This window comes from Dyella sp. PARNA 12/25 (assembly GCF_055702865.1).
Window position 1 is genome coordinate 287581 of record NZ_JBVQCI010000004.1, and the last position, 57671, is coordinate 345251.

Genomic DNA, 57671 nt, shown 5'->3' on the forward strand with positions numbered 1-57671 from the left:
CCGTCCGCGTGGTAGCGCCCCGGGACAAGCAGCGTCGGGTCGTGCGTATCCATCAGGCGACCCGTGGGCGCGGTGTCTTTGGCGATGATGCCCCGGCGCGAATGGCATACGGCGCAGGTTTCGACCTCTCGATGCGAGGCGAGCGGCGTGCTGCGTGCGGGACTACCGCTGACGGGATTGGGAATCCAGTGCGCGCCCTTGCGTTCGTTGAGCGCGATGGTGAGCCCCATGCTGGCGTCGCTTTGCCTTGTCGCGGCATCACCGCTCGCCCACGCGACGTGTCGCGAGCCCGGCCCGTGACAGGCCTCGCAAGCCACGTTGATTTCGTTCCAGCTCGTCTTGAAAGTATTGCTGGCGAGATCGTAGTTGCGCTGCACATGGGTGGAATGGCAATCCGCACACATGTAGTTCCAGTTCTGGTTCAGTCGCGTCCAGTGCAGTGTGTCGTGCACGTCGATGTGCTCGCCGGGATACTGGTTGAACCAGCGTTGCCCGCCTTCGGATGCCGGCCGTGCATCCCATGAAGCGCGCAGCGCCTGCAGGCGGCCATCGGGAAACTCGACGAGATACTGCTGCAGCGGATAGACGCCAAAGGTGTACTTCACCTCAAACTCGCCGGGCTTGCCGTCCGGGCCATCCGTCTTCACGAAATAAGCATGATCGCGCTTGAAGAAGCTGGCGATCGAGCCATCCTGCTTCAGCGTGCCCTCGAAGTGGCCCTCGACGCTCTTGTCGTCAGCCACCCGCATGGCGAGCGCATGATGAGATGACTGCCATGCCTGCGTTTCCTTGGCATGGCAGGACGCGCAAGCCTGCGCTCCCACATAGTGCGCGGCGGGCTGCGCTGGCGTCGGAGGTGTCGCAGGCGTTGTCGTAGTTGGTGTGGACGCCGCCGGCGTGGATGCCATGTCCGGCCCTGGCGTGCGCAGCCACCAGATGCCCAGCAGCACGAGCACCAACGCGGCCACACCGAGCGGCAACCACCATAGGCGGCGATGGCGTTCCTCCACGGGCGGCGCGGCAGCAGGTGTTACCGGTTGCGCAGACGCAGCCTTGCCAGAGCGCTTGCCATGGCTCTTTCTGGAACGACCCATCGTGTTCTCTCTCCGATGCTTGCGTTATGACTATGGCGCCCCATCCAGGGGGTGCTCTTTTTTTTAAACAGCCTGCCGGCATGGTAGCGGGCGCGTGCGATGAAGCCGTGAAGCCGCATCATCACCCGCTGCTCCTGCTCACAACGACGGATTCAAAGGCGGCAAGGCTGACTGACTCCACCACCCATGTCGCCGTTTCCACTGCCGCCTTACGTCCGAGAGCCGATCGACCAGGGCTGATGCCGACCATGTTGCAGCGCTCTTTCCGTACATGGTGTCCTGCAAAGCATTCCATTGATCCCGCAGCGCAGTATCGCCATACCGAATGGCCCACGCCGCCACGCTCACTGGCGCGCCGTCGTCGGCGGCACGGCGGACCCAGGCATCCACCACCGCCGCCAACGTCGCTGCGGTGGTGGTGTGGCGCTGGCGAACCACAGCACGGAATGCAACGGACTCGGCATGGCGGCGCCGATAGCGCCAGGCCTTCCATCGTTGCCATTGCCGCGTGCACGTGTCACGGAAATACCAGACAAGCCACGCCAGCACGACCAGCGCCAAAGTGAAAATGCCGAGGTCGCTCGTCAGCCACTCGATAAGGCGAGGCATGAAGCCGCGCTGGGGCAAGGCAAAGCGCGGTTTGTCCACCGCGCCCCACCACGCATGAAAGTGCACCGCCGGCACCGTGCTCTCACGCCACTCGCGCGTACGGCTGTCCATCCAGCGCAGGGTCAATGTCGGCAGGGTGTAACGGCCACGGCTGTCGATCACATAACTGACGGTATCCACCCGGTCGCCGCCCACGAAACCACCGTGATTGTCGATCGCGTCCTTGATGACGGGTGACGCCGGATACAAGGTCAAACCCTTGACCTTGGCGAACGATGGGGGCGGCAGCATCATCGCTGGCGCGCCTTCGGCGGAGATCTCGATACGACGGGTCACGCTGTCACCTACACGCAGACCGCTATCCTGCGGCGTGACGGTTTGCGTCACCTTCACCGAGCTGGCGATCAGTGCCTCGGTGACACCCGGTGGCAACACCAGCGCCTGCACCTTCAATGAAAGCGGTTGCGTCTCCACGGCAACGGGGGTGCGCTGTGCGCCAAGGTGCGTGGTGATCTCAAACGACGGAATCACCAGTGCACCCGACATCAGCGGCGTGATGAGATAGGTTCGCGATACACCCGTCCACGTCTGGCCGTTGACGGTCTCCACCAGGTGCCCGGGCGTTTCGTCGGAGAGCGCCAGATAGGCGCCATCTAAGTGCAGCTCGGGAAGCACCGGCGCATCGGTGAAGAAATCCGGTGTCAGCAGATCCACGACGATGCGCGTGGTCTCACCCTGCATCAGGTCACCGCTGGGCTCCTGATGGACACGCACCTGCACAGGTGACGCCGCGGGTGCGGGCGGCGGCGCCGATTGATCGGCATGGGCTACCACCGCTACGAGGCACAACGCCCACCACAGCCAGGCCCTCATGGTTGCGGTCCTGCGGCTGTCGATGCTGGAGCAGGCGCGGCAGGGGCAGGTGCTGTCCCGTTCTCGATGCTGAACTTGGTCCGAAGAAAATCCGCTGGCGATACGCTGAGGTTGCGCATCCAAACATCCGGGGGCAGCTGCACGGGACGCTTGGCCTCCATTTCCGTGGTGGCTTTGGCCTTCTTACCCTCCTTATCTTCCTTGACCTCGTCAGGCTTCAACTCATCGTCCTCATCTTCGGGCGGCACCTGTTCGCGCTGCTTCATCAGCTGCACCATCAAGCGGAGATTGGCCTCCGCCTCAGGAAACGGCTGTCGCATGCGCAGCGCCTGGTTATAGGCGTCCTTGGCTTCCTCATATTCGAACTGGTGCGCGTAGCTGTTGCCGACCATGAGCTTCGCATCCGCGCCCGGCAGCGTTTCGAAGATCTTGCGCGCGTCGTCCCAACGGCCATGCTGGTAGAACGCCCAGGCTTTCCAGGTCGGATTCTGGAAGTGCTCGGCTGCCCGTCCGAAGTCGCGATGGTCGTAGTACCAACGCCCTTGCTGATCGGGCGTAAAGAACCAGTCGGCCACGTGCCAGTCCGCAGCCGCAGCGGGCGAAGGCATCGCCCCGAGCCCAATGAAGCCAAGCACGAACACCCAGCGCACCATCCAGCCCCGCCGAAACCAGAACAGCGCCAGCAGCACCAGGGGATAGCTCAGGTAATAGCCGTACTCCTTCCAGTGCACTGACGTCTTGTCGCTGACGATCTGCAAGTGATGCACCGCCTCGCGTTGTACCCACTGCATGTCGGCATTGCTCGCAGTGATACTTGCCAGCGGAATATGCGCCTGCGAAGCGAGCCGCTGCAGCGCCGCATCGTCGAGCTTCGCCTCCACCGGGTCACCGTCTTGCCCTGTCTGCATGGAGCCGTTGGGTGCTCGCAACGGACCGCCCTTGGTCGTTCCCACGGCAAGCATCAACACCTGTTGCCGCGAATGCTGGCGATGCGCAACGAAAGCCGGTATCTGCGTGTCGTCAAAACCGCTGGTAAAGAAGACGATGGTGCCTGGGTCGGTTTCCGCATTGAGCAGCTTGTCGGCCAGCGTGAGCGCCGCGCTGGCGTTCAAGCCATTACCTGGCAACAGGTCGGTGCTGAGTGCTGACAGAAACATTTCCATCAGCGCCGCATCATCAGTGGGCGGCAGCACCATATGCGCCGTGCCCGTATACACGATAAGCCCGGTACGCCCACCCACACGCAACGCCATCAAGTCGCGGACCTTCTGCTTGGCCCGTTCCAGCCGTGTGGGCGACACGTCAATGGCGTTCATCGCGGGCGACAGATCCATGGCGACCACCATCTGCGCGCGATCTTCCGCGAACGGTGGTGACTCCAACTCCCAGGTAGGTCCGGCACAGGCCATGCTGCCGATGACGATCACCGCGCAGACCAGATGAATCGGGCGCGGATGCCAACGCTCGCTGTCGCCCACGACGAGGTGCGCCAGCAAGTGTGGCGCAATCATGCCCTTCCACCGCTGCAACGGATCGTTGCGCCGCTGCCACCACCACAACAGCAGCGGCCCAAGTGGCAGCAGCAGCAGCCACAGCGGACGGATGAAATGGAAGCCCTGATCCATCACTCAGCTCCCGGTGCGTCAGACGCCAGTGACGATACTGTGCGCTTGCGCGCCAAGGGGACCAGCACGCCGAGCATCAACAGGTGGTACGCCACGATAAGCAACAGCGCCACGCCCAACGGGATGTAATAGAGCTTGACCTTGGGCCGAAAGACGGAGTGCTTCACCTTGCTGGGCGTCATCTGGTCGAGCAATGCATAGATATCGGCCAACTGTTCGCGGTTCTCGCCACGAAAGCTCCGTCCACCCGTCACGGCTGCGATCCGCTTGAGCGCGTCCAGATCCACGCGGTTCTCGCCCTTGGCGTTCGGGTCGCCGATACCAATGGTGTGGATGATGATGTGGTTGGCGTTGGCGATTTCCGCCGCCTTGTCCGCCGGAATGCGGCCGGCCGTGTCATTGCCGTCGGTGAGCAGGATCAGTACACGCTCGCGCTGCTTGGAATGTTCGGTCATCTTCACGGCCACGCCAATCGCATCGCCGATAGCGGTCTGCTCACCCGCCATGCCCACACGCAACTCGTCGAGCAGTTCGCGTACCGCCACGTGGTCACGGGTCAGCGGGGCCTGCGGAAAAGCATTGGTGCCAAACACGATAAGGCCGATGCGATCGGTGGCACGGCGATTGATGAAATCGTCCACCACGCCTTTGACGGCGCTCAGTCGATCGATGCGCTGCCCCTGCGGATTGAGAAAATCTGGCGTCGCCATGGATCCGGACAAATCGATCGCGAGCAGCAGATCGCGCGCCGACTCGGTGCGCTCAATCGGCGGCTCCAGCCGCTGTGGACTGGCGAGCGCCAGCACCACCAACGCCCAGCACACCGGCGCCAGCACACGGCGCAGCCAGTTGCCACGCAACACCACGGCGCCACGAGCAGGCGTTTGCCCCGTTGCCTGGGTCAACTCGTCAAAGAACGGTACGCGAACCGCGCGGGTTCGCTCGCCATACGGTGGACACAGCCACCACACCAACAAGGGCAAGGGCAACAGGGTCAGCAGCCACGGATACTCAAGCTGCAACATGGCCGTCGATCCATTGGTGCAGCAACGCCATCAGCGCAACGAGATCGTCATTGCCAATCTCGTCGCCACCATAAGCCAACCCATCCAGCTTTCGGCCAGGCCCCTGCACGAAGCCACCCGCGGGATACGTTTGATCCAGATAGCGCAGCCAGGCCTCACCACTCATCGGTCCCACCTCCTGCCGCGGTGCCCAGGCAAGCACCGTGCGCTTGACCAACGCAGGGATAGCCGCCAACGCGCCAGCTCGCCGCGCAGGGTCAGCCATGGCCTGCTCGATCATAGCCAGCTCGGCAGCAGCCTCACGTCGATAGCGATTGCGCCACCAACGGTGCAAACGAATGAACGAGACCACGAGCACGGCAAGCAGGATGATTCCCAGCAGCACCCACCATCCCGCGGTCTGCGGCATATAGGACACGGGCGGCGGCGGCGAAATGTCTTTGAGGTCGGCGATGGAAGCCATCGGCGGTGTCTTGGCGGGAATCACGAGCACGGTGCTTACCCCCGCCTCTGCGCAAAATGGCCAAGCAACCGGGCCACCTGCAGCAGTGTGGGCTGCTCGGTGTCGATGGCCAGCATCGGCACGCCACAGCGTTGCACCAAGTCCACCGCCTCCTGCAGGCGCTCACCGAACATCATGCTGAGCGGCTCGCGGATGGTTCTACGTCCGAAATCCAGCTCCACCTGCAATTCACCCTCGGTCACCACGATCTTGCCGCGATCGGGTATGGCGCGCGCCGAAGGGTCGAACACCAAGGTGGCGATCACATCGTTGTGCGACGCCAGCTCGCGAATAAGCTGCATGGTCTGCTCATTCGCCCCGAGAAAATCACTGACGATGCACACCAGATAGTCATGCGTCGCCAGATGAAGCGCAGCGCGCAACGCGGCATCCAGCTGGCCGGCATTGATACGCGCGGGGCTGTTGGCGCGCAGCGCCTGGTTGCTGCGAGCCAGCGCGCCGAGCACCGCTTGCACGCGCGTGCGACTGCGATGTGCGCGAATGCTCTCTATGTGGTCGTCGTCGAAGATCACGGCGCCCGCGCGATCGCCGGCCTGGAAAGCCATCCAGGCACCCAGCGCCGCCACTTCGGCAGCCACCACCGATTTCATGGCGCGGCTCGTCCCGTAGAACATCGAAATTCGTTGGTCCACGATGAACAATGCCGGGCGATCGCGTTCCTCGGTATACGAGCGCACCATGGCATGACCGACGCGCGACGACACCTTCCAGTCCAGGTGCCGGATATCGTCACCAGGCACGTAAGCGCGGATCTCCTCGAAGTTCAGCCCACGCCCACGCAGGCGTGATGCATGCCTGCCCGCCAGGATGCTGTGGTGCGGACGGTGCGGGGTGATCCTGAGCCGGCGCGCGTCGTACTCCAACCGCGCGAGATGCGCGGCAGTGACATACACCGTACCCACATCACTGGCTGTTACGTCTGCCATGGCCGCAGGCTCAGGCCGGCACCGCTACGAGCTCCAGAATCTTGTCGATCACCTGATCGGCTTGAATGCCTTCGGCGCTGGCGTCGTAAGAAAGAATAAGACGATGACGAAGCACAGGATGAACCATGGCGCGCACGTCGTCCGGCGTCACATGGCCTCGCCCTTCCATCCACGCATGGACGCGTGAAGTGCGCTCCAGCGCAATACCGCCGCGCGGGCTGGCACCCACCTGAATCCAGGTCGCCAGCGTCTTGTCGAAATTGGCCGGGTGACGCGTGGCGTCGACCAGCGCCATGATGTACTGCTCGATGGCGGGCGCGACATGCACGGCATGAATTTCCCGACGCGCTTCAAAGATGCTATCCGGCTCGATCCGCATCGCCTGCACAGCAGACGCGTCGCCGTCGCCACCTACTTCCTCGCTGCGTACCAGTTCCAGCACGCTGATCTCACTATCCTTGTCCGGATAGTCCACCAGCACCTTCATCAGGAAGCGGTCGAGCTGCGCCTCCGGCAACGGGTAGGTACCTTCCTGTTCGATGGGATTCTGTGTCGCCATCACGATGAACAGATCGGGCATCTTGCGGGTTGTCCCCGCCACGGTGATCTGCCTTTCCTCCATCGCTTCCAGCAACGCCGCCTGCACCTTCGCGGGTGCGCGGTTGATCTCGTCCGCAAGAATGATGTTGCCGAAGATCGGTCCGGGTTGAAACTGAAAAACGTTCTGGCCGCCCTGCTGATGCAGCACCTCGGTACCCGTGATGTCCGAGGGCAGCAGATCGGGCGTGAACTGAATGCGGCGCATTTGGGTATCGAGGTTCTTCGCCAGGCTCTTGACCGCGCGTGTCTTGGCGAGACCCGGCAGGCTTTCCAGCAGCAGGTGTCCGTTCGCCAGCAGACCCACCACCATCTGACGGATCAGATCGCGCTGCCCGATGATCGACGTACCCATCTGCGTCTGCAGAGTTGAAATAGCCTCTTTCGCTTTCATGTGTCCTCGCTGCTCCATCGCGGGTAGATCAGGGACCGCCACCAGCAATCCATCGGTAGTACGGGTTCTGGCCATCCGCCTGCATCACCAGCCCCAACGCTTGGGACCATTGGTCACGATCACCCTGATACGCGGCCAAGCCTGAAGCATAGAAAGTGAAAAGAAGGTCGCGTTGCTGATGCATGGCCTCGGTCAACTCCGGGCTTGCGCCAAGCACTGGCGGCTCGGTATGTAGCGCGATCAGCTCCGGCAGCACGCGAACAATCTCGTTGCGACGCACCCAAGTGGCGTACTCGATGCTGGGGTGGTCGTCCGTTACGGCAGGCGTGTTGCCCGCGTACTGCTCCAACCCCGCGCGATCACTCACCCATGTAGCGAGTAAAGCGGCGGGCGTAGCCACGCCAACCTCGCCAAGCGCCTTCGCAACCGCCGGTTGCTGGAAGCGCTGCTCGATCTGCGCCGCGTTCAGCTCAATCGGATCGTTCGAACCGACCAGCAGCATTTCGTGCAGCTCGGTGGTCCACAACGTGGCATGCGGGAAAGCATCGAGGAAAGCGCGCACCATGGCGCGAGAGTCTTCGTCGTTCTGCGTCGGTATTGGCCACCACTGCGCCAGCACGCCACCGGGCGCCAGTCGCTTCGCCGCCAATTGATAGAAGTCGCGCGAATAGAGGTTCACCACGCCAGCAGCCGAGGGCGGCGGCGGCTCGAGCGTGATCATGTCGTAGGTTTCGTTGCTGGCCAGCAGTTCACGTCGACCGTCGCGCAGGCGGACATCCAGGCCCGGATCGCTGCCTGCGTGATAGTTGCCCTGAAACTGGGACGCCGCACGCACCACAGCCGGCAGCAACTCCGCACAAACTCGCGTGGTGAGCCCGGGATACTGCGAAAGTGCACCCGCAGTGATGCCAGTACCAAAGCCGATCACCAGCGCCGAGCGTGGCTCGCCACGATGGATGATCAACGGCAGCAATGCCTGCAGGCGCATATAGCGTTGGGATGGCAAGGTGTCGCCCGAGTTAGACACGCCCTGGATATACAAACGGTGGAAGCGATTGTCGCCCTGCCCCTGCTCGAGTACAGCCACGGTGCCGCCGCGACTCTCTTCGTAATAAGTCAAATCGCCGCCGCGCGTTTCGGCGAGCAAGTTGGCAAGCTTCTGCGGGGGCGTGAGCACCGCTGCCACCAGTGTGCAGACAGCTAACACAGCGACAGCCCAGTGCGATCGCGGCCTTGACGTAGCGCCCATGAACACCGCGACCATGCCCACGATAGATGCTGCCAACGCGAGCAATGCCAGTGAGCGCACCAGCCCAATCGCCGGCACCAGCACAAACCCGGTCAATGCCGTGCCAGCGATGCCCCCGAGCGTGTTGAGCGCGACAGCAAACCCAACGCCTTGCCCGCTGCGCCCCGGCTGCGACGACAGGCGAAGCACTGCCGGGAAAGCTGCACCAAGCAGCAAGGTGGGAAGCAGCACCAGGGCACCGGCCGCCACGGCAAAACGTGCGGACATCGCAACCAAGCGGCTACCCGTGAGTGAAGTCGCCAGACCCGCTGCCTGACTTTGCAGCATGATCAGCCAGTCACCGAGCATGCCAACCTGCAGCAGCGCCACCAACCCGGCCAGGCCGATCAGCACACCAAACGCGAGCCAGCCATCGCGAACGCGATCGGCAAAGCGCGCGTAGATGGCGCTACCCATCATCAAGCCCAGCAGGTAGATCGCCAGCATGACCGCGAACGCAAACGCTCGCGTACTCATGAATTGCACGACTGTCTGCGACCAGATGACCTCGTAGCCGAGCGCAATACCGCCAGCGACCGCGTAGAGAACCAGCGCCAATCGAGCACCGCGAGACATGGGCTCAGTTTTCGCCGTCGGGGTGGGTAACGGTGACAATGCGCGACGATCCAGCGCCAGCGCCACTAGCGCCACCGCCACGTTGACCGTTGCGGCGACCATCGCTGTACCCAGCACACCAAATGTGGGTATCAGCGCGAAGGGAGCAGCTAGCACTCCGACGATAGCGCCAGCGGTGTTGGCGGCATAAAGGCGCCCACCTGTACCCGACACGCTGTCACGAACACTTGCGCGCACCAGTACCGGCAACGTCCCACCCATCGCCACCGCCGGGATGCCGACCAGCGCAAACGGCAACAGCCACGCCAGCCAGCCGATGTGTCGCTCAAGAATGGCGAACGATGCAGCACTGTGTGCCAGCAACACGGTAGCCGCGAGGGCCAGCAGGGCCACAGCACCTTCCAGCCACGCGTACAGACGAAGGGGGCGTTGCAGGCGATCCGCCTTGCTGCCCAGCCATGCACCGCCGACGGCAAGTCCAGCAAAGAATGCGCTTACTGCAATGGTGACCGCATAGACCTCTACGCCAACAACCAGCGATAGCTGTTTGATCCACAGCAGCTGATAAACCAGCGAGGCCGCGCCGGAGCCGAACAGGAGCAGCGCAGGTGCGATGGCCTTTGATGAAGCGGCAGGTGTCGCCGCGAAACTTTGTTTTCCAACACGGGGAGGATGCATGGCAGGCATGGAACTCGCGCGGGACTGGATTCCTCTCGAGTATAGGCAGGAATCAGCGCGCAGTGAGCTACTTAAGTAAGAATGAATGACAACGCTTAAAGGAGGGCGGATAGCCTCGTTGCCATCCGCCCCGTACCACGCAAACGTTACTTAGACTGCTTCTGCTGCAGCTCACGCTTCAGCGCATCGGTTGCCTGATCAATGGTGAATGATGCCGGGATCTGGCTCGGCGGATAGTCCTTGAACGTGGACAGCATTTTGAAGGCTCGCAGATTGCCTTCCACCATGAGATAGTCGTTTTCGAGCGCCCAGGCGTAATAGCTGTTGGTTGGGCCAAGGTCCGCGCGCTCATAAGGATCCATGCGCAGGTTGAACAGCTTGGGTACACGTCCGCAGCTGAACTGATTGATCCAGATCTGCATGCCACCTGGCGCCTTCTGCTCGCAGAACTGAACCTTCCACGCCGTCGGCCGCACGCCACCCGGCGTGATCGTATCGAAGCGAACCGCCATCAGCTGCGCATCGTCATTGAAATAGAAGAACTCGCTACGCGGCCCAACGTTTGTCTTACCGGTGAGATACGGCAGGAAGTTGTAGCCATCCAGATGCACCTTGAAGTTCTTGCCACCGACGCTGGTGCCCTTGAGCAACTTGTTGGTGATATCCGCGTCGCCTGCGGCCGCCACCAGGGTCGGGAACCAGTCCAAGCCGGATATCAGCGTGTTGCTGACCGTATTCGGTTTGATATGGCCCGGCCAGCGCACGAGAGCCGGGGCGCGGAAGGCACCTTCCCAGGTGGAGTCCTTCTCACTGCGGAACGGCGTATTGGAGGCGTCTGGCCAGGTGAAGAAATTCGGGCCGTTATCCGTGGTGAACACCACGATGGTGTTCTTGGAAACGCCAGCCTCTTCCAGAGTCTGCAGCAGCTTGCCAACATTCTGGTCCATTTCCCACATGCCATCGGCGTACATCTGGCCCTTGCCGACGCCCGCCTTACCCTCGAACTCAGGCCTCACGTGGGTGAATACGTGCATGCGCGTGAAGTTCATCCACACAAAGAATGGCTTCTTAGCGTCTGCCTGCTTCTTGATATAGGACATCGCCGCACCGGTCGTTTCGTCGTCGATGGTCTCCATGCGCTTCTTGGTAAGCGGGCCGGTATCCTCAATCTTGCCGTCCGCATAGGAGTGGATCACGCCTCGCGGGTTGTAGTGGGCAAGGAACTCGGGGTTGTTGCTCGGCCAGTAGGCGCGTTCCGGCTCCTCTTCCGCATTGAGGTGGTAGAGGTTGCCGAAGAACTCGTCAAAGCCGTGATTGGTCGGCAAAAACTCGTTTCGGTCACCCAGATGGTTCTTGCCGAACTGTGCCGTGCCGTAGCCCATCGACTTCAATACCTGGGCAACGGTGACGTCGCGGGCCTGCAAGCCGACTGGGGCCCCGGGCAGACCCACCTTTGACAGACCCGTGCGCAACACGTTCTGACCGGTGATGAAGGTCGCTCGGCCCGCCGTACAACTGTTCTCGGCGTAGTAGTCGGTGAAGATCATGCCCTCGCGGGCAATGCGATCAATATTGGGCGTGCGATAACCGGCCATGCCCATGGTGTACGCGCTGAGGTTGGAAATGCCCACGTCGTCACCAAAGATGACGAGGACATTGGGCTTCTCGTTGCTGCTGGCGGTGTCGTTAGTAGTGGCCTGCGCCTGAACGACTGGAGGCTGCATAGTGAACGCGGCGGCGGCGATCAGTGCCGTCGTCATCACCGAGGCCAGCGATTTCATCAAGGTACTTCGCTTCCATGATCGAAACATGGTGGTGCTCCTGGTTTAGCTTGACTGCGGCATGCAGCCAACATCGATGTCCCTCCCCACATGGCATCGGAGCCCCGAGACCAACCGATCCGATGCCATGAACGGCTCGCTGTACGGCCAAATACAGTGGCCTTAGAGCGATACCGGGGAGAGGCACGTAGGCTGCCCAAGCCGCCTTGTAGGCGACAGCGCGCTAGAACCCGTTGCGATGTAGGCCTTGAACGCGACGCTAGGCTGGCGCAGGACCACTGGCGCCTCTGAACCATGGGGACGGGTGCCCAGTAAGTGGTAGTCACTGACCCTCATGTAGGGCAATGCTTTCACACGAGTCAGCGCAGGGGCTTCACGTGGAGATTCGCGTAGCCATTCACCGCAACGCGTCGTGTCGCGACTGGCCACAAACCCGGCCACCAGCAACGTGCAGGGCCCGAACTCGAAGGGCGACTTGATGGTGTGAGGTAACGGCAAGAAGATGTCCTCCGTGCGGCAGGCGGAGGATGATGTCGTCACGACGCAAATCCACGGAAGCAGCGATGTCTGGGGCCGTTCAGCGTCTGCTGTGATCAGGTGCTGTGCAACAACGCAGTGTCAAAACGCAAGCTGCCCGCACAAGGCGGGCAGTTGCGAATCGGATGACATCGACGGCGTCCTTGCCGTCAACTTATATCACCTCACTTACCCTGCTGCTCCTTCTGCAGCATCGCCTTCAGCCGCTCGACCTGCTGGTCGATGTTGAAAGACGCAGGTAGCTGGCTCGGTGGGTAGTCCTTGAAGGTCTGCAGGAATACGGTTGCAGCCATCACACCCTCGACCGTGACATAGGCATTTTCCGTCATCCAGCGATAGTAGCCTGTCGTCGGTCCGATATCGGCGCGCTCGTACGGATCCATGCGCAAGTTGTAGAGCTTGCCGAGGCGCAAGCAGGTGAACGGCTCCATCCAGATCTGAAGGCCGCCCTGCGCACGCTGTTCACAGAACACCTCCTTCCATGCATCCGGATGGGTAGCACCCGGCGGAATGGGATCCCAACGCACCGCGACTAGCTGGGCGTCATCGTCAAAGTAGTAGAACTCCTTGCGTGGACCGAGATTGGTTTTGCCAGTCAGATAGGGCAGGAAGTTGTATCCGTCCAGATGCACCTTGAAATTCTTGCCCCCGACGCTGGAGCCCTTGAGCAGCTTGTTGGTGATGTCCGCATCACCTGCTGCGGCGACCAGGGTCGGGAACCAGTCCAGACCCGATATCAGCGTATTGCTGACCGTGTTGGGCTTGATGTGACCCGGCCACTTGACCATCGCCGGCACACGGAAGGCACCTTCCCAGTTGGAGTCCTTCTCGCTGCGGAACGGCGTATTCGCGGCATCCGGCCAGGTGAAGAAGTTCGGTCCGTTGTCGGTGGTGAATACGACGATGGTGTTTTTAGAGACACCGGCGTCCTCGAGCGTCTTCAGCAGCTTGCCGACGTTCTGATCCATTTCCCACATGCCATCGGCATAGTCATGACCCTTGCCGAGCCCGGCCTTACCGCTGAACTCCGGACGCACATGGGTGAAGATATGCATGCGTGTGAAGTTCATCCACACGAAGAACGGCTGTTTGGCGTCTGTCTGCTTCTTGATATAGGAGATCGCCGCACCGGTCGTTTCGTCGTCGATGGTCTCCATACGCTTGCGGGTGAGCGGACCGGTGTCCTCGATCTTGCCGTCCGAAAAGGAGTGGATCACGCCACGCGGGTTGTAGTGGGCAAGAAACTCGGGGCTGTTGCTCGGCCAGTAGGGACGCTCGGGCTCTTCTTCGGCATTGAGGTGATACAGATTGCCGAAGAACTCGTCGAAGCCGTGCTTGGTTGGCAGGAAGCGATCCTGGTCGCCGAGATGGTTCTTGCCGAATTGTGCCGTGCCATAGCCCATGCTCTTCAAGACCTGGGCAATGGTCACGTCACGATCCTGCAATCCTACCGGTGCACCTGGCATGCCCACTTTCGACAGGCCGGTACGCAGTACCGTCTGCCCCGTAATGAAAGTTGAGCGGCCCGCAGTACAGCTGTTCTCGGCGTAATAGTCCGTAAAGATCATGCCTTCATGGGCAATGCTGTCGATGTTCGGCGTGCGGTAGCCGATCATGCCCATGGTGTAAGCACTGATGTTCGACTGACCGACGTCGTCGCCAAAGATCACCAGGATATTCGGCTTGCCGTTATCCGATGATTGGCCCTGTTGTTGATCCTGTGCCGCCGGCTGCGCTTTCACAGTCGTTGGCTGGATGGTGACCGCGGCCATGACGAGCAATGCCGTCGTGACCACGGTGGTGAGTGACTTCAAAAACGTACTACGCTGCCTCGGCCATAACATGGGAAACCCTCCTGATGTACATGACTGCGCCAGGCAGCCAACGGTGATCACGCGAGTCGTTCCACACGGCGCCTTGGCGGGAGCCGCGTGTTATTTCTTGGTTGCTTGCTCGGGTGGAAAGATCACTTTCCAGTCGTTCTTCATATCCACCACGGTCCACCCTTTGGCCGTGGCTTCGTCCAACGCCTTGTCCAGCTTGCCGACCGATGATTGGCGGTCGTAGGCAAACTCGCGCACACCGTCGGTGTGGTGCACCAGACCGGCAAAGCGCGGGCCATCGCCCGACATGGTCCACTCCAGCATTTGCTGGTCACCGTCGGAGTTGCCGAAGGCGATAATGGGTTTGCGCCCAATGAAGCGCTCGATACCGACAGGCTTGCCCGCGTGGTCGTCGACCAGCGTCACCTTGGCTTCCTTGATCAGCACGGGGTGACCCTCGCGAAACTGGAACGTGAGTTCACCCTGGCTACCGATCACCTGTTCGGGCGGCACGCCATACACCGCTTCGGCCCACGCGCGCATGAAGTCCTGACCACCACCGGAGACGATGTAGGTCTTGAAGCCGTTGTCTCGCAGGTAGTGGAGCAGCTCCAGCATGGGCTGGTAGACCATCTCGGTGAATACGCGGTGCGTTCTGGGGTGACGTGCTGTGGCCACCCACTCGTTGACGCGCCGGGCGAACTCATCCGTGGTCATGCCGGCGTGAGTGGCAGCAATCAGTTCCGCCGCACCTTTCTCGCCGGATGCGGCGAGCCCCTTCATATCGCCTGCCAACGCCGACTTGAATGGCTCTGTGGTCTGCCATTCGGGGTGTTGTGGCGCCTGCGACTTCACCTGGTCGATCACGAAAAAGAACTCGGAATAGATCGGCTGTTCCGCCCACAGGGTGCCGTCGTTATCGAAGGTAGCAATACGCTGTTCCGGTGGAACGAAATCCGGTGAGCTTTTGGTCGTGACTCTCTTTACGAAGCTTTCAATGCTTTGCTTGGTCTGGCCGTCGCTCCAGGACGGCAACGGATCCGTGGCTGCCATACAGGCATTGGCCCAAAGCAGAAGAGCGGCCAGCCATACGAATGGCACCGACTTCCAGAAGGATCGCTGGTGGTGATTCATGGTTCTTTCCTTGATTGAGGAACGATCACCATACGAACCTAGTAAACCCCTTTCGATCAGTGATGGCTGCGCGACGAGTAGGCCAGCCACTCGACAGTGCCGGCCCATGCGCAAGGCATGCGGCAAAGTTCCTTCATCCCCACGTTTGAGACAACGGGAGGTCTACTTAGCGGTACTAAGCAAAATTACGGTATCGGCAAAAGTGAAGGCCAGAACGGCGAAAACACCACGCCAGTTTGACAATCCGTTGACGTAGCCAGAGAGGACCTGCCACCGGTCCTGGGCGACGCGCCACGCTTTCCGCTGTCGGCACGTTGCCGGCATGCGAGATGCCCTGCCTTGCTGTAGCGGGGATTGAACAACAACGACGACAGCGAAACCCTGTCGTCAATCATCAGCACGCTCTTTGCGCTGCACTCGCAGCAAAACGCTCAATGACTGCCGCAGCAATTTCCTTGCTGTTGAATCGGTGGGCACGGCACCGTGCCATAGGAGCAAAACACGCAGCAGTCGCCCTGCTTTGGGCGCAGCAGTACGCCGCACCCAGCGCATTCATAGAAGAACACGCAGGCATGGGTAGGCATGGTTTCGGTGACCTGATGGCCACACTCCGGGCAGGTAAGTGTGGACTCCAGGATCAAGCTGTTGGCCGGGCTGGTCGCCATGATCTTTGGCAAGCGAGTGGGCAATGGCACATCGTACATCCGTCGGGCGATGGCGGGTGTTCGCCACAGAAAGCAGCACATCACCAAATGCTGGCCACCGGCACGATCAGCTTGAAACCCGTCCCAAGGTCGTACTCGTGCGCATCAGCCGTCGTCGGAACGGATTGTTCGCTCACACAAAGGCGCTCATCCCGGGTTGCCACCCGGAGGTCCGCGTTGATCCGGTACACAAACGCTGCCCTGCTTTGCGCAGCGCGATAGGCGCCGATGCGTTTCTCGATCTCCAGCACCCGCGCCACCCTGTCCACGCCATCGTCTTCGTACTTGCCCTGTAGCAGCGCTTCAATGTGGCTTACCACGAGGTCCGGCGCCGAGAGATCCTCGGCGCCGAAAGCAAGATGTGACATGCCAAGCGCCATCGCTACAAAGACGAAGCGCATGCGCAGGCTCACGTCAGGGTGTTCCCTTGGCGTTGGCTTCGCGCAGCTTCTGGGCGCACTCCTCGCAACATACTTCGACCACGCGACCGCCGATGGTCACATGGATCGCATTGCCATCCAGCGGGTAGTCGCATACGGCACAGGTCTTTTCGCTCATGTCCATTCTCCTTGGTTACCCCTATTGGGTGAACCAAGAAGACCATGTGCGGGCACAGGTGCGCTGTCGAATTCTTTAGCTGTCCGCAACCTGGGAAGAGCGGCGAAACTCGGTGGGCGACCTGCCGAAGGCGCGACGGAAGGCGCTGGCGAAGTGGCTATGGCTGGAGAATCCCAGTTCAGCCGCGAGGGCCGAGAGATCCTCGTACTCGTCCATCATGTTTACCGCGCGGGCGAGGCGTAGCTGTAACTGATACTGATACAGCGGTATGCCTTCAACCTGACGGAATACTTGCGTCAGGTAAACCGGCGAACTGCCGATGGCCTTGCCGATGTCGGCCAGCGTCCAACGTCGCGAAAGGTCGCTGGCCAGCAACAACTTCACCCGGTCGGCGAGGCGTCGTCGCGCGTGAGTGGAGGTCGACTCATGCGTCGTGCGCGGTCCCAGGCTACGACTTACCAGTGTCAGCACCAGCGCCTCAGCTTCTAACTGTTCGATGGCTCCGTTATCCAAGGTGTGCCGAAGCAGTGCTACCAGCGCCTGCGCTCGCGCGTCGATACGCAATGACTGACGACGGAACGCAGTTCGGCCACCTGGCTGCACCAAGGACTGGGGTGTCAGCTCGGCCAGCAGTGACTCATCAAGGCTCAGGGACAGGCAGGCATCACCACCGTCCACGGGATGGCTGACCTGGTACCCCTCCTGTGCATTGAAGAACAGCACGTGGTTGGCATCGGCAACCGCCTGATCCGACCCAAGATGTCGCAGATACACACCGCGATAGGGAAAGACTAGCTGGGTGGCCGCGGCGCACTCCTCCGCGCTGCGGTGACGGCATTCACCACCGCACTGAACGCGGCGCAGCTTCAACGACTCAGTGGCCAGCAGTACGTCGGAGCGAAAGTTCGACATGCTTTCTGTACCCGAAAGAGCGCTTTGCGACAGAAGCACAAGCTTAGTCCACCGGATTTCCCGCCGCCTGTGCCGTCGGTCAAGCGACTAAAGATTCTGACAGCGGCGGCAGCGGCCTGCATGGTCTTCTACACACGCCCCGCAGGGTGGGCGCTGCATAAGACGAAAGCCATGAACCGCGAACAGATCGCCCGTGCGGAACGTTTCCACCAGCGGCACGCTGAGTCCAGCCCGCTGGTGCTCCCCAACGTATGGGATGCCGCCAGTGCCCGCATTGTGGAGCAGGCCGGCGCGGAGGCCATTGCCACCTCCAGCGCCGCCATGGCCTGGGCGCTGGGTTATCAAGATGGCGAACAGGTGCCTGTCGAAGTCTTGTTGGAAGCTTGCCATCGCATCAGCGACGTGATCTCCGTGCCATTCACCGTGGATATCGAACGCGGCTATGGCGAGACGGCGAGCAACACCGGCGGCCTGGTTGGCGCCCTGATCGAACTCGGTGCGGTGGGCATCAATATCGAGGATGGCGTGGTCTCAGGCACCAACACCCTTGCCGATCCTCGCATCCTGAGCGAGCGCATTGCCTGCGCCCGCTCCGTAGCGGAGCATCGAGGCCTGCCGCTCTTCATCAATGTGCGTATCGATGCCTACTTTGTCGCCGGTACGGACGCGAAGACGCGGCTGGAGGAAACGCGGACGCGCGCCCTTACCTATGCCGCAGCCGGTGCCGACGGCATCTTTGTGCCGGGGCTTGCTGACCTGAACGACATGGCCGATCTTGCAAGTTCGATTCCGGTACCCCTCAACATCTATACGGGCTACCCCGGTGCACCGAGCGTTGCCGAACTCCAGCGTGCCGGCGTGCGTCGCATCAGTCTGGGATGCGGCCCGATGCAGGCGGCCATGGCGCATCTGGCGACCATTGCCAGGGAAGCACTGAACGAGGGACGCTTCGACACCATGGGTGCCAACATGCTGACCGTCGGCGAAGCCAACGCACTGTTCACCCCGGTGCATCGGGCTGCACCTGACGCGCCGCGGCGGCAACCGGTAACAAGCATGGGTGACGGGCCGGTAGCCCTGTTGCTGGGCCGTCCCAGGCAGGTTGCTGCGCGGCACGATGATCAGCGCCGCACGATCGAACTCACTACGAGAAACGGCACACCGCAGCTGACATCAAATCATGCGAGCCTTTGCATTGAAGCAGACCATGGCTTGCGTCAGCTGCTGAACCAGCTTGCTGCATGGCTGTTCGGACCCAACCATTGAGACAATCGGATCGATGATGCTCAGATTTCTGTCCATGGCGCCGTGGCTGCTACTAGCCATCAGTTCTCCGGCATTCGCGGCGCTGGACGATGCCTCCTCGGCCGGCGGTGATCGTCAGTCGCTGAGCGATGCATGGTGGACCGGCCCCTTGATCGCCAACTCCGCTGGGGCGCTACCACAGGGTCACTATCTGATCGAGCCTTACCTGTACGACGTACGCTCACCACACCTCGACAGCTTCGGTTCGCTCACCTATCTCCAGTACGGCGTCACCGACCGGTGGATGGCCGGCCTGATTCCCACGTTCGCCTATAACCGTGTCAACAACGGGCCAAGCAGCGACAACATTGAGCCGGGTGACCTGAGTGTGCAGGCGCAATACAGCCTCCACTCGTTTCACGAAGGCAGCTGGATACCGGCTATGGCGCTGATGGTGCAGGAGACCTTGCCCACTGGCCGATATGACCAACTGAACCATCCACTGGCCGACGCGCAGGGCAACGGCACCTACACCACCACCATCCAGCTCAACACGCAAACCTATTTCTGGCTTCCCAATGGGCGCATTCTGCGTATGCGCTTCAACATCGGCGGAACCTTTTCCAGTGATGCGTCGATTCGCGATGTCAGCGTCTACGGCACGCCACCGGGCTTTCGCGGCCATGCAAGTCCCGGCAACGGCTTTCTGGTCAATGCCGCGTGGGAATACAGCATGACGCAACGCTGGGTCCTCGCGTTCGATCTGGCCTATCACTACACCAACGGTGGCAAGGTCCATGGCACGGTCACATCACAGAGTGGTGTCACGCCGCTGAGCTATCACATCGGATCAAGCGCAAGCTTCGCGTTTGCGCCTGCCATCGAATACAACTGGCGCAGCAACCTCGGCGTCATCGTTGGCGTGCGCGTGTTCACCGGAGGCCACAACAGCACCGACACGGTGACGCCTGCCATTGCCCTCAACTACGTCCACTGATGCGCACAGGCGCTTTGTCAATTTCGCGTGAAAGTTCACACGTGAAAGGCCAGAGCACAAACAGCGCGGATACACGTGATACCCTCGCCCCGCCATAGGGGTGCAGGCCACTGATCCTGGCCAGCGTTGCCATACCACCGCCCGATGTACGAGGACTCCCTGGCAAGGGAATGCGCTGCCTTGTGCTGGAGAGCGGCTGGCTATGGCGACCGACGCTGCCCTACCGGAATTCCGGTATCGCGCATTTATCAGTTACAGCCACCAGGACAAAGACTGGGCTGGCTGGCTGCACAGAGCACTGGAGACCTATCGGGTTCCACGACGGCTGGTCGGGCAGACCACACCTGCAGGCGTCATACCCAGGCGACTCGCACCCGTTTTCCGAGACCGGGACGAACTCGCCAGCGCGACCGACCTCGGCAGCAAGATCAACGAAGCGCTACGCGAATCCGCCAACCTTATTGTCGTCTGCTCGCCGCGCTCAGCGGCTTCCCGATGGGTGAACGAGGAAGTGCTCGCCTTCAAGCGACTCGGGCGTAGTGATCACATCTTCTGCTTGATTGTAGACGGAGAGCCCGATGCGAGCGCGTTGCCTGGCCGCGAAAGCGAGGAGTGCTTTGCCCCCGCATTGCGCTTTCGGCTGGGCGACGACGACATACTGGGAAGCGAGCACACCGAACCGATCGCCGCCGACGCTCGCGATGGCAAGGACGGCAAAGCCAACGCCAAGCTCAAGCTCATTGCAGGCATCCTTGGTATCGGCTTTGACGCACTGAAGCGCCGCGAGCTGCAGCGACGCACGCGGCGCATGACGGCAGTAGCCGCCATGGCGTTGATCGTGATGGCCATGACAACGACACTGGCCATCACAGCCGTCATAGCTCGCCACGCCGCAGAGCGCAGACAAAAGCAGGCGGAGGCGCTGGTCAGCTTCATGCTCGGCGACCTCACCGACAAACTGGAACAACAGTCGCGCCTGGATGTCTTGCAGTCGGTGGACGACCAGGCCATGGCCTACTTTCTGTCGCTGCCTTCGACTGACGTCACTGACGAGGCACTTGAACAACGCGCCAAGGCGCTCGAAAAGATCGGCAGCGTGCGCCAGAACCAGGGGCACCTGCAGCAAGCGCTCGAGTCGTATGAGGCCGCAGCAAAACTTGCGTCCGCACTGGTCGAATCATCGCCGTCCGATGCGGCACGCAAGCTTGCCTACGCAAACATCCTGGCGTTCATCGGCATGACCCAGTGGAAGCAGGGCGACCTGGATGCGGCACAAGAGAGCTTTCTCACAGCTCAATCGGTGCTTCAGGCCGCTGGGCGGGATGCACCAGGCAACAGTGATGTCACGTTCAAGCTGACCATCATCGACAACAACCTCGGTCATGTCATGGAGGCAGGCGACCGCGTGGATGACGCTTCCATCCATTACCGCAGCATGCTGGATCTCTGCAAAGGCCTTCATGCAATGCAGCCCGACAACAGCAAATGGACGCTCCAGCTCGGTCGCGCACATAACAATCTTGGAAAGATTGCACTCATGCGTGGCGATATTGCGTCGGCGATTGCAGAGTACAAGGCAGACGACGCGCTCGAATCCGCGCTTGCCGCACGCAACCCCAAAGACAATATGCAGCGCCAACACGTGCTGGTGGTCCGTGCCATCCTTGGCCGAACACTGGAGCTCGCAGGCGATATCGACGCGGGATCCACCGATCTACAGCAAGCCGTTGATATGGCGTCGCAGCTGGTGACATTTGACCCTCAGGACACTGACTACCAGGAATGCCTAGCGCTATACCAGACACAGCTTGGAAGTTTCCGTCGACTGACGGGAGATACAGCTTCTGCCAAAGCATTAGCCATGCATTCGGTGGACACCTTTCTTGGCCTTACCCGACAAGATCCGCTCAACACCGAATGGCAACGCGACCTTGCAGAGGCCAGGGTCGAGCAAGCGCAGCAATCACGTGATGCCGGGCAGATCGACGCGGCCCGAACACAACTTCAAGCCGCACAGCAGGCTCTCGGTACGGCGCTATCCAAACACCCTGGTGACAGAAGTACCTTACTTGCCACCGTGAACGCCATGCTGCTGGCCGCCGCGCTCTCAGGCGATGAAGCACTTGCATTACAACTGCGCAATGACGCCATGAAAGTAGTGCTTAGCGCCAAAAACGGCCGCAACGACCCCCGCTTGCTTTCGCTTCAAGCACAGGCGCTCCTGTCACTTCAACGCCATGCCGAAGCACAGCCCATCATTCGAAAGCTTTGGGAAAGCGGCTATCGTGACATGGCTTTCCTGCAGCTGATGCACAACGAAAACATCAGCTATCCCGTCAATGAAAGCTTTCAACAGAAATTGCTGGTGGCTACCGGAGACAACACGCATCGATAGTAGCCCGCACAACGAACGGGGGGATGTCGAGAACGGAAAGAGCGTCGGTATAAAAACCCAACCAAGTTAGGAGTCCGCCATGGCCAAAGATCTCTCTGTCGACCTCAACACGACCACCGGATTTCTGTTCGTCGATCACAAAAATACCGTGATAGACAAGCAGGACGATATCAACTGGCAACTCATCAACAACGCCGCATCAGGCCAGTTCAATACATTCGATGCGCCTCAACCGGGGTTCCAGTGGGCACCTGATCAGAACATCCCTGACGGTACGTTTAACTTGCCCTCGGAAAGCAACAACAACAAGAAAATAACGATGAAGGACAACTATCCGGGAGTCGGTGGACCTTGGGCGTACGAACTGGCCGTCACCATCAACGGCACGGTCCACGTAACGCAAGCCGTATCCATTGGAGGCGGCGTTAACGATCCAACCATCGAGAACAGGTAGCCAGCCTGGAAAGGAATCACTCCGATAATGGACCAACCCCTTTTTGGCCCAAATGTACGCTTGACGGTGCCCGCATCGGATCAAGGCGCACATATGAGTGTGCCTCTCGTTGTCGGTGTAACGAGCCACCGTAATATTCCCGCGCACGAGATCGAACCGGTACGACAACGTGTGCGGGACTTCTTTGCATTGATTCATCGGGAGTTTCCTGGGTTGCCCCTGCTGGTGCTATCTGCCCTGGCAGAAGGCGGCGACCAGTTGGTTGCGCAGGAGGCACTCACCGCTGGCGCTTCGCTCATTGCGCCCTTGCCCTTGCCACATGACCTGTATCTGGATGATTTCGTCCATCCCGACACACGCGCTTCCTTTGAAGCCCTGTACGACCGGGCCAGCATCGTGCAGCTTCCCAAACTGAAAGGCGTATCGCGTTCCGACATTGCCACGCCGGGTGCAGAGCGCGACAGGCAGTACGCCAAGGCGGGCGTCTACATCGCCAGTCATTGCCATATCCTTCTCGCGATCTGGGACGGGAAGGATTCCGGCCGTCTCGGAGGCACCGCGCAGATCGTGAACTATCACTTGAATGGCGAGTTACCCGGCCTGACCGTGCGTCATCGTGAGGCCCGTCATGTACTCGGTGGCGGTGACGAACGTTTGGTGTACCACATCGTTTGTTCGCGTGAGGGGGCGCATGACGACGTCGCGCCGGGCCTATCGCCTTTGCAGGTGGTATGGCGAACCGGCGACCATGTGTTCCCGGGCGACCAGCTGCCTGACGAGTTTCGCGCGATGTTTGCGCATGTGGCTGAGTTCAACGCGGATACTGCCAAGTACGGCGAGCAGATCGACGCTGCATTGGAAAGTGAGTCCGATAGCGGACCTGTCGATGACACGCTCATCGGGCGTCTGTTCCATGACGCGGACTGGCTGGCCATGCATTTCCAGAGGCGTGTACTGCTGGCCTTGCGTACAACCTATGTCCTGGCCGCACTGATGGGTATTGCCTTTACCTTCTATGCCCACCTGTCCGAGCAGGACTTTCTCATCTACACCTTTCTGCTGCTGTTCGCGCTAGGCGGTATCGTTGCCCTTCTCGCCCGCCACCAGGGATGGCACCGCAAATACCTCGACTACCGGGCCCTCGCTGAGGGTCTCCGCGTGCAGGCTTACTGGCGGCGCGCCGGCATCTCCGCAAGCGGCGACCATGAGTTTTCGCACGACCGCTTTCTGCAAAAGCAAAACATTGAACTGGGCTGGATTCGTCACGTCATGCGTGCCGCCGGCATCTACACGACCAGCGGTCTGGACAGCCACACGCCCGAAGCGTTGGCCAGCGTAATCAACGAGTGGGTCGGGAAGTCAGGCCAGAGCGGCCAACTTCACTACTTCGAGCGCAAGACCTTGGAGCGCACCGGCTTGCATCACGTCACCGAAACCATCGGCCTGGTCAGCCTTTGGGGTGGCATTTCGATCAGTGTCTTTCTTGCGGCGTTCGCGCTCAGATTGCCGGAGGGCATCAAGACAACGCTGGTGATGGTCATGGCGTTCCTGTCGATTGTTGCGGCCGTGCGCGAGGCTTATGCCTATCGGAAGGCCGACAAAGAGCTGATTCGCCAGTATCGATTCATGCAACGGATTTTCAGTAGTGCTCGCACCGCTCTCGACCGCACTGCAGATCCTGTCAAACAGCGCGAAATCCTTCTGGCGCTTGGCGATGCTGCCCTGACGGAACATGCGGAGTGGACGCTGATGCATCGCGAGCGAGATGTGGAGCACAGTAAGTTTTGAGCGACTCGGCGCCGCGGCTCATCCCTGGATGCCCGACAAACTCTACTTTCTCCCTCACGGTCATCCCCGCGAAAGCGGGGATGACCGTGATGGTGGGACGGGCGTAGCTATGGACCAGCGTTCAATACGCCATGAAGCAACGTGGCTTTATCGGGCGGCCTCCCGCAACAACAAGAGATAGCTCGCCGCCGACCAGCTGAAGTTAGGCGACTGGTAGCCATGTCCAGTAAGCGGATCATAGTTCTCGTACATCGGCACCTGCTGCGTCAGCCCCTGCGCATTGAGCACAAGCTTTCGTGCCATCGCATCAGCTTCATCTCGGAAACCATAGCGCCGCAGTGCCTCGACACCGAAATAGGACTGATCGAGCCACACTGGCCCTCGCCAGTAACCTTTGATGGGCGAGAAATGGGGATCGTCTTTGGCCAACGTAGGCAGCGGCATCACCGTGTCGAATTTGTTTGGATCGCGCATCGCCTTGCTCACGGCGCGCGCCTGCTCTTCGCTGGCAACGCCTGCCCAGAGCGGCGTCCACCCTTCCGAACCGTAGACGCGTACCCGCTTGTCGCTGCCGAGCGGAGCATCAAAGAAGTATCCCGCCGCCGAATCAAAGAAGCGCTGCTGGATCGCCATCTTCATCACGGCCGCTTCCTGCTGCCACTTGTGCTGATCCGCAGCCTTGCCGAGTACATGCGCCAGTTCTGCCAGCTCAAGCTTCTCTCGATAGAGGTAAGCATTGAGGTCGACGGATTCCTGATTGAGCGACCAGGCGCCATCGCCGTTCTTCACCATCACTGCATGATCGAAGCGCACGGCATTGTCCATGCCGCTTTCCCAGGCTGCCGCGATACGCGTGCCATCGGTGGAGCCGAACTCGGCCAGGCCATTGCGATCGTGATCGCGTGCGGCAAACCACCAGCGGTGATAACGCACCAGCTTGTCGTACATCTCGGCGACAAAGGTGCGGTCGCCGGTCTGGCGATAGATCGACAGCACCGCCCATGTGGCCAGCGGGGGCTTCGTGTCGCGCCAGTTGTTCTCCGCCTTGTCCAGGTAGACGCAGTCGGGAACCATGCCATCGGCACCCTGGTAGTCGAACATGGCGCGCATCTGGTCGCGCGCAAGATCCGGCGCGAAGTAGGCAAGCGCGGCAGCGTGCTTCCACGAATCCCATGACCAGAAGCCGTTGAAGTCGGGATTGGAATATGACGGAATCACGCCGTCGTGACGGAGGTCGCCGCGCGCCGCGCGCCAGTTGCCCAGCAGCGTCAGCATGGATTTGACCGCGACGCGCTGCGCCACGTCGTCGGGCAGGCCCTGCAGGTGACTCAACGATGCGTGTTGCAGATACTCCGCCCAGCGTTCGCGATTTGCGCGCCATGCGGCGCTGGCGTCGACGGATGGCGGCGTTTCTTTGTCCTTGTCATAGACCAGGGTCTGGTCCACGAAGACGCTTATGGTCTCGCCGGGCTTCAGTGCCAGCGGGGCACCGAGGGCGATCTGGTACACATTGCCCTTGATGGTGACCCGGCCGTGGTCATCCCCATGTAATTGCGTGGTCAGCGTGCTGCGACCGTGGTCGAAGCTCTGCACCACCTGCCCGGCATCTTCTGCGAGGTGGGAACCTGGCAAGGCCATCGCACGCTCCACGACGGAAAGATCCATCGTTCGCTCCATCGTGGAGGTGATGTCAATCTTCACAACGGCGTGCCACGAATCGGCAAAGAACAAAGTCTGGCGGACTGACAGATCGGGCGCGGAGTAGCTGCGCACCAGATAACCCGGAGCCGCGTGGCTTTCGACGGGCGTCAGTACCACCTTCTTATGACTCGCCGCATCGCTTAGCACCAACTCGGCAAAACGCGTTCCTGCCCATTGACCGCCCGCGAGACTGTGCACGAACGGCCCGGAAAAGCCGGTGGAACCGTCATCACCGGACGGCAGGCTGTAGCCGTGCCAAGCACCCGCGTCAAAGAAGATGTTGAAGCTGCGGTCGTCCGCGGTCTTTGGCGTGCCATGCATATCCAGCACATCAAGGAAAGCGTCGGCTTTCCCGGCCGTGTTCGCTGCGGTCGCTGCGTGCGCACTTGCACCCATCAGCGCCAAAACGAAGGCAAGCATCGCGATGCGCCGGTGCCTAGTCGAGGGATAGATCACACGCTGCTCCTGAGGGGAATTCACACCCTAGCACGGGCCTACGCGCAGAAGGCCACCACAAAAAATGCGAGGCGCCGGCTGTGCACCGGCGCCTCGCTGCCTAGTCCAGGGGAGGGACTAAGACCAGAACCATCATCAGAACTGATACTTGACCTGCAGGTTCACCTCACGGCCTTCGATGGAGCGGGCGAGAATGACGCCGCCGCCACTGGCGAAGCCAAACAGGCGCGCATTGCCTTCGGTGATGCCAATCTGGTTGGTGAGATTGGTGCCACGCAGCGTCACTACCCAGTTCGGACCGATGTTGGCCATCGCGCCGGCGCTGAAATCGTAGTAGTGGCCAAGCGGCTGTTGGTTCAACTGGTCGCCATAGCGGGTACCCACGTATTCATAGTTCAGCCACAGCTTCAGGCTGCCCCAACTCGTGGGAATCACGTAGGCCGGGGTCAAGCGGTATTGCACCTTCGGCTGGCGGTCGATCTGATTGCCACTGATGGTGTCGCAACGATTGCTGCCATCCTGCGCCACGTACGGCACGCAGCCGGTGTAGTCGGAGTAATGACCGTTCATGTAGTTGCCGCTGAGCGCAATCGAAAAATTCTCGAACGGCTTCACCGTCACCGCGGCGTTGAGGCCCTTGGTCACCGAGCCGTAGACAAGGTTGATCTGGCCGGTGGGCAGATTGATCGAATACGGAATGCCGTGGAACAGCCTGCGATAGGCCGTTATGTCGGCGAAGATCCACGGCGCCTGGTACTTGAACCCGACTTCCATGTTGTGAATCTTCTCGATCGGCGGGTGATCGAGGTTCACCACATCGTCAAAGCCCGGCAGGAACACACCGTCGTTGACGCGCGCGTAGGCGCTCATGTTGTCATTGAAGGTGTAGTTGGCGCCCACCGTCCACGACGGCGCGCTGCGCGAGCTGCTCGGGTGGATCTTGCTGTTGACCAGGAACTCGGCGTTGTTGTTGTACACCGTGTTCGGGTTGTTATCGAGGTCGCCCGACGAGGTGTTCTGGAACCATCCGCCGATGTCATCGTGATGAATGCGGACACCGCCGTCAAAACGCCACTTTCCCACGTTCCAGACATCCGCCAGGTAGAACGCCCAGGTGGTGGCGTGCCAGCGTTCGTTGAACGCCATCCACGACTGCGGCTGGTTGTTCCAGAACAGGCCCTGGTTGTCCGTGAGTGCGTAGTTGTTCACGCCATCGGTCATGTTGACGACGATCGGACTCGGATTGTTCTGGGCCTGCATCAGCATGTTCAGGCCGTCTTCTTCGATATGGCGCTCGGAGTACACCGCGGCGTAGTTGCCGAAGGTCAACGTGTTGCCTTCGAAGATTTCCTTACTGAGGCGGAATTCGTTGGTGACCGAATTGATCTGCTTGTGGATGTATTCCGGATTCTGGATCGTGACGTTCTCGTTCATGTTCGCCGGCTTGCCATTGGTATAGGTGGCATTGGCCGTGAGGTTGGACGGCAGGCCGAACGAGGAGGCCATGCCGGCAATGGTATTGGACAGCGTGTCCGGGTTGGCGCCCGTGCTGTAGAACGCGGTGGTGTCCATGTTGCCATTGGCAAAGAACAGCTTGTCCGACAGCGACCAGCCGTTATCCCAATCCAAATCCAGATTGGCGCCGAAGATGTGGACGTTGCCACCCTGGCCGTTGGCCATGTCGATGTTCTGCCCGGCCGGCGCACAACCCGCGGTGTAGCACGGGTCCAGCTGCAGGAACATGCGGCGGGAGGCGTTGCTGCCGAACGTACCCGTGAGGGGGCTGAAGTTGGGGTAGGCCGAGAACTGGCCGGCCGAGGGGTTGAGGATCGGCGTGTCGGTCACCCACTGGTTCTTGTCCTTCAGCACACGCGCGAAGAACATGATCGAACCGTGGTCGAGGTCGTGGCTGAGCGTAGCCGTCAGCTGGCCACCGTCGTCGGCGGGAAACTGCGGATTGCGCACGCCATCGGATTTGCGCCAGAAGCCGCCGATGCTGCCGTACCAGCCGCTGTCCTTGCTGATCGGGAAACCATAGAAACCGTCGAGGCGATACATGCCTTCGGAACCGACGGTAAAGCCGATATCACCCGTGGGCTTGCTGCTGCCTTCGCGCAGGATGAAGTTGGCGATCACGCCCGGCTGGCCATTGCCGTACAGCACCGAGGTGCCGCCCTGGACCGCCTCAAGGCGATCGATGGTGTCATCCAGACGCACCATGGCATCGGTGAAGTAGTCCCACTTCGGGAACAACGGCGAGCCGTTCAACTGCATGGTGACGAATGGCGCACCACTGTCGGATGGGAAGCCGGCGACTTCGATGTTTGCACCGGTCTGGCCACCCGATGATTCCGGATAGACACCCGGCGAGATCTTCAGCAAGTCGGCCACGCTGACCGGATTGAGTTCCTTGATCTGCTGCAGGGAAACCGAGGTGATCGAATAGCTGGCGTCGATCTTGCGGATACCGCCCGCCGTGGAGTTACCCGTTACCACCACCTGATCCAGGCTCTGTACGGTACGGTTGGCCGATGCCGCCTGCTGGCGTTGTTCGACCGAGGCGTTATTGGCCGCCCTGGCAGGCTGCGCCTGATTCTGATCCTGGGTCTGCGTTTGCGCTGCCGGCGCTGACGCATCCTGGGCGTGCAACGCGCTGGTCATCAACACGGCGCCGATGGCGGCAGCCAACACCTGCTTATCGATCTTCTTCCAACCCTTCATTTCGAAAGTTCCTCCCCGGAACATTGGAACGTTGCGTTCGTCGTGGCATCGATTCAGTCGCGTAAGCGCGCTGACCTGTGTTGTGTTTTGCGATACGGCGCCGCGTTGGCTGGCAACCCACATGCCGTAGCCCCCTGCGCTGTGGGCCGCATCCTATCGCATATTTTTCTATTTGTCCTACCATAGTACGATACGTCAAAAGTGACGGATGACGACCGGGCAACGAAGCTCATGCGGTCGAACTAAGCGCCTCAAGGCAACGCGAGGGGAAGGGTTTGCTTTGGCCGCAATGAGCAGCCGGCGTCATGACTGTCGTCACGAGATCGGTAGGCGAACCGCGGGAAGCGCGAGGCGTCTGCGCATCGAGATGCGCGGTTCAAACGTTGCTCGACGACCTTGTATGATAAATTCCAGCGAACGTTGCACCGCAGCACAGGGTGACGTTTGAATCATGTGGCAGAACGCGAGACACGCAACGCGCGCGTGACCTACGCTGCGGAGAAAAGCACACCATGAAAGCGACGGATGCACGCAGTTTGCACGGCCAGGTTGTCCGTGAACTGGGCACAAGGATCGTTGCCGGCGACCTCAAGCCCGGCGATGTGTTGCCGCGCGAGGATGCCCTTGCCGAGAGCATGCAGGTCAGCCGCAACGCGTTGCGCGAAGCGCTGAAGGTGTTGTCCGCCAAAGGCCTGATCGAGGCCCGCCCGAAAACCGGCACCCGCATCCGCCCCACGGAATCGTGGAACCAGCTCGACCCGGACGTGCTTTCCTGGCGTTGCGCGTCCATGCCTACCGACGATTTCATCGAGAAGTTGGTCGAGATGCGTGAGATCATCGAACCGGCCGCCGCCGCTGCAGCAGCACGCAAGCGCACCGCCGCGCAGCTTGCCAAGATCGACACCGCCTACCATCAGATGGACGCTGCCAAGGACACTAGCGAGTGGGCTGTGGCTGACCTCAGCTTCCACAACGCCGTGCTTCAGGCCACCGGCAACGAGATGATGATCTCGCTGTTTTCGGTGATCGAGAGCGTGCTGGGTATGTTCTTTGTGTTGTCGGCCCAAACGGTGGCGGATTTCAAATACTCGCTGCCGCATCACCATAAGGTGCTTGAGGCCATTCGCCGTAATCAGCCGGAGGTGGCTCGCAAGGCTATGCAGGCGATGATTACCGACTCGCGTGGCAATCTTGAGAAGCGGCGTAAGAAGGGTGCGAAGAAGGCGCATTGATGGGGGATTGGGTTTGCGAAATCCACTCCCACTTCACATTTGCATCTGACCAGACTGCATAGCCGAGGAGCCTTGCTCTTGTAACCCTCTCCCAGCGGGAGAGGACTGGTGTGATTGACGGTGCTCGCGATAACGCGCGTGTCCCTCACCGTCATTCCCGTGAACGCTTGTTTCCCTCACCGTCATCCCCGCGAAAGCGGGAAGCGCTTTACAACAGCGAAGCTGGTCATCCAGTGACTTTGCTCTTGGCTCTGAATGTGGCGTTTCCGCCAGCGTGCCGCCTACGACGCAAAGCTAGTCCCCGTGGGACGCGGCGGGCGTTTCGATCACCTGCCGGCGCTCGAGTCACTTTTCTTTTGCTGGCCCAAAAGTCCCACGGGGATTAGCTTCGCGTCAAAAGTAACCCAAAGAAAACGGCCTCAAGAGCGAGGTAGTCGTAGCGTCATGTTGAATAAGAACCTTGGCTGCCGCGAAGCTCGAATCGTCACGATCGCCCGACACGCGGTACGGCTACACCGCAACGCACCATAGCGAAGAGGGCTAAAAGCAACGAGGTACGGCTCTTGGCTCCTGGCTCCCTCTCCCATTGCGGGAGAGGGCTGGGGAGAGGGGGGGTAATTCTTGCCTCACCACTTCGTCTTAGCCGTCACCCCGGCGCCGGCCGGGGTCCAGAGCCTCGGTATCTGGCTGTCGCGATTGAGCGAAACACCGCCTACGACGCAAAGCCAGCCGCACGCTACATCTCGCGCATCACGTCGTGGAGCTTCCCAAGAAACTCCTCGGCATTAGCCTGACTGAACACGATGGGCGGCTTGATCTTCAGCACGTTGTCGTCCGGTCCGTCGGTGGAGAGCAGCACATGACGCGCCTTCATTGCCTCCACCACGGCCTTGGCACGCGGCGAGTCCGGTGTCTTGGCACCACGGTCGCACACGAACTCCGCACCGATAAATAGCCCCTGCCCGCGCACATCGCCTATCACTTCATAACGCTGCTGCAGTTCACGCAGGCCGGCCATGAGGAGGTTGCCTACATGTCGCGCGTTTTCCTGCAGCTGCTCCTCCGCGATCACGTCCAGCACCGCCAGCGCGATGGCGCACGACACGGGGTTGCCAGCGAAAGTGTTGAAGTACTCCATGCCCGTGACAAAGCTCGCGGCAATCTCCGGCGTGGTCACCACCGCACCCATGGGGTGGCCGTTACCGATGGGCTTGCCCAGCGTCACGATGTCAGGCACCACGCCCTGGCACTCGAACGCCCAGAAGTGATCGCCCACCCGGCCAAAACCGACCTGCACTTCGTCAGCCAGGCATACGCCGCCCGCTGCTCGCACGGCAGCGTACGCTTCCGCCAGATAACCTTGTGGCGGCACGATCTGACCACCACATCCGAGCAACGATTCCGCATAGAACGCCGCCGGGGCTACGCCGTATTCGCGCAGCTCGCCAATCGCCGATGAGGCCAGCCGCCCGTACTTGGGACCCGCATCGGGCGTATCACCGAAGAGGCCGCGATACGTATCTGGCATCGGCAACACGCTCACGTGCGTGCCCTGCCCCACACCACCCTTGCCGTTGAACTTGTACGGGCTCAGTTCGATCATCGAAGGCGAGTGACCGTGATAGGCATGGTCCAGCACGATGACGCCCTCGGCGCGTGTATGCGCACGCGCCAACCGGAGTGCCAGGTCGTTGGCCTCGGTGCCCGAGTTGGTCAGGAAAACCACTGACAGTGACTTGGGCAGCGTAGCCGTGAGTCGAAGCGCGTACTCGACGATGTTGTCGTGCAGATAACGCGTATTGGTATTGAGCAGCGCCATCTGCGCCTGCCCCGCCGCCACAACGCGCGGATGGCAGTGGCCGACATGGCACACGTTGTTGACCATATCCAGGTAGGCCTTGCCATGCTGGTCGTATAGCCAAACTCCCTCACCACGCACGATTTTCAGCGGCTCCAGGTAAGCGACGCTGAGTGTGGGGTTCAGATGCGCCTTGCGCAGCTGAAGAATCTCGTCATTGCCTCGCTCGGGCACCACGCGGGCCGACGGATGGGAAGCAGTGTCAATCATGGCTGGATTCCAGATAGGGCCGCACGATGGCTTCGTGGTCGACGTCGGCAAGTTCTCCAAGCAACTGCCGCACGCCGCGCTGGGAGACCAGAACGAAGGGATTGTCCGGCTGCTCCCGATGCGAACGTGTCGCCATCAGGATGCTATGGCACAAGCGCGCCAGAATGAATGCATGCAGACGTTGCAGCTCGATACGCGTGAGCGGGTACTCGGCCAGATAACCGTCGACGATGCGTTGCGCACAGGCAACCGGATCCACCTCGTGTTGCATGGCGTAGGTGCAGGCGATGGCAAGATCGGCCAGTCGGAAGCTGGTGCACATATCGCCGAAATCGATCACGGCGCTGACCCGGCTTTCGGCACCGTCGTCGGCGACGATCACATTCATATCATTGGCGTCGTTGTGCAGCACGGTCACCGGCATCTCGGCACACCATTGCGGCAGCGCAGCGCAGAACGCTCCCGCCCGAGCTTCAACGATACCGCGCAGCGCTGCATCATCAATGTGGTTCACCTCGCCCATCAAACCGGGCAGATGCATCAGGTTCCAATCGTGCTGGCGATTGGCCGCCGGGTGTTGGAAGTCCTTCAGCCCGCGTGTGAGTCGCCCCACCGCGCGCCCCAAACTTGCATGCAGGGCGCCTCTCTGATCAGGCCACACCTTGCCGATAGCCTCCGCATAGGTCTTGCCCGGCACATAACTGAGCACGCGCACCAGGCAGGACTGTCCTGCCACCGGCAGCGCCAGCAGGTGCTCACCACCCTGTGACAGCTGCACCCTTGGGACGCCCAGCGACGGCTCGCGTGCCGCCAGCGCCATCATGGCGTGGTTTTCCAATTCGATATCCGGGCGCGACCACGAGGGATGCGCCACCTTGAGCACGTAATCGCCGCCATCGGCACGAATGCGAAAGTTTTGGTCCGCGTAGGATGGCAACGGACTGATCTCGCCATGGATATGCCAATGGCGTTCTGCCAGATTCAATGCCGCGTCCGGGGTCAATAGATCCATGGGCGAACTCACCTACCAGAGATTGCAGCTGTCCTAATAGTAGTATAATTTGACAATTAGAACTGGCTAACGGAAGCCCCTATGTTTCGGCCTTTGCTCGCAACGGCTCTGACCACCGCCATGATGATCGCCAGCGCGACGGCCACTCCGGCCGATGTGGCTGGCCCGCATCAGCCACAGGGCGCAGCCCTGCTGCACCAGCGCGAGCCAATGAGCATCGGCGTGTTCTATTACCCGGAACAGTGGCCGCGCGACCAATGGCAACGTGACTTCAACGGCATGGCCAAGCTGGGGTTTACCTTCACCCACATGGCCGAGTTCAGCTGGACCTATCTGGAGCCGGAAGAAGGCCGCTTCGATTTCACCTGGCTGGACGACGCCATCGCCATGGCGGACAAGGCCGGCCTGCGCGTGATTATCGGTACGCCGACCGGAGCCCCACCCAGCTGGATGGGCGAGCGCTATCCCGAGGTCTATCGCGTCGATGAGCGAGGCCAGCGTCATGAGCATGGCATTCGCGCGGAGGTGTCGCTGTCCAACGCGAAGTACCAGGCCTTCGTGAACCGCCTGGTCACAGCGATGGCGCAGCACTACGGCCATGATCGCCGCGTATGGGGCTGGCAGGTGGACAACGAGCCGGGCAGCTTCGCCGATTTCAGCGACAGTGCACGCGACGCCTTCCGCCAGTGGTTGCAACGCAAGTACGGCACCATCGATGCGATGAATGCCGCCTGGGGTGGCTCGTTCTGGAGCACGCGCTATACAAGCTTTGGCCAGGTGCTGCTACCGAACGCCACGCTGGCCGCCGAAGACAAGTTGAGCCCGCATGCGCTGCTGGATCTCGCCCGCTTTCAGGCCGACACCACCGGGCAGTTTCTGGATGGGCAGGCAGCGATCATCAAGAAATTTGCGACACCCGAACAATGGGTGACGACCAACTACACCAACGTTTCCACCGCGACAGATCCGCGCCGTAGCCACGGCCTGGACTTCACCACCTTCACGCTTTATCCGGTTGCGGGCGCCAACGTATTGGGCGGCGACAGCTTCGCCATAGGCAAGCCGGCGAACCTGATGGAAGCGGCGGCCTTTTTCCGCCCCATCACCGGAACCTTTGGTGTGATGGAGCTGCAACCGGGCCAGGTCAACTGGGGCGAAATCAATCCACAACCCATGCCGGGCGCAGTCAGCATGTGGATGTGGCATGCGTTCGCTTCGGGTGCCTCGTTGCTCAGCACGTATCGCTACCGCCATCCGCTGCGTGGCAGCGAGATGTATCACGAAGGCATTGTCGGTACGGACGGCGTGACGCTTTCGCGCACCGGCCGCGAGTTTGTCGACACTGTGCACGACATTCAGGCGCTCGAGAAAAAGCTCGACGCGCAAGCGCGATTGCCAGCACGCATGGCCGCGCGATCCACGGGCTATCTGTGGAGCCAGGACGTTTTCTGGGATCTTGAGATCCAGCCGCAAACCACGCAGTGGAACAGTTGGGCTTATCGGAACACCTACACGCTGGCGGTCAAGAGCACCGGCGCGCCGATGGACTTCATCGCCGAGGGCGATGACTTCTCCCGCTATCCGTTCGTGGTTGCACCGGCTTACCAGATGGTAAGCAAAGCCTTGGCGGAGAAGTGGCGCAAGTATGTGGAACAAGGCGGCCACCTGATCCTGACCAGCCGCACCGGACAGAAGAACGAACTCGGACACTTCCATGAGGGCCCGTGGTCCGCGCCGATTCTCGACTTGATCGGTGCAGACGTGGAGGGCTTTGACATGATTCCGCCGAGCGCCAACGGGCATGTCACGGCGGCCGGCAAAACACATGACTGGCATCGCTGGGCCGACATCCTCTCGCCACGCGCCGGCACCGAAGTGCTTGCTACGTATGCCGACCACTACTACGCAGGCAAGGCCGCCGCGACCACTCGCCGCCTGGGCAAGGGCAGCGTCACCATGATCGGTGTTTCCACCGACGACGGTGTGCTGGAACGCGAGCTTGTGCGCAGCGTGTATCAGCGAGCAGGCGTTGCCATCGAGGATCTGCCCAAGGGCGTGTTCGTCGAATGGCGGGGCGGCTACAACGTGATGGTGAACTACAACCCGGAGCCCTTCCAACCAACGCTGCCCGCGGGGGCGCAGATCATCCACGGCAAGGCACCGCTTGCACCGGCGCAGACGCTGGTGTGGAAGGAAGCGCCGTGAGTTTTGCCGCCACCCTTCACACGAGTGCGCGCGCATGAGCGGCCTGATTGCCCTCGATTGGGGAACCTCGCAGCTGCGTGCGTACTGGCTGGATGGTAACGGCCAGATCCATGAGTCACGGACACGTCCCTGGGGGGTGCGCCACCTGCCCGACGGCGGCTTCGATGCCGCGCTTGCTGACATCACCGCAGGTTGGCCCACACTGCCCCGCCTTGCCTGCGGCATGATCGGCAGTCGCCAGGGTTGGCTGGAAGTGCCATACGTCGAACTTCCTGCCAACCTCGACAAGCTGGGCACTTCAGTGCGCCAGGTGCGCGCGGCAGATGGCATGGACGTCCAAATGGTTCCCGGCCTGCATAACTCGCACGGTCCGGATGTGATGCGCGGCGAGGAAACCCAGATCATCGGTGCCATGGTGCTTGAGCCTTCGCTGGCCACCGCGTCGAACTGGGTGCTTCCGGGCACGCATAGCAAATGGGTGAGCGTGAGGAATGGCGCGGTCACCGACTTCTGCACACTGATGACCGGTGAGTTGTTTTCGCTGCTGTGGAATCACTCCATCCTTGGCACCGGCCAACGCGATGCACTGGCAACACCCGATGCGTTCGAGCGCGGCGTGATGACGGCACGCGACAGCAGCTCAGAAGGTGCCCTCAGCCGGCTGTTCTCCGCGCGATCGCTGATGCTCGATGGCAGCCTCGCACCCGGCGCCGTTTCCGAGTACCTGTCGGGCTTGTTGATCGGCGAAGAGTTTCGCGTTGCCCTGACTGCACGCCGCTTCCCGCCCGATGAGCCGTTTCAGCTGATCGGCGACGATGCCCTGTGCGATCGCTACCGCATCGCAGCGTCGCACTTCGGCATCACGCTACGCGCTCCTGTCGTTGATGCTGCGGCTTACGGGCTTTGGCATATCGCCCGTCATATCGGTCTTGTCCCACACAGTGGGTCGTCGTTGCCCAAGGATTCCATGCCGTGCTGAGCGCCTGGCTCAACCCTTTGTCTCTCATTGCCATCCTTCGCGGCATTCGCCCTGACGAAGCGGCCGCCGTGGGTCGCGCACTCGCCGACGCCGGCTTTCGCGTGATGGAAGTGCCGCTCAACTCGCCGCGCCCTTACGACAGCATCCGCGCCATGGTGCAAACCCTGGGCGACGACTGCCTGGTTGGCGCGGGCACGGTGATGAGTGCCGAGCAAGTTGATGAGGTAGCCGCTGCCGGCGGAAAGCTGGTGGTGATGCCGCACGCGGACACCAGGGTCATTCGCGCTGCCAAGCAAGCCGGGTTGCTGTGCGTGCCCGGCGTTGCCACACCCACCGAAGCCTTCAGTGCGCTGGCTGCTGGCGCCGATGGACTGAAGTTGTTTCCCGCCCATCAGGTGACTGAGGAAGGGCTCAAAGCCTGGCGTGCAGTCTTGCCAAACGATGTACCGGTATTGCCGGTCGGCGGCATTGCTCCCGACAACATGGCGTCGTGGATAGCTGCCGGCGCGCAAGGGTTTGGCATTGGCTCGGCGCTGTATGCGCCGGGCATCGATCTCCATGAGATCACTCGTCGGGCCCGTGCCTTCGCGCAGGCATGGGTCGCCATTTCAAGAACTTCCAAGGATGTCCGCGCATGAAGATCACTCGACTCACCACCTTTCTCGTGCCGCCGCGTTGGCTGTTTCTGCGCATCGACACGGATGCCGGCATCTGCGGCTGGGGCGAGCCGATTGTTGAAGGGCGCGCGCATACGGTGGCAGCGGCCGTCGAGGAGCTTTCCGATTACCTGATCGGCAAGGACCCGCGCCACATCGAAGATCTGTGGAATGTGATGTACCGCGGTGGCTTCTACCGTGGCGGCCCCATCCTGATGAGTGCCATCGCCGGCATCGACCAGGCGCTGTGGGACATCAAGGGCAAGCATCTCGGCGTGCCGGTGCATGAGCTGCTCGGCGGCCCGGTGCGCCAGCGCATTCGCGTCTATTCGTGGATCGGCGGCGATCGACCGGCCGACACGGCAAAGGCCGCCAAGGCGGCGGTCGAGCGCGGCTTTACTGCCGTGAAGATGAATGGCACCGAGGAAATGCACTACGTCGACAGCCACGCCAAGGTCGAGCGCGTACTGGAGAACGTGCATGCGGTGCGCGAGGCCGTCGGCCCACATGTCGGCCTGGGCGTGGATTTCCATGGCCGCGTGCACAAGCCCATGGCCAAGGTGCTTATGCGCGAGTTGGCACCTTACAACCTGATGTTTATCGAGGAACCGGTGTTGTCCGAACATCTGGACGCGATACCGGAGCTTGCCAGCATTTCACCGGCACCTATCGCGCTGGGCGAACGCCTGTATACGCGCTACGACTTCAAGCGCGTGTTGACCATCGGCGGCGTCGACATCATTCAGCCTGATCCGTCACACGCCGGCGGCATTACGGAAACCCGCAAGATCGCCGCCATGGCGGAAGCTTTCGACGTGGCACTGGCGTTGCATTGTCCGTTGGGACCGATTGCGCTTGCCGCCAACCTCCAGCTCGATGCGGTGTGCCACAACGCGTTCATCCAGGAACAAGGCCTCGGCATCCACTACAACACGTCGAACGATCTGCTCGACTACGTTGCCAAGCGCGATGTATTCGCCTACGAAGATGGCTACGTGACGATTCCAGACGGTCCCGGCCTGGGTATCGAGATCAACGAAGACTACGTGGCCGAGCGCGCCAAGGTGGGGCATCGCTGGCGCAACCCGGTGTGGCGCCACGACGACGGCAGCGTTGCCGAGTGGTAAACATGATCCCCCTGCCTTGCCGCCATACCGGAGTCCGTCGATGACAGCGTTCGCCACCTACCCCAGCCTGATGGACCGCAGTGTGCTGATTACCGGCGGCGCGACTGGCATTGGTGCGGCTTTCGTCGAGCACTTTGCACGACAGGGTGCACGGGTGGCGTTTCTCGATATCGATGACGCCAGCGCAGCGTCACTGCGTGCTTCGCTCGCTGATGCGCGGCATGCACCGCACTATCTGCATTGCGACATCACCGAGCTGGATGCGCTGAAGGGCGCCATCGATGCGGCGCGCAAGGTCATCGGCCCTGTCGCTGTCTTGGTCAACAACGCAGCCAACGACCATCGCCACGAGCTAGGTGAGGTCGATGCCGCCAGCTTCGAACGCAACGTCGCGGTCAACCTGCGGCACCAGGTCTTCGCCACGCAAGCCGTCATTCCCGATATGCGCCAGCTCGGTGGCGGCTCGATCATCTGCCTTGGCTCCACCGGCTGGATGAAGAAGAACAGTGGCTATCCGCTCTACGCAATGGCCAAGGCGGCGGTACACGGTTTCGTCAACGGCATGGCACGCGAGCTTGGCCAGAATCAGATACGCATCAACTGTCTGGTGCCGGGCTGGGTCATTACGGACAAGCAGGCGCGCTTGTGGCTCGACGATGCCGGCCGCGAGGAAATCGCTCGCGTGCAATGCATGCCGGGTTTCCTCCGTGCTGAGGATCTGGCGCGCGCCGCACTGTTCCTGGCGGCGGATGACAGCCGCATGTGCACTGGTCAGGACTTCATCGTGGATGGCGGCTGGGTATGACCTTGCCCGTCATGGATGTCGCACTCGATGCTGGCAACGTGCTGGGCGAAGGCATTGTCTGGTGTGAACGGGCACAGGCGCTGTACTGGACCGACATCCAGCGCGCCACGCTCTTTCGTCTCCATCCTGAGAGTGGCGAGCAGAAACAATGGGCGATGCCCGAGCGGCTCGCTTCGTTCGCGTTGTGCCAAGACGATGGCTGGCTCTTGCTGGCGCTGGCGTCGCAACTTGCGTTCTTTCGCCTCGATGATGGCGACCTTCGAAAACTTCACGCCGTTGAGCCGGACCTGCCGACGCGCTGCAACGACGGCGCCTGCGATCGCCAGGGACGCTTTGTCTTCGGCACCATGCATGAGCCCGCTGCAGGTGGGAAACAATGCCTGGGCAGTTTCTGGCGCGTGAACCACGACCTCAGTATGGAACGACTCGCGCTGCCTCAGGTCGCGATCAGCAACAGCATCGCCTTCAGCCCGGAAGGCGACACCATGTACTTCTGCGATTCGCTGTCTTGCCGCATCCATCGCTGCGCCTACGGCAACGAGCTGGGCACACCTCGCCTTTTTGTTGACCTCGGTGATGTGCACGGTGAGCCGGACGGCTCCTGCGTCGATGCCGAGGGCCACCTGTGGAATGCACAATGGGGGCTGGGGCGTGTGGTGCGCTACGCGCCGGACGGCTCCCAGCAGCAGATCGTCACCACTCCTGCCAACCAGCCGACTCGGCCGGCGCTCGGCGGGCCGCAGTTGCAAACGCTTTATGTCACCAGCGCACGCGACGGACTGCGTGCAGAACAGCTCGATGCAGACCCTCATGCCGGCGCCTTGTTCCAGTGGCGCGCCGACGTGCCCGGGCTGCCCGAGCCACGTTTCGCCGGCTCGCCTCCCTGAGCGCAGCCACACCCGCCGTCGCCATCCACTAGCCCTAGGATCGTCCCTGATGAATGCCGTAGCGACACCCTCGATCAGTCTCGCCCGTACCGCGGCGGTATTCACCTGCATTCTTGCCGCGCTCGCCGGACTTATGTTCGGCCTGGATATCGGCGTGATCTCGGGCGCTACGCCCTTCATCCAGAAAGAGTTCCAGGTCTCCGATCACATGATCGAGTGGATCGTCAGCGCGATGATGCTCGGTGCGGCGGTGGGCGCACTCGGCGCATCGTGGATGTCGGCCATGCTGGGGCGAAAACGCTCGCTGATCCTCGGCGCGCTGTTGTTTGTGGCCGGCTCGCTGCTCTGCGGTGGTGCGGGCTCTGCACAGATGCTGGTGGCCGCACGCTTCGTTCTTGGCCTTGCCATTGGTATCGCCACCTTCACGGCACCGCTGTATCTGGCCGAGGTGGCACCTGAGAAAATTCGTGGCGCAATGATCTCGCTGTATCAGCTGATGATCACCATCGGCATTCTGGTCGCATTCCTCTCCGACACTGCCTTCAGCTACACCGGCAACTGGCGCTGGATGCTCGGCATCATCGCCATTCCGGGTGCGCTGTTCCTGCTTGGCCTCTTTTTTCTTCCCGACAGCCCGCGCTGGCTGATGATGCGCGGCCGCACCCAGCACGCCAAAGAGGTGCTGTGCCGCCTGCGCGGCGATGAAGGCCAGGCGAATCGCGAACTGGCGGATATCGCCGAGCAGCTCAGCACACCGCAGCGTGGCTGGCATCTGTTTCAGGAGAATGCCAACTTCCGCCGCTCGGTGGGCCTTGGCGTGCTGCTGCAGCTGATGCAACAGTTCACCGGCATGAACGTGGTGATGTACTACGCGCCGCGCATCTTCCAGAACATGGGCTACGACGAGCATGCACAGCTGTGGTTCACCGCTATCGTCGGCCTGACCAATGTGCTCGCCACGTTCATCGCGATTGGCCTGGTCGACCGGCTCGGGCGCAAGCCGATTCTTTACACCGGCTTTGCAGTGATGGCCGTGGGGCTTGGCGTGGTGGGCGCGATGATGAATGCCGGCATTGCAACGCATGCGCAGCAGCTGTTCACCGTGGGCATGTTGCTGACCTTCATCGTCGGCTTCGCCATGTCGGCAGGCCCGCTGATCTGGACGCTCTGCTCGGAAGTTCAGCCATTGAAGGGCCGCGATTTCGGCATCGGCTGCTCCACCTTCACCAACTGGATCGCCAACATGATCGTGGGCGCGACCTTTCTGTCGCTACTCAACGGTATCGGCACCGGCGCCACGTTCTGGCTCTACGGTGCGCTAAACCTGGTTTTCATTGCGCTCACCTTCTGGCTGGTGCCCGAGACCAAGGGCGTCACGCTGGAACAAATCGAGCGCAACCTGATGGCCGGCCTGCCGCTGCGCAGTATCGGCACGCCGCCCGCCACGTCACACGCATCCGCGCCGCATCGCATGGACGCGCACGCCACCTCGCAGGAGAGTGCCTAAGCGTGGCTAACAAAACGACGGCGCCTCAGGCTCGTCATTCCGGCGTGGGCCCGGATAACGTCCCATAGGTTTGTTAGCGGCTCTAAGTCCCCGATACCCGAACGCCCCCGCTCCCCTGCTGAGGAAGGTCGCACCATGGCTGCAACGACGATGGACAGGGATGAACCAAAACTCCGTCGCGTTCTCGGCACGTGGGATCTGATTCTCTTCAACATCGTGGCCATCGTCGCGTTGCGATGGCTATCGGTGGCGGCGCAGGTTGGCCCCTCCAGCCTGCTGCTGTGGTTGCTGGGGCTGGTCGGCTTCTTCGTTCCGCTGGCACTCGCCGTGCTTGACCTGAGTGCGCGCATTCCGGGGGAAGGCGGTCTCTATCTTTGGACCAAGGCGGCGTTCGGCGACCTACATGGCTTTATTGCCGGGTGGACCTACTGGGTTTCCAACCTCGCCTATTTCCCCACCGCACTGTTGTTCAGTGCCGGCATCTTTCTGCACGTCGGCGGCGATCGTTGGCTGCAGCACGCCAACGACAGTGGCTACAACCTGCTCTATTGCCTGCTCGTGCTGTGGACCGCGACAGGCCTGGGCATTCTTGGCCTTGAGCGGGCGAAGTGGCTGCAGAACATCGGCGGCATCGCCACCTGGACCGCCGCGGCTCTGATTCTCGGCGGCGGTGCACTCGCACTGTTTCGGTTCGGCAGCGCGACCGCTTTCACCGTTGCCAAGCTGACGCCCGACTTCGGACAGCTGTCGACGTTTTCCAGTCTCGCCACCATTGCCCTTGCCTTTCAGGGGCTCGAGTTGGGCCCCATCATGGGCGGCGAAATCAGGGACCCGTCGCGACAGATTCCGCGCGCCACCATCATTTCCTGCTTTGTGATCGCGGCCATCTATATCGCAGGCACGACGTCACTGCTGGTCGCCCTGCCCGCCTCCACCATCGACATCATCAGCGGTATTCCGCAGGCGTTGTCCGCCATTGGCGAGCGTGCACACCTGCCGTGGTTCGGCTCGATCACCGCCGCCTTCGTTACCCTGGGCACCATTGGCGGCATTACCGCATGGATCACCGCCACGGCCCGCCTGCCTTTCGTGGTCGGCCTGGATCGCTATTTGCCCGCGGCGCTTGGCCGTCTGCATCCGCGCTTTGAGACACCGCATGTGGCGCTACTCATCCAGGGCGTGCTGACCTCGTTGATGCTGGTGGCGGCGCTTTCCGGCGCAACCATCCACGAGGCGTACATCATCCTCATCGACATGACCGCCATCATGTCCCTGCTCCCATTAACCTACATCCTGCTCGCGTATCCGCTGCTGCGCCGACGCGCTGCACGCACAGATGCCACAGCAACCGCATCACCACTCGGCGCCACCGCCGCGCTAGTTGCCGGCTGCACCGGCTTCGCGTTTGTCGCGCTCGCCATCATCACATCGACGATTCCGCCAGCCGGCACCAACACCACGCTCTTTCTTTGCAAAGTGGTGGGCGGCTCGGCGTTCCTGATCAGCATCGGCCTGGTGTTCTACTGGCGTCGCCGACATCGGCCATAAAAAACCCCGAGCATGTCGGGGGCCTGGATCGGGCGCGAATGCGTCCAAAAAGTATCGGCAATCGCTGACAGGCAATGTGCCGTCCTTTTGCTAACGTCGAGTTGTCACTCGTGGGGGCTCTTGCAGCACTTGGGCGAGTGACCATGACCTTGGGTCATGAGGCGCGGGCCGAGAGTGTAAGAGCACTCCCGACCCGCTAACCATAACCAACTTATGTAGAGTTGATGATGGCTGTCCACGATCATACGACATGCATTCGCGTGCCACTTCCCGGTGGCAGCGGTTCTTCGGCATGTGCCGGCGGCGAGCTAGCCGCTAGCCGGGCCGCGTCCCACCCTCCTTTGGGTGACCCGATCCACACGGCGTCTGCGGTACGGGCCAAGGTGCGTAGGCACCGAGGCCACCGGCGCAAACCTGGTGTGGCTCCACAGGGTCTGCTGGCCCAGCCGGCGGCGCAGCTGCCCTCCGGTGACATGAAGGCCGCATTCGAGAGAGTGATTCGATGTCTCGAACACGCGGCCTCTGGGGTAAAACTCTCACCCACCGTCGCAACCTAAGCACGTCTCTGATCGCCCCCGTGGCGCATCGGAGCTAGGTTCGGTGCGCCATCCTTCGGGCTTCATTGACGCTTGAATTAGGCATGCGCCTACACGATTCAGCGATGACGCTGAGTCGCTGCTTCGCCGTGCCCGACAGGAAAATCAGCCATGTCCAAGACCCATCCGGTCGTGCTCGTCTGCGGTGCCAGCGACTACGACAACGTACACGTGATGCACCGCGTACTCGACACCCACGCCATCTCCCTGTTGATCGTCGGCGACCGATCGGGCGCGGATAAGCTGGCGCGACGCTGGGCCGAAAGGACCGGCATGCATTACACCCAAGTGTCTGCACTCGAACGGCTAGCCGATAGCCCACAACGTTGGCGAAACCTGCTGATCGGCTTGTTGCAGCCTGATCTTGTGCTCGCCTTTCGCGGCGATGACACATCCCACCTGATGGTGGATGCGGCGCTCGCCACCGGCATCCCCGTCGAGACTATCAATGACGATGACCATTGGCGTCCGTTGCCTAAATAGCTTGTTCGACACATCGGGAGCGATCCACTCCGCCCTTTTCTTTAGAAAGGTGATGGGGCCGGCGTGGGCACGTTGTGTGTGCCCGACTCGGCCGGTCCATCCGAATTCGACACACCGTGATCACTACCGTTGTCACCCACCGGATTCGCATCAGGCAGCAAAGCAATGCGCGTGCAGAACTTATTTGCGGTACCAGTTCAGCGTCGACATGCCAACCCTCGCGCCGAGGCTGCGCATCGGTTGAAACGTCATGTAAGGACGTTGTGCCTGAGAACGCGCACAGACGCTTCTCAACAGCCACTTAAACTGTATGAACATACTTGTGACCCCAACAGTGGCTACTCCCTTAGTGAGCACAAGGTGGGCAAAGCCCCGTACGCCGTGCCCATGCGTCGCGTCCACGCGGGCACGCTGCGCTTTGCCCACCCTTGCTTGCTTCAGGTATTGCTTAGTGCAAACGCTTTGACATCGGATGCGTCGTATCCGCTTTGCAAGCGGTAGGTGCCATCGGTTGCCAGGGCATGCACATACAGATTCTCGGAGAAGGCCGCCTGGGGGCAGGAGCCGAGCAGCTGCTGCACCGACACATCCTGGGTGAAAAGCCCTCCGCTCAGGGTGAAGCCGTCAATGCTCGACAACACATAGCCGCCGGCGGACACGCCGGTGGAGACGGTGTTGTTGCCCTTAATGACACCAAAGTTGAACGTGGCGAAATTGCGCGGATGCGAGGCATTGAAACTGATGCGCACGCCCTGAGCCAGGCTCGTGTATTTGATAAAGCCGCACTTGCCCGACACCACCGGCGCCCCGTCCACATAAACCAGATGGCCCGCCCCATCGGTCAGCTCGACGTTCTGGATCACGGCGCTGCAAGGGGCGTTGTCGATGCGCACCTTGAACGACAGCGCGAGCGCATTGGCGGTATTGCCGGAATCGATGAGCAGGTCGCCATCGGGCGCGTTCACCGAGTTTCCGGCATTGCCGTAGTCAGACACTTGGAACACCGCCTTGGGCACCGCAACAACCTGGAACACGCCGGCGATCATGATCCCCAGTTCCAGGTCGAATCGATAGAGACCGTCATCCAGGGCGTGACTGTCGATGCTCGCACTCCAGAAGTCCGGGCTAGTCCATTGGATGGTCAAGGCCTTGTCGACGAGCGGGATCAGCGGTTCGTTGTAAATATCCCACTGCGGGATCCGGTAGCCGATGTCCTGGCCGCCACCCTCCGCGCCCAAGGTGATGGCGTGGGTCTCAAAATGGAACTGACCATTGCTCTGCGTGATCACGAAGTAACTCTTGGCGACCTGGCCGTTGATGACCTGGGGGGTTGCGCCGAAGATGTCGTTGAGGTTCGCGTCCTTGATCTGGGTGCGCTTCCAACGGTAATGGGTGACGCCGGCGGTTGGCAGTCCATCGCCGAAGAGCAGCTTGAAATTCAGGGTTCCGCCGAAGGGGCTGATTCGATGCGAATCGATAATGTCGGTGCAGCCGACGTTGAGCAGGCTCACCCCGCCCTGCACATTCACCCAGTTGCCGTCGTTTTGCTCGATATGCAACGCGGTGGCGCTTTCTCCGATCGACCTGAACCAGGCGAGTTCACCGTGCGCATTGATCCCACAGTCACACGGCATCACGCGCGAGTCGGTCACCTTGATGTTGATATCGGTGCCACAGGCGTAGTTCCACCATGTGTGGCATGGAAGCGCGGGACGGTACACCGTCACCCACTGGCCATTGATGTTGACCTCGACCCAGACATAGATGTTTAGCGGGCCGTCCTCGCTGAAAGTGTTTTCCCACATTTCGAAGTGACCATTGCAGTCGCTGTAGACGACGGTCTCTTCGTCGCAGGTGTAGAACCAGGGCCAATAGATGGGCCATAGGCAAAAGTACGGGTACAACAGCGCATGGTTGTCGTAGATCGCCTGGCGCACGGTCTCGACCGATCCTGAGGTAAGAGAGCGCAGGACGTGCGCCGGGATCTCCGGCAGTGCCGCCGACTTCGTCGCAAGCGACGCCACCGACGCCCGACGCAGGCCCGCGGAGGTAAAAGCCTGGCTGATCGGCCCGACCGGGTCGGGAATGGGGGGCGGCGCCACCTTGAGCTGGGACAGGCTGGCAAATTTGCCGCTGATTTCACCGATCACCCAGTCGGGGATCGGTCGATAGTAGATCGGGATGTGCGGAAACACGAACTCGGTTTCGACTTCGCAAATATGCACACGAGCATTGCATACGGGCAGGTTGACCGATTGCCCATCGATGAGGAAATCCTTGGTCAGGTGCCCCGTGATCAGGCAGTTGTACCAGGTCCACGGTTGCAGCACTGCGGAGGGAACGCGCAGCACATCGATGACATTTCCAGAGAAGTTCTGTACCACCTGATAGGCGCCTGCTTTGAGCAGGGCGCGCTCATCTAGCGTGCTGGCCGCCTCGCTCGGTACACCTTGCGCGATGTACAGCCTCGTTTGCCCTTCAAGCTCGGCCTTGGTGAACCTAAGGTTCGCCTGCAGTTGGTTGATGGGCGCCGACTCGACGACCTTGCCACGCCGGTCCACCACGTGCACATAGAGATTCGTCGCGTCCTTGGCGCCGGATTCCGCCGAAAATTGGATGATCACCGGCTTAAGTTCCTGGGTATTCATCGTCATACCTCCTGAATGTCGCCTACGCTGTTGAGGGTTCTTGGTGTTGCTCCTGGCTTTCGCAGACGCAACAGCCCGCACAAGGCAATTGATCAAATCGAATGGGGACTAAACGGCGGGGAATTGAGCCGCTTGCCAGCGTGCCGCGCGTACCTTTGCGACCATTTCTTTTGTGGATGCCCGTGCTTGACGGTGGTCCGGGCAGTGGACTGATGCAGGTAGAGATCTATCAAACCCCTATGTGATCTATTCGGAATCGCGTTGCATCACGTCCGCCCCGGAGCCGCTGGCGTTACGGGCAGTACGCATAAGGTGGTGGCCCTACCTGTAGCGACCTGGCCTGCAGCTTCAGTCGATAGGTCGCGAGCACTTGATCAGTTTGTGCATAAGTAGGGTCCGTTTGACCCCAGAAGAAGTCCGAAGCGTCGGAACTTGTCAGCGTCGCATTGGGATCGCCTTGCACACCTTTCCAGGTTGCCTCTGTCACGGGTGTGGTGAACAGCGACGGGTCGATAACCATGGTCTGCGACTGAAAGAACCCGGGACCGCGGACACACAATGTCGGCGCCACATGCCAGCCCCACTGCACGTGGCAGTTAGGGTTGTTTCTCGTGTTGACGTACAAGCTGCCTTGAATCCACACCTTGGACGGATTCAGGCCCATTGCAATCATGAGACGGCACATTTGGTGGGCTCGTCCCCAGCAACCATCGTCGGGATACAAGAACGGAATACACGGCGGAGGTACCTGCAACGGATCGCATGTGGTGGCATTCATGGCGTCGAACACGGTTTGCGCTTTGCTGCCCGAGATGCAACACCAGCAGGGCCACCATGGCCAGAAGCGGCGCAACCACACGCCCAGCCTCCAACGCAACGGAGGCTCTGGCACGAACCCGGGCTTAACGAAAGGGGGGCGTTGCTCATCGGGTGCCGGTGCGAAATCGCGCACTTCGATGACGTCGTGTTTGTCTGTTTCGACGACGATGACTGTCTGCTCCGAACGCGCTGCCTCGCGCAGCTTGCGCTCGAGAATCTCGTAGTCGGCATGGTCCCGTCGCAGCACGTGGCGTGCGTGCGATTGTTCAAGTTCAACGCTCAATCCCTCATCACCTGCTTCTCGAACAGCGACAACCCTCGTGACATAGGGGATCAAGAGCAGCACTATTTTGTCTGTCTGCGGATCGATCTCCAGGTAGACCGGGTGGCGAAGCTTGCTCAACCCGAGAAATATCTCCGCAAATCCGGGCGAACGCGGATCATCTGGATCGAGTCGAAGGCGCTGCCCGTTTTCCAATTCAACTGACAGGCCGGCTTCTTCCCGCAACAACGCTCTCGGATCGCGCTCGAGCGGCGGTGAAAAGCGAGCGACTCGTGAAACGGTGGCGTTGGGATTAGGCATAGCGACCTCCCACTTTCATTCGTGAAGCACGGCGGCATGGTTGGCCGGCGCGTCCATTCACTCATCCGTAGCTGCCGATGCCTACCGCCCAACATGGATGGCGAAGGCATGCCATTCGACGATGTCAGCGTTGCCGCCCTCGACAAGCGAGGGCGCTGCGGCCAAGCGGCTGTACATCACAGCCATGACGCCACGGAGGCCGATCTTCCGCAGCTCTTTCCCCGCTGCAATTGCCCAAAAGGTCTACGTTTAACTACGTGGAAATCCGCGCCTTTGTCAGCATCCGGCGCACATCACAACATGGTTGATCGATGGAGTTTAATCAGTTCATTTCTCGGCGCATGTTCGCCATACAGCTGCGATGTCAACGCCTGAGCCGATAGTGAAGTATGGGTGACGCGCGCGGATCGCTTACTCGCAACGCTCGATACGTCTCCATCATCACGTTGCGCACTTGCATCGCATTACATGCCCAAAGAACTACCCACTGCTCGTCCTTACATCCAACGGCTTATGGAAGTGCCACCCTCTTCCGTTCATTGTGCCGCGTCGCCAGATAACGATCGGCGTTTCTTGCCGATTTCCACAAAGGCAACCATCCCAAGTTCACTGTCTATGTGACAGTTGACACACCGGGCACCAAGCAACACCTGGTTCCAACTGAACGAGCCAGTGACGCAGTAACCGCGCACAGGACTAACGATCATGGCGCTTCGCATTACGGTAGATATGTTCAGCGGCAGACCCAATCCCGTCGTCATGCTCGACGACCGCGAAGCAGCCGAGCTGCTTAAACGATTACAACCGGCTGAGAAACTTCGGGCGCGCGAAGCGACACCGCCGCCAGAGTCGATCCTTGGTTATCGCGGACTGATCGTCGAGCAGACCGGCAAGACGATCAGCCGCGAGCTACCTGCGATATTTCGAGTGATTGATGGTCGCTTGTTTGGGCGCAAACTGGCGCATCACACCGCTGATCCCTTTGTCGAAGATTTCGTATGCGGGACTCACGGACCGATCCGACGTTTGCCGCTCGGCAGGAACGTCCTGGATTTGCTGCGCAAAGACATTGAGAACCATCGAGGCATCAAATGGAAATGGCCACCAACCCGCTGGCCCGTTCGGCACACGTGTGAATGCGCCCCGCTCTACGAGCCTACGTGGTGGAACGACGCGGCAGCCGGTGGCGCGAAGCAGTTCCACAACAACTGCTACAACTACTCCACCAATGACCGCACCGATACGTTCGCCCAGCCCGGTCTCGCTTCAGGCCTGATGTATCCATTTCCCATCGCTTGCGCGGGCGTGCGCGCGGCTGCGATCCGTGATGACCTCATTGATTCACCAGGCGCCAATAATCGCTGCCCGAAAGAAGGGCATCTGGTTGCGCTTGTTGTCGCACCAGGAGTGGACTTCCATTGGTACCGCAGGGGTCGCAACGGTCTATGGACGCATAAGCCCGGCGGCACACCGGTAACGAATGTCGATAACAGCGGCCACCTCATCACAGACCCGCGCACAGCCGACCGCGGTATCTATACTGACTTCTGTACTTTCATGACCGTCATGCACGGGCACATCAAGATCCAATGAAGCGAGAGAAGGTCTGGACGGCCGGGGCCATGATGTTCTCTGGCCGACCTGATCCAACCTGGCAACTGACACCGGCAATGGCTCACCAGTTCGAGGCGTTGTGGGATGCCTTGGAGCCACTGCAGGGCACGGCGCCATCACCCGCGCCGCTCGGCTATCGCGGCTGTTTCGTGAGCGATGGCGCCCAGCGGCGCTGGCACATGTTTGGTGGCGCGGCGACGCTAACCGCACCGAGCGGCAGCGACGCTCGTCGCGACCATGACCGGGCTGTCGAGCACTTTGTCATCCAGTCAGCGCCGCACGGTCTGCCGGACGAGCATTCAAAGTAAACATCGACGAGAAAATGGTCGGCCTCAAATGAGAACCCCCCGAAAGATCGGGGGGTTCTCAAAAGCCGGACGGATGCGTTCCAAGGTATGTCTTAGAACGGTTCTTTGTACCTGAGAGTAGCCTCGATTCTGCATAGAGCAAGGCTACAGGCCAAATTAAGGACCCAAAACCTCACGGCGGAGCCCAATCTCGTCAATTTCTGAGGATCTCGACCGGCCAAACGCGACACACCCCGCTTCAAAGCTTCTTGGCCGAACGCTCGGCATCCTTCCTATCCACCAATGTCCGCATGGGGTCGAACGCAGACTTTCCGGCAATGCTCGACACGCCTGCCTTGAACATAGTGTTCTGTAGTGAAGTTTCACGAATGCTTCTTCCGCCGAGGCGGCAGTAGGTGTTCCACGTTTGGGTGTGTTTGGATCAGTGCCCACGTACGATCAATGAATAAGCGAGAGCCGCTCCAAAACGCCGGCGCCTGGCTTCGAAATGTGGCCAAACAATTCAATCAAGAAAGATACCAATCGTTTCCGGGCGCCCGGTCTGACAGTAGTACATCGTCTCCATCAGGGGCGACTCGTCATCGATGGTGGCTTGAATATCAATGATCGGGCGACGCATTGCTCGTGACATGCGACGCAGAAGACGCCGGTACCACGCAGGGTGCAAAAGATTAATGTCGTGGTTTGCCCTGTCACCTATGCGGACGAACATCGACCTATCCATCCACTGCTTTTCTTCGATGAAGAACCTCATAAGATCCGTTACGTAGCTCATTCTTAGAAAAGTACTGATCAAAGTGCGCCACGTCAGAAAGTTCTTGTCCAGCCGTTTAAGCACTGGAAGAAAACTGTCGATCCGGTAGAGGAGTCGGGCAACAAAGATTCCAGAGCTAATTGCATTCACAGGAAGAAATGTCCCGATTACCGTGATTGCTCCGGACCTAATGAGGCCATTGGCCACCGAGGCATGCGACCCCGCTAGTGAAAATGTGGAACACGCACTGAGTATCACTATCGGGGGAATCCGCGCAACATGCGCGAGATTCCAGACATCAACTTTCTCAGAACCCATCATCAACCAGCCATGGCCGTCATCGCCCCCATGCCCGCCATGGCAATCGAACACGACAAGTGCTCCCCGAAACCCGTTGAGAGCCGCGATCAACTCATCCTGATTTGCAACATCGACAAATGTTGTCCTTACCCGCGTGAGTTTGAAACCATCAACGGCAATGTCCAACGCATGCCGGATGGGATCATTGTTTCTAAAGGAACGAATAATCAGGACCTCAGCCAGCGCGCTCGACGGAAGGATGGTGAGCCCTGCATGGACGCACTGCGCGAGCATCAAGTTTCCCGGCGTCATTCCAATGCGGGATAGCTCATGACGGATCATCAGCGGTAGGCCATCTACTCGTATCCATTCGAGCGGCGCGTCTGACACAAGTGTAATGGCCTCGGTGCGCAATCGAAGGTCATCTAACATGCGCGGATGAATCTCCGCATGCAGGTCTCTGATGAGCTTTAAATAGTTCCGCTGTAAGAGTTGCCGGCCACGGGGATCCGTACGGTCAGCGTGTCGCTCGATCTCCCGCAGAGTGGCGTTGTGAAGGTTGACTGAGTTCGGAAGCCGAAAGGCTGGCTGTAGTCCGTTTGCGGCGAGTGCCCCGACGCCCGACGCAGTGAGGAGAAGTTCGACCTGCCGCACGGTCAACATGGCGCTGGCGGTCTCATCCCCGTAGGGGTTGATAGTCTCAGAACCCTCGGATGTGAAGGTGAAGCCAGAGTATCCTGGGTTCCGGAACACCCCATCTTTGATTAGGTCTCGTAGCTCTCGAGATCGGATCCTGCGAAGCAGGTTGTTCCAAAAGGCGCTGCCGAACGCATACAGATGGCGCGCGATCGACGGTGCGTAGAGGATTGCATCGGTGGAGGAGTCGCCAATCAGTTCTCGCGCTCGGTCGGAAGAATCAAGGATCGCCTCGACGTAGGAACCCTTGATATCTGGTCGAATGCGATCGAAGCCTGCATAGGCGTAGCCTAAGGACTCCGCCAAGGTCTCGTTAGGTCGGGTGACACCAGCTACACGTGATGGATGCCTGCCCTCTTGGAATGGATCTCTAAGATTCAAAGCCAAGATCTCTTCGTGGCTTACAGATGTAAGTTGCGCGAGAAGCGCAGCGCGAATTGCCGAGTCGAGAAGCTGGGCAGGATGTCCCTGCCACCCCTCTAGTGCCACCGCGCCCTCGACTGTTGCCGTCGTCACGAAGATGGGACGCGGGTCCTCTGCAATGCCTAGTGCGATCTCGATCTGAGCAGGCAGGCCAAGGATGATCGAGATGACCTTCTTCGTCCTTGGTCTCCTCTGCAGTTCCAGGAAAGATGGCATGCCCACTATCTCTGCGCGTTTGCCAGAAACTCCACGCCGCAAACGAGGCAGTGCTTCGGGGGGCGCAAAGATCTCCACGGGTGAAGCGGGTAACACGGAGAGCAACCGGATCAGATCACAGAACGCCGGATTGGCAATATCGCTGCTGAAGCCTTGGAACGGCGTATGCGCTTCGTCACTCGCAGGGGTCAGGAGCCAATAGCTGAGCGACGGAAGTTCAGAAGCCGAATCGCCGGGGTCGCCACCTTCCACACTGGTCATATTGTTCAGGAGATCGTCATCCATGAAGGCTATTAAGATGGCAGAAGAGCGGAATCGATCCTTCTCTCCAACCTTGTGCGTAAGACCGCATGGCCTCTTGCCTCTCCGGTGATGGTGGGTGCTCTTGCCTATCCATGTGCTGGGAAAAACGCTCGTTCCACCCATGACGAAGCAAGTGCCCATGAAGCCCCTCCAACTCAGGTGACGCCGCCGCAATCACCTTGATGATCTTTTGATAGCCTGAGATAGAAAGTGGCTGGCCTTGCGTTCTTCCGCTCTTGTGCGTCACGAGCAGATAATCATGCGTTCGCGCGCCAGGTACCTTGTTGCGATGCTTGACCACGTAGGTATGCAATTGATCGACCAACGTGTCGCGCAAGGGGATCCGGCGATCCAGAGTCTTGACCAGCGGCTGTCTCGCTCGCGGGTCCTTGCTTTCGTCGGGCCGGCGGGCAATCACGATCTGGTGGCGCCCCCAATCGATATCGCCGATTCGGATGTTGAGGAGCTCCCCGCCCCGGATTCCAAGATAGAACAACAAATCCACGATAAGCGCGTTTCTCACACGCAAACTGGGGCCACGAAATGGCGACCTCCCTCCCGCTGGATTAATGACCTCCTGAAGGGCCGCCACTTGCTCGGGGGTGGGACCATTTTTGACGACAGTCCTTCGCTTTCCTATCGGTCGTCGCCCAATCAAACCAGCGTGGACTGCTTTGATCCGGCGTGCGGCTGACTCATCAATGGCAGAGCCGAGCAGAGTGTTGGATAGCCATTGCACGTAGTTGGCGACATGCGTCAAACGTGAATATTCGCCACCGGCGCCGATCCGCTGGTTTACGCGGCTCCGTCGAGATCGCCCCACCGTGGCGTCATCCTGCTTACTGAACCGCTTCTGGCACTCGTCCCTTATTGCGTCCATCTCCGGGGAGCTGAAGAAACGACGTACCCTGATCCGCTTCTCCAGATCGATGCCGCGTTTAGCGCAATAGGTCATTAGCACGTTGATAGCTGCGGCAGCCGCATCCATGCTGGCCACCGATTTCGACGCATTTCTCAGCTGCGTCGTGAGGAAGAGATTCGGGTAGTAAGGGGGTACCCCCGAATCTGGATCAACCAGCAGACGGTATCTCTCACCATCTGCCATGACGAAGCCTTGCGTTCGATATCTACGCCGCATCCCCGCCTCCATTGCTCGCAACACTTTTCAAGGTGCAGCTTAGGCGAGGAAGCCGGCCAAGAACTGACGTTTATTTGTCCAGTTTTGAAAAGAAAAAACCCCCGAAAGATCGGGGGTTTAGAGTCATAAACCGAACAAATGCGGTCTAAGGTGCATCCTAGAACGGAATATCGTCGTCGTCGAAGCTGTTGTTCTGCACCGGCGGTGCGGACTGGCGCTGCTGATTGCCGTAATCGTCGCCACCGCGCGAGCCGCCACCGTAGTTGTCGCCTCCGCCACGGGACTGGCCGCCGCCGTAGCCGCCGCCACCCTGGCGCTGCTGACCGCCGCCACCGCCCTGCGAGCGCTGGAAGTTGCCACCGCCGCCGCCACCGCCCGCGCCACCATCCGAGCCGCCGCCGAGCATCTGCATCTCGTTGGCGATGATGTCGGTACTGAAGCGCTCGACGCCGTCCTTGTCGGTGTATTTGTCGGTGCGCAGGGAGCCTTCGATATAAACCTGACGACCCTTCTTGAGGTATTCGCCAGCGATTTCAGCGAGGCGGCCGAACAGCTTCACGCGATGCCACTCGGTGCGCTCCTGCTTTTCGCCGCTCTGCTTGTCGGTCCAGTTCTCGGAAGTGGCAATACGGATGCTGGTGATAGCCGTGCCGTTGCCGGTGTAGCGGGTTTCGGGGTCCGCGCCGAGATTGCCGACGATAATGACTTTGTTGACGCCGCGTGCCATGGATTTGATGTCCTCTGTGAGCCGGCGCTGCGTTCTTGGGCAGTCAGCACCGGGATGGTTGATCAAGGGGGCATGATAACCGCGACAGCCCCCGAAAGCAGTCGCAGGCTGGGGCCGTACGGGTAGCGCACGCCCACAGCCTGCTGGTTTGCCTTACCGCTCAATAACTTGCCAAATCGCCGTCTCAAGCGCCCGCCCCGGGGCGGGCTCAGGCCTTCTCAAGCACCCCATCGGCGGCCGTCGCAGCCTATCCCGAACCCTCGGCCCGGACCCGTGCCGCGGCTTTCATGATCTCGGGAAGGTCCGTATCGCCTTCGATCTGCGGAAAACGCTTGCGCTCCATGCGGCGTATGGCGGCGTGCATCCAGATCAGGGAGATCGCCACGATCAGGAACAGCAGCATAAAGCAGCTGGTCCAAATGCCGATGAGATCGTTGAGGGCACCGAAGGCAATGGGAAGGATGAAACCTCCCAAGCCTCCGATCATGCCAACCACGCCACCCACCGACCCGACATGGCTTGGGTAGTAAACCGGAATGTGTTTGTAGACCGCGGCCTTGCCAAGCGACATGAAGAAGCCGAGCACGAACACCAGGGCGGTAAACAACACCATGCCTACGGCCAGGTGGAAGGTGATGTCAGCCTTGATGCCTTTCACGAGGTACTGCGTATCCGGATAGGCGAGCAAAAAGGTGCAAAGGGTTGCGACACCGAAGGTCCAGTACATCACTCGCCGTGCGCCGACGCGATCGGACAGCCAACCGCCCATGATGCGGAACAAGCTTCCTGGAATGGAGTAACAAGCAGCAATGACCCCTGCCGTTCTTATATCCAGACCGTACGCCCCGACGAGATAGCGCGGCAACCAAAGTGATAGCGCGACAAAGCCACCGAACACAAAGAAGTAATAGAGCGAGAACCGCCATACCTGCACGTTCTTCAGCGGCGCCATCTGCTCGCTGAAGGGCATGGGCTTGCGCCCCGTGAGCCGCCGCTCAGCCAGTGATGGATCCTCCTGAGCAAACAGGTAGAACAGCACTGCGGTTACCGCCAGGCCAACGGCCCAAACACGGGCCACCATCGACCAACCCGCGGCGACCATCACCATCGGTGCCAGCAGCTTGGTCACGGCCGCACCGACGTTGCCCGCGCCAAACACACCTAGCGCCGTGCCCTGTCGTTTGGCCGGAAACCAGGTCGATACATAGGCGACACCCACGGAGAACGAACCGCCCGCGATACCTACGAACAAAGCAGCCAGCAGGAATTGTGGGTAGGTCTTCGCGTAACTGAGCACCCATGTGGCGACCGCGCCGCACAACATGACCAGGGTAAGAACCCGTCGCCCACCGTACTGGTCGGCCCAAATGCCCAACATAAGACGGATCAGAGAACCCGTGAGAATCGGCGTGGCAGCGAGCAGGCCAAACTGGGTGTCACTTAGACCCAATTGCTGCTTGATCTGCAAGCCGATAATCGAAAATATGGTCCACACCGCAAAACACACGGTGAAAGCAAATGTGCTTAACCACATCGCTCGTTGTTGCTGGCCCTTGGTAATGTTTCCGTGCTCCATGGTCTTGCTCCCTGGAAAGCCCGTGCTTTCCCTCGCCATCGCTCAACTTTTCTCTGCCAAGGCCTCAATCTCTTTCAGGCCTCGTACCCCGTAATGTTCCTGCAACTGCAATAGGTAGTGCTGCAGTTCGCTCTGCCGTAGCTGCAGCTCAAGGTAGTCAGCAATGCGTTCGCGAACATCTTCAAAAGGCAACGCGACGCCATGCTCCACCGCATCAACCGACACCACGTGGTAACCCCAGCGCGATTCCACGGGGAAGGCGGCAACTCCTTCCTTCAGTCGGAATACTTGGCGATCAAACTCGGGTGTTGTCTGGCCGCGCTGCAACCAACCAAGGTCGCCGCCGTCGGTTTTCGACGGACAATCGGAATAGCGATGTGCCAGATCGGCAAATAGCGATGGCCGTGTCTTTAACTCACTGATCAAGCGCTCGCTTCGCTCTCGCGCGTCAAGGCGAGCAGCCACATCGGTGGGCGGCGCCGCGACCAAGATATGCCGCACTCGAATACGATCGGGCGACCTGAACCGCTCTCGGTTCTGCTCGAAGTAACGCAGACAGTCCGATTCACTTGGCGCCCTGCTCTCCACCTCCCTTTCGATAAGCGTACGGATGCAGGCTTCTTCGTCGGATTCATGACTACCAGAATCCACTCCATCAGCGAGCGCAAGCCGTTCCACCTCAAGACGCAGCAGCTCACGCACGACCAGAGCACGCGCCGCGCCCGCCCGCGACTGCGTTGGAGACGCTGCGCGGTGATGTTGCATCTCCTGGGCAATCGCAGCTTCACTGATGGCAACATCGCCAACCCACAGATGGCACGGTGCCGGCTGTCCCACAGACCGAGGAAGACCATCTGAGCCGGCCTCAAAGTCATGTGAGGCGACATGGGACGAATCAACGAGAACCAGCGACAGTGCTGGCGAAGATTGCCGAGCCATGACCTAGCCCCGCGATCCGTAGCGCCATGCTGCCTGACGGCGGCGAACCACCTGATAGGGCCTGCACAGATAACTGACGGGAATGCTCCACACGTGCACGAGACGCGT

The 57671-nt window shown here is 60.6% G+C and carries 45 protein-coding genes and 1 pseudogene (2 of these 46 only partly in view); 18 read left to right on the top strand and 28 right to left on the bottom strand.

Annotation, left to right across the window (positions count from 1 at the left end):
* The 15 genes from AC0GUR_RS11545 to AC0GUR_RS11615 all read right to left on the bottom strand — a co-directional run.
* Positions 1–1094, bottom strand: partial view of a tetratricopeptide repeat protein gene (locus tag AC0GUR_RS11545; protein WP_472877620.1) — the 5' end (the start) only. 1375 nt of this gene lie to the left of the window's left edge; 1094 of the gene's 2469 nt are visible here — the first part of the coding sequence; the start codon lies at positions 1092–1094; its stop codon lies beyond the left edge, outside the window.
* A gap of 138 nt (positions 1095–1232) precedes the next feature.
* On the bottom strand, positions 1233–2576 hold the full coding sequence (locus AC0GUR_RS11550) for a hypothetical protein (protein ID WP_472877621.1): 1344 nt from the start codon (positions 2574–2576) through the stop codon (positions 1233–1235).
* Entirely contained in the window at positions 2573–4201 is a 1629-nt protein-coding gene (locus tag AC0GUR_RS11555; protein WP_472877622.1) for a vWA domain-containing protein, read from the bottom strand. Before AC0GUR_RS11555 ends, AC0GUR_RS11550 begins: the two co-directional genes overlap by 4 nt.
* Positions 4201–5226, bottom strand: a complete 1026-nt coding sequence (locus AC0GUR_RS11560; protein ID WP_472877623.1) for a VWA domain-containing protein — start codon at positions 5224–5226, stop codon at positions 4201–4203. The genes AC0GUR_RS11555 and AC0GUR_RS11560 overlap by 1 nt, the downstream gene beginning before the upstream one ends.
* Positions 5213–5719 (bottom strand): DUF4381 domain-containing protein, encoded by a 507-nt coding sequence (locus AC0GUR_RS11565; RefSeq protein ID WP_472877624.1) that lies wholly within the window; start codon positions 5717–5719, stop codon positions 5213–5215. Before AC0GUR_RS11565 ends, AC0GUR_RS11560 begins: the two co-directional genes overlap by 14 nt.
* Before the next feature lie 5 nt (positions 5720–5724).
* Positions 5725–6675 carry a DUF58 domain-containing protein gene (locus tag AC0GUR_RS11570; RefSeq protein WP_472877625.1) on the bottom strand — a complete coding sequence of 317 codons (951 nt, stop codon included), beginning with the start codon at positions 6673–6675 and terminating at the stop codon, positions 5725–5727.
* Positions 6676–6685: 10 nt separating this feature from the next.
* On the bottom strand, positions 6686–7666 hold the full coding sequence (locus tag AC0GUR_RS11575; RefSeq protein ID WP_472877626.1) for an AAA family ATPase: 981 nt from the start codon (positions 7664–7666) through the stop codon (positions 6686–6688).
* A gap of 28 nt (positions 7667–7694) precedes the next feature.
* The gene (locus tag AC0GUR_RS11580; protein WP_472877627.1) at positions 7695–10208 is read right to left on the bottom strand and encodes a spermidine synthase; all 2514 of its coding nucleotides are present in this window, start codon (positions 10206–10208) and stop codon (positions 7695–7697) included.
* Positions 10209–10354: 146 nt separating this feature from the next.
* The gene (locus AC0GUR_RS11585) at positions 10355–12019 is read right to left on the bottom strand and encodes an arylsulfatase (RefSeq protein ID WP_472877628.1); all 1665 of its coding nucleotides are present in this window, start codon (positions 12017–12019) and stop codon (positions 10355–10357) included.
* A gap of 671 nt (positions 12020–12690) precedes the next feature.
* Complete coding sequence (locus AC0GUR_RS11590; protein ID WP_472877629.1) at positions 12691–14370, bottom strand: arylsulfatase; 1680 nt, start codon at positions 14368–14370, stop codon at positions 12691–12693.
* Positions 14371–14460: 90 nt separating this feature from the next.
* The gene (locus AC0GUR_RS11595) at positions 14461–15483 is read right to left on the bottom strand and encodes an HAD family hydrolase (protein WP_472877630.1); all 1023 of its coding nucleotides are present in this window, start codon (positions 15481–15483) and stop codon (positions 14461–14463) included.
* A 431-nt stretch (positions 15484–15914) separates the two neighbouring features.
* A complete protein-coding gene (locus AC0GUR_RS11600) occupies positions 15915–16229 on the bottom strand; it encodes a GDCCVxC domain-containing (seleno)protein (protein ID WP_472877631.1) in 315 nt (104 codons plus the stop codon).
* On the bottom strand, positions 16229–16600 hold the full coding sequence (locus AC0GUR_RS11605) for a hypothetical protein (RefSeq protein WP_472877632.1): 372 nt from the start codon (positions 16598–16600) through the stop codon (positions 16229–16231). Before AC0GUR_RS11605 ends, AC0GUR_RS11600 begins: the two co-directional genes overlap by 1 nt.
* A gap of 1 nt (position 16601) precedes the next feature.
* Entirely contained in the window at positions 16602–16745 is a 144-nt protein-coding gene (locus AC0GUR_RS11610; protein WP_472877633.1) for a hypothetical protein, read from the bottom strand.
* 75 nt (positions 16746–16820) lie between these two features.
* Positions 16821–17657, bottom strand: coding sequence for a helix-turn-helix transcriptional regulator (locus AC0GUR_RS11615; protein ID WP_472877634.1), 837 nt, complete (start codon positions 17655–17657; stop codon positions 16821–16823).
* A 171-nt stretch (positions 17658–17828) separates the two neighbouring features.
* Here AC0GUR_RS11615 and AC0GUR_RS11620 point away from each other — a divergent pair, with 171 nt between their 5' ends.
* From AC0GUR_RS11620 to AC0GUR_RS11630, 3 genes and pseudogenes are all read left to right on the top strand, one after another.
* Complete coding sequence (locus AC0GUR_RS11620) at positions 17829–18923, top strand: isocitrate lyase/PEP mutase family protein (protein WP_472877635.1); 1095 nt, start codon at positions 17829–17831, stop codon at positions 18921–18923.
* Positions 18924–18939: 16 nt separating this feature from the next.
* Entirely contained in the window at positions 18940–19899 is a 960-nt protein-coding gene (locus tag AC0GUR_RS11625; protein WP_472877636.1) for a transporter family protein, read from the top strand.
* 202 nt (positions 19900–20101) lie between these two features.
* Positions 20102–20416 (top strand): annotated as a pseudogene (locus tag AC0GUR_RS11630) (toll/interleukin-1 receptor domain-containing protein); the annotation flags it as partial.
* Here AC0GUR_RS11630 and AC0GUR_RS11635 read toward each other — a convergent pair.
* Positions 20381–20866, bottom strand: coding sequence for a hypothetical protein (locus tag AC0GUR_RS11635; protein WP_472877686.1), 486 nt, complete (start codon positions 20864–20866; stop codon positions 20381–20383). The pseudogene AC0GUR_RS11630 and the gene AC0GUR_RS11635 overlap by 36 nt on opposite strands.
* Between AC0GUR_RS11635 and AC0GUR_RS11640 the strand changes: the two genes are divergently transcribed.
* The 3 genes from AC0GUR_RS11640 to AC0GUR_RS11650 all read left to right on the top strand — a co-directional run bounded on the left by AC0GUR_RS11640 (position 20834) and on the right by AC0GUR_RS11650 (position 24536).
* Positions 20834–22294 (top strand): tetratricopeptide repeat protein, encoded by a 1461-nt coding sequence (locus AC0GUR_RS11640; protein ID WP_472877687.1) that lies wholly within the window; start codon positions 20834–20836, stop codon positions 22292–22294. The two genes, AC0GUR_RS11635 and AC0GUR_RS11640, sit on opposite strands and share 33 nt — an antisense overlap.
* A 79-nt stretch (positions 22295–22373) precedes the next feature.
* Positions 22374–22748: a hypothetical protein gene (locus AC0GUR_RS11645; protein WP_472877637.1), complete on the top strand. Its 375-nt coding sequence runs from the start codon at positions 22374–22376 to the stop codon at positions 22746–22748.
* 93 nt (positions 22749–22841) lie between these two features.
* Positions 22842–24536 (top strand): hypothetical protein, encoded by a 1695-nt coding sequence (locus AC0GUR_RS11650; protein ID WP_472877638.1) that lies wholly within the window; start codon positions 22842–22844, stop codon positions 24534–24536.
* Positions 24537–24683: 147 nt separating this feature from the next.
* On the opposite strand, the gene AC0GUR_RS11655 is transcribed toward AC0GUR_RS11650, so the two are convergent.
* Both AC0GUR_RS11655 and AC0GUR_RS11660 read right to left on the bottom strand, forming a co-directional pair.
* Entirely contained in the window at positions 24684–26657 is a 1974-nt protein-coding gene (locus tag AC0GUR_RS11655) for an MGH1-like glycoside hydrolase domain-containing protein (RefSeq protein WP_472877639.1), read from the bottom strand.
* A 171-nt stretch (positions 26658–26828) separates the two neighbouring features.
* Entirely contained in the window at positions 26829–29414 is a 2586-nt protein-coding gene (locus AC0GUR_RS11660; RefSeq protein WP_472877640.1) for a TonB-dependent receptor, read from the bottom strand.
* 512 nt (positions 29415–29926) lie between these two features.
* On the opposite strand from AC0GUR_RS11660, the gene AC0GUR_RS11665 reads away from it, so the two are divergent.
* Positions 29927–30646, top strand: a complete 720-nt coding sequence (locus AC0GUR_RS11665) for a FadR/GntR family transcriptional regulator (protein WP_472877641.1) — start codon at positions 29927–29929, stop codon at positions 30644–30646.
* A gap of 736 nt (positions 30647–31382) precedes the next feature.
* Here the strand turns inward: AC0GUR_RS11665 and AC0GUR_RS11670 are convergent.
* The gene (locus tag AC0GUR_RS11670) at positions 31383–32714 is read right to left on the bottom strand and encodes an aminotransferase class III-fold pyridoxal phosphate-dependent enzyme (RefSeq protein ID WP_472877642.1); all 1332 of its coding nucleotides are present in this window, start codon (positions 32712–32714) and stop codon (positions 31383–31385) included.
* Positions 32707–33726 carry a phosphotransferase gene (locus tag AC0GUR_RS11675; RefSeq protein WP_472877643.1) on the bottom strand — a complete coding sequence of 340 codons (1020 nt, stop codon included), beginning with the start codon at positions 33724–33726 and terminating at the stop codon, positions 32707–32709. Before AC0GUR_RS11675 ends, AC0GUR_RS11670 begins: the two co-directional genes overlap by 8 nt.
* Before the next feature lie 81 nt (positions 33727–33807).
* On the opposite strand from AC0GUR_RS11675, the gene AC0GUR_RS11680 reads away from it, so the two are divergent.
* The 9 genes from AC0GUR_RS11680 (at position 33808) to AC0GUR_RS11720 (ending at position 44519) form a co-directional block, all read left to right on the top strand.
* Positions 33808–35931, top strand: coding sequence for a beta-galactosidase (locus AC0GUR_RS11680; protein WP_472877644.1), 2124 nt, complete (start codon positions 33808–33810; stop codon positions 35929–35931).
* Between the two features lie 34 nt (positions 35932–35965).
* Positions 35966–36910 (top strand): 2-dehydro-3-deoxygalactonokinase, encoded by a 945-nt coding sequence (locus AC0GUR_RS11685; protein ID WP_472877645.1) that lies wholly within the window; start codon positions 35966–35968, stop codon positions 36908–36910.
* Positions 36904–37548 (top strand): 2-dehydro-3-deoxy-6-phosphogalactonate aldolase, encoded by a 645-nt coding sequence (locus AC0GUR_RS11690; protein WP_472877646.1) that lies wholly within the window; start codon positions 36904–36906, stop codon positions 37546–37548. Before AC0GUR_RS11685 ends, AC0GUR_RS11690 begins: the two co-directional genes overlap by 7 nt.
* Positions 37545–38693: a galactonate dehydratase gene (dgoD, locus tag AC0GUR_RS11695; RefSeq protein ID WP_472877647.1), complete on the top strand. Its 1149-nt coding sequence runs from the start codon at positions 37545–37547 to the stop codon at positions 38691–38693. Before AC0GUR_RS11690 ends, dgoD begins: the two co-directional genes overlap by 4 nt.
* 40 nt (positions 38694–38733) lie before the next feature.
* A complete protein-coding gene (locus AC0GUR_RS11700) occupies positions 38734–39498 on the top strand; it encodes an SDR family NAD(P)-dependent oxidoreductase (RefSeq protein WP_472877648.1) in 765 nt (254 codons plus the stop codon).
* Complete coding sequence (locus AC0GUR_RS11705; protein ID WP_472877649.1) at positions 39495–40385, top strand: SMP-30/gluconolactonase/LRE family protein; 891 nt, start codon at positions 39495–39497, stop codon at positions 40383–40385. The genes AC0GUR_RS11700 and AC0GUR_RS11705 overlap by 4 nt, the downstream gene beginning before the upstream one ends.
* Before the next feature lie 49 nt (positions 40386–40434).
* Positions 40435–41892, top strand: a complete 1458-nt coding sequence (locus AC0GUR_RS11710) for a sugar porter family MFS transporter (protein WP_472877650.1) — start codon at positions 40435–40437, stop codon at positions 41890–41892.
* Positions 41893–42027: 135 nt separating this feature from the next.
* Positions 42028–43440 carry an APC family permease gene (locus tag AC0GUR_RS11715; protein ID WP_472877651.1) on the top strand — a complete coding sequence of 471 codons (1413 nt, stop codon included), beginning with the start codon at positions 42028–42030 and terminating at the stop codon, positions 43438–43440.
* A 707-nt stretch (positions 43441–44147) separates the two neighbouring features.
* Positions 44148–44519, top strand: a complete 372-nt coding sequence (locus AC0GUR_RS11720) for an SLOG family protein (RefSeq protein ID WP_472877652.1) — start codon at positions 44148–44150, stop codon at positions 44517–44519.
* Between the two features lie 437 nt (positions 44520–44956).
* On the opposite strand, the gene AC0GUR_RS11725 is transcribed toward AC0GUR_RS11720, so the two are convergent.
* Positions 44957–47167 carry a hypothetical protein gene (locus tag AC0GUR_RS11725; RefSeq protein WP_472877653.1) on the bottom strand — a complete coding sequence of 737 codons (2211 nt, stop codon included), beginning with the start codon at positions 47165–47167 and terminating at the stop codon, positions 44957–44959.
* A 292-nt stretch (positions 47168–47459) separates the two neighbouring features.
* Entirely contained in the window at positions 47460–48569 is a 1110-nt protein-coding gene (locus AC0GUR_RS11730) for a protein-glutamine glutaminase family protein (RefSeq protein WP_472877654.1), read from the bottom strand.
* A gap of 705 nt (positions 48570–49274) precedes the next feature.
* Between AC0GUR_RS11730 and AC0GUR_RS11735 the strand changes: the two genes are divergently transcribed.
* Positions 49275–50162 (top strand): hypothetical protein, encoded by an 888-nt coding sequence (locus AC0GUR_RS11735; RefSeq protein ID WP_472877655.1) that lies wholly within the window; start codon positions 49275–49277, stop codon positions 50160–50162.
* A complete protein-coding gene (locus AC0GUR_RS11740) occupies positions 50159–50491 on the top strand; it encodes a hypothetical protein (RefSeq protein ID WP_472877656.1) in 333 nt (110 codons plus the stop codon). The genes AC0GUR_RS11735 and AC0GUR_RS11740 overlap by 4 nt, the downstream gene beginning before the upstream one ends.
* A gap of 502 nt (positions 50492–50993) precedes the next feature.
* Here the strand turns inward: AC0GUR_RS11740 and AC0GUR_RS11745 are convergent.
* From AC0GUR_RS11745 to narI, 6 genes are all read right to left on the bottom strand, one after another.
* Positions 50994–53165, bottom strand: a complete 2172-nt coding sequence (locus tag AC0GUR_RS11745; RefSeq protein ID WP_472877657.1) for a hypothetical protein — start codon at positions 53163–53165, stop codon at positions 50994–50996.
* The gene (locus tag AC0GUR_RS11750; protein ID WP_472877658.1) at positions 53158–54288 is read right to left on the bottom strand and encodes a tyrosine-type recombinase/integrase; all 1131 of its coding nucleotides are present in this window, start codon (positions 54286–54288) and stop codon (positions 53158–53160) included. Before AC0GUR_RS11750 ends, AC0GUR_RS11745 begins: the two co-directional genes overlap by 8 nt.
* A 190-nt stretch (positions 54289–54478) precedes the next feature.
* The gene (gene ssb, locus AC0GUR_RS11755) at positions 54479–55048 is read right to left on the bottom strand and encodes a single-stranded DNA-binding protein (protein ID WP_472877659.1); all 570 of its coding nucleotides are present in this window, start codon (positions 55046–55048) and stop codon (positions 54479–54481) included.
* Positions 55049–55295: 247 nt separating this feature from the next.
* Positions 55296–56624, bottom strand: coding sequence for an MFS transporter (locus AC0GUR_RS11760; protein ID WP_472877660.1), 1329 nt, complete (start codon positions 56622–56624; stop codon positions 55296–55298).
* A gap of 42 nt (positions 56625–56666) precedes the next feature.
* Entirely contained in the window at positions 56667–57563 is an 897-nt protein-coding gene (locus AC0GUR_RS11765) for a peptidylprolyl isomerase (protein ID WP_472877661.1), read from the bottom strand.
* A 3-nt stretch (positions 57564–57566) separates the two neighbouring features.
* Positions 57567–57671, bottom strand: partial view of a respiratory nitrate reductase subunit gamma gene (gene narI, locus AC0GUR_RS11770; RefSeq protein WP_472877662.1) — the 3' portion only. The gene runs 600 nt beyond the window's last position; the window shows 105 of its 705 coding nt (coding positions 601–705); its start codon lies beyond the right edge, outside the window; it ends in the stop codon at positions 57567–57569.

Bases quoted from the DNA above. Each gene is read 5' to 3' on its own strand.
- AC0GUR_RS11645 (WP_472877637.1), top strand. From the start codon at position 22,374: ATGGCCAAAGATCTCTCTGTCGACCTCAACACGACCACCGGATTTCTG.
- AC0GUR_RS11555 (WP_472877622.1), bottom strand. From the start codon at position 4,201: ATGGATCAGGGCTTCCATTTCATCCGTCCGCTGTGGCTGCTGCTGCTG.
- AC0GUR_RS11675 (WP_472877643.1), bottom strand. From the start codon at position 33,726: ATGGATCTATTGACCCCGGACGCGGCATTGAATCTGGCAGAACGCCAT.
- AC0GUR_RS11560 (WP_472877623.1), bottom strand. From the start codon at position 5,226: ATGTTGCAGCTTGAGTATCCGTGGCTGCTGACCCTGTTGCCCTTGCCC.
- ssb (WP_472877659.1), bottom strand. From the start codon at position 55,048: ATGGCACGCGGCGTCAACAAAGTCATTATCGTCGGCAATCTCGGCGCG.
- AC0GUR_RS11745 (WP_472877657.1), bottom strand. From the start codon at position 53,165: ATGGATGACGATCTCCTGAACAATATGACCAGTGTGGAAGGTGGCGAC.
- AC0GUR_RS11610 (WP_472877633.1), bottom strand. From the start codon at position 16,745: ATGAGCGAAAAGACCTGTGCCGTATGCGACTACCCGCTGGATGGCAAT.
- AC0GUR_RS11725 (WP_472877653.1), bottom strand. From the start codon at position 47,167: ATGAATACCCAGGAACTTAAGCCGGTGATCATCCAATTTTCGGCGGAA.
- AC0GUR_RS11580 (WP_472877627.1), bottom strand. From the start codon at position 10,208: ATGCATCCTCCCCGTGTTGGAAAACAAAGTTTCGCGGCGACACCTGCC.
- AC0GUR_RS11600 (WP_472877631.1), bottom strand. From the start codon at position 16,229: ATGTGCTGCTTTCTGTGGCGAACACCCGCCATCGCCCGACGGATGTAC.
- AC0GUR_RS11750 (WP_472877658.1), bottom strand. From the start codon at position 54,288: ATGGCAGATGGTGAGAGATACCGTCTGCTGGTTGATCCAGATTCGGGG.
- AC0GUR_RS11715 (WP_472877651.1), top strand. From the start codon at position 42,028: ATGGCTGCAACGACGATGGACAGGGATGAACCAAAACTCCGTCGCGTT.
- AC0GUR_RS11595 (WP_472877630.1), bottom strand. From the start codon at position 15,483: ATGAATCACCACCAGCGATCCTTCTGGAAGTCGGTGCCATTCGTATGG.
- AC0GUR_RS11655 (WP_472877639.1), bottom strand. From the start codon at position 26,657: ATGCTTGCCTTCGTTTTGGCGCTGATGGGTGCAAGTGCGCACGCAGCG.
- AC0GUR_RS11650 (WP_472877638.1), top strand. From the start codon at position 22,842: ATGAGTGTGCCTCTCGTTGTCGGTGTAACGAGCCACCGTAATATTCCC.
- AC0GUR_RS11590 (WP_472877629.1), bottom strand. From the start codon at position 14,370: ATGTTATGGCCGAGGCAGCGTAGTACGTTTTTGAAGTCACTCACCACC.
- AC0GUR_RS11680 (WP_472877644.1), top strand. From the start codon at position 33,808: ATGTTTCGGCCTTTGCTCGCAACGGCTCTGACCACCGCCATGATGATC.
- AC0GUR_RS11705 (WP_472877649.1), top strand. From the start codon at position 39,495: ATGACCTTGCCCGTCATGGATGTCGCACTCGATGCTGGCAACGTGCTG.
- AC0GUR_RS11730 (WP_472877654.1), bottom strand. From the start codon at position 48,569: ATGCCTAATCCCAACGCCACCGTTTCACGAGTCGCTCGCTTTTCACCG.
- AC0GUR_RS11550 (WP_472877621.1), bottom strand. From the start codon at position 2,576: ATGAGGGCCTGGCTGTGGTGGGCGTTGTGCCTCGTAGCGGTGGTAGCC.
- dgoD (WP_472877647.1), top strand. From the start codon at position 37,545: ATGAAGATCACTCGACTCACCACCTTTCTCGTGCCGCCGCGTTGGCTG.
- AC0GUR_RS11615 (WP_472877634.1), bottom strand. From the start codon at position 17,657: ATGTCGAACTTTCGCTCCGACGTACTGCTGGCCACTGAGTCGTTGAAG.
- AC0GUR_RS11765 (WP_472877661.1), bottom strand. From the start codon at position 57,563: ATGGCTCGGCAATCTTCGCCAGCACTGTCGCTGGTTCTCGTTGATTCG.
- AC0GUR_RS11640 (WP_472877687.1), top strand. From the start codon at position 20,834: ATGCTCGGCGACCTCACCGACAAACTGGAACAACAGTCGCGCCTGGAT.
- AC0GUR_RS11685 (WP_472877645.1), top strand. From the start codon at position 35,966: ATGAGCGGCCTGATTGCCCTCGATTGGGGAACCTCGCAGCTGCGTGCG.
- AC0GUR_RS11620 (WP_472877635.1), top strand. From the start codon at position 17,829: ATGAACCGCGAACAGATCGCCCGTGCGGAACGTTTCCACCAGCGGCAC.
- AC0GUR_RS11670 (WP_472877642.1), bottom strand. From the start codon at position 32,714: ATGATTGACACTGCTTCCCATCCGTCGGCCCGCGTGGTGCCCGAGCGA.
- AC0GUR_RS11665 (WP_472877641.1), top strand. From the start codon at position 29,927: ATGAAAGCGACGGATGCACGCAGTTTGCACGGCCAGGTTGTCCGTGAA.
- AC0GUR_RS11720 (WP_472877652.1), top strand. From the start codon at position 44,148: ATGTCCAAGACCCATCCGGTCGTGCTCGTCTGCGGTGCCAGCGACTAC.
- AC0GUR_RS11735 (WP_472877655.1), top strand. From the start codon at position 49,275: ATGGCGCTTCGCATTACGGTAGATATGTTCAGCGGCAGACCCAATCCC.
- AC0GUR_RS11625 (WP_472877636.1), top strand. From the start codon at position 18,940: ATGCTCAGATTTCTGTCCATGGCGCCGTGGCTGCTACTAGCCATCAGT.
- AC0GUR_RS11740 (WP_472877656.1), top strand. From the start codon at position 50,159: ATGAAGCGAGAGAAGGTCTGGACGGCCGGGGCCATGATGTTCTCTGGC.
- AC0GUR_RS11585 (WP_472877628.1), bottom strand. From the start codon at position 12,019: ATGTTTCGATCATGGAAGCGAAGTACCTTGATGAAATCGCTGGCCTCG.
- AC0GUR_RS11700 (WP_472877648.1), top strand. From the start codon at position 38,734: ATGACAGCGTTCGCCACCTACCCCAGCCTGATGGACCGCAGTGTGCTG.
- AC0GUR_RS11570 (WP_472877625.1), bottom strand. From the start codon at position 6,675: ATGGCAGACGTAACAGCCAGTGATGTGGGTACGGTGTATGTCACTGCC.
- AC0GUR_RS11760 (WP_472877660.1), bottom strand. From the start codon at position 56,624: ATGGAGCACGGAAACATTACCAAGGGCCAGCAACAACGAGCGATGTGG.
- AC0GUR_RS11660 (WP_472877640.1), bottom strand. From the start codon at position 29,414: ATGAAGGGTTGGAAGAAGATCGATAAGCAGGTGTTGGCTGCCGCCATC.
- AC0GUR_RS11575 (WP_472877626.1), bottom strand. From the start codon at position 7,666: ATGAAAGCGAAAGAGGCTATTTCAACTCTGCAGACGCAGATGGGTACG.
- AC0GUR_RS11710 (WP_472877650.1), top strand. From the start codon at position 40,435: ATGAATGCCGTAGCGACACCCTCGATCAGTCTCGCCCGTACCGCGGCG.